The organism is Marinobacter similis (assembly GCF_000830985.1).
Classification (GTDB): Bacteria; Pseudomonadota; Gammaproteobacteria; order Pseudomonadales; family Oleiphilaceae; genus Marinobacter; species Marinobacter similis.
Map to the genome: position 1 here is coordinate 3,216,423 of NZ_CP007151.1, position 57,245 is coordinate 3,273,667.

Below are 57,245 nucleotides of genomic sequence, written 5' to 3' on the forward strand. Positions count from 1 at the left end.
CAGCTGACTGTTCTGCGTCTATACCGAAATCTTTATTGGCATACTCGCTATCGTGAAATACCACGGCGATAGCAATTTCATGACCCGTTCCGTCGATCTGATCGCCGAAGCGGCGGCCCACTCCGAAAAGACCAAGACTCCCGTTTTCACCGGTGACAACTCGGCCATCCAGCCAATAACGCCAATCGGTATCGAAAGCACGGCGTGCTTGCAGTACGAACTCAGCACCCTCATCGCCATCACCGAGACCATCCAAACGACCGTCATCGGAATCGCTCTCTTCACGACCCTCATCAAAGCCCACGGCGGCCTCGATTAACCAGGTGTCAGAATGAAGGCCGCGCCACCCCAGCGCCTCACCGGCCCAGAAGAAAATATTATTGCCTTTACGCCATTGCACCGCCCCGGCAGGATCGACCTCTGCACCGAATTCATCCGACCCTTCGTAGGCCGATTCGTACTCAATACTCAGGCCCAGCCCAAACGCCCAGCCATCATTACCCCGGGTGAAGTCGTCGATTGAGGGTAAGGGCACCAGAGCTGTTTTTCTGTCCTGTGCTAATGCTGTTTGAAAGAAGAGTGCAGGTAAGCACACTATCAAGAGCATGCCTGTAAACGTTTTCATGTTAATTCCGCAGCAGTGCGTGATGATATATTGATTATAGTTCGTGCTGGACGGCGTGAGGGCTTAAAAAATCGGCTCGCCGGTCGCTTTCACCGCATAGAACAGGCAATCACTCTTCGCAATCACCGGGTTGGTGGTGATCATAAAGGCTTTTAGGGCCTGGGCGGGGTAGATCTGCCCATCCTTCACCCGCAGAATCTGCTCCATGGTCTCGGCCCGGTTGTGGCCGATCGCGGTGAGTATGCTGAGACCTTTTTCCCCCACCCAGCCCAGCGGTTCATCCGGGGATACAACCCCGAAATTCCGCCGTTCGATGTCGGGCGGAAAGGTGAGGTCGGCCTGGCCGGTGGGTGCAAGGCGGTATTCAATGGTCGCTTCCGGCGCCAGTTCCACCCGAATCGGGTTGCGCAGTACGTTAACGTCCCACTCCGCTTTTTCCTGTGACAACACATCGGCTCTTGAGGTGTACCGCACGAGTCCCTCGTAGGCCAGTTGGTGCGCCTGTTCTTCCTGGGAGCCGCCACACTCAATGGTTACCGTGGGTACCTCCTGTTCCGAATACTCCATCAACGCACCCAGGCGAAGGTCCGTCATCACGAGCCGATTGGTGAACAGGGAGGCCAGTGCCTGGTGGGCGGCGTCGCTGGTGATGGTCACGGCGAAGGCCGGGCCGGTGCCTGAGGTGTTGTGCACGTCCAGCAGGCATTCTGGTTTTACTCTCTGAAGCTCGGCCAGCAGGGCCCGGGCAATAGCCCCTTCCTCGCCCTTGAAGGGTTGCCGGAAGCACCGGTTAAGGTCCAGCCCATACGGTAGCTGGCGGTGTGACAGTGCGGGTGGGATTTTCGCAGGATAGACGCCGCCGAGCAGAAACAGCATGTTCACCTCCGGCGTGTGCTGCTCCAGCAGCCATCGGTGCAGGGCGAGCAGACCGGAAGGTTCATTACCGTGCAGTAGCGTGGCCATGGCCCGTGTCCGCGAGCGATCGCGACCAGCCACATGAACGACCGTGGGCTTGCGCAGTCGGTCCAGCCACTCAAGGGCTGAGCGCCCCAGTGTTCGGGGCGACGGGTCATGCAGGTAATCCAGCAGGTTCGATGTGCTCACGGCGACAACGTCCATTCATGAACCGGTGTATTGGTTTTCTGGTTGGCCATGTACAGCGCCAGCATGCTCCGGAACGCCTCATCGGGACTCAGGGACTGGAACAGACGCTCCGTGATGTGGCGCTGCCAGCGGGCGCCGGTCAAGGAGGTTTCAATGCGGCCTTCAATGATGCCCAGCAGGCGGTTAATTTCGGTCTCGTCTACGGCGGTTCGTTTTAGTGCCTCCCGGGCGCGGGGCAGCAACTCGCGGGCCACGGTCAGGAGCGGCATATCCCGTAATTGCACCTGATCTTTGTGCGGCCAGATGATTTCGGCGCCAATGCCGTATTTGGCGGCGCGGTAAAAATTGTGTTCGGTGTAATGGAAGGGGAGGATCGAGGTCAGATGGGGGATGTCTTCCAGTAGCGCCAGGGCCGCGCCGATCACGAACAGCCCATTGGCACACATATCCACAGCTGTCGGGCCGGCAGGCATGGAGCGAATCTCGATGCGTAGATGACCATCGGCGACAGGGTCATAGATGGCCCGGTTCCAGGGCCAGGTGGTGCCTTGGTGCAGGCGCATCTCGGCCAGTTGCGGCACCTCGCCCCGATCAAGCACCGCCATCGGGTCTTCCTCTGACATCATTGGCAAGATGGGCGGATACAGCGAGGCGGAGGCCGCAAACAGCTCCCAGGCGCTGCGTGCCCAGCCGTTGCCGAAATAGACTCTGGGCGGGTGGCGCCAGGTTCTACGATTGGGTGAGCGGCTGTCGATGCACTGCTTGAACAGGGCAATGCGGGTTTCGTCCCAGAGGTGGTGGCCAAACAGGCTAGGGGAATTGCTGGCAAGGGCGAGGACAATGGGCGTGACCAGTTGCACGGCATTGAAGTAATCGGCGAACCGGTTCGCAGGCACCCGCCAGTGCAGCTGGAATGACGTATTCGCGCCTTCCATGGTGACGTCATCGGCCTCCAGATCGATGACATCGTTGCCGCCGATGTGAATGCTGAAGGGTTCGCCCCGTTGCTTGATCAGCGCATCCGAGAGCGCGTGATAGCGGGGTTCGTCGGTCATCGCCTCGGTGCCCGTATCGGACTCGCGAAGGGTGGGCAGAATGCCGATCGGTACCAGTTCTCCATCCAGTGGCGCGGCGTGCTGGTTGATTCGTTGGATGGCCGCGAGCAGCTCCTGCTCGGTTCGGGCAAACGGCGTTCCCTTGAAGGCCTGGGGGCTGAGGTTGTATTCGAGATTGAAGCGGTTGAGCTCAACCGTCAGTTGCGGGTCCTGAACACTGGCGGCGATGTCGGTGTTGATAGGGTGAACGCACAGGTCTGGGTTTACGATGTAGAACTCGACCTCAGCGCCAATGGAACTCTCGCCCTCACCGAAACCAGGCCGCTCAAGAAGGCGAGAGAATGCGGTCAGGTCCATGCGGACCTTGGCGGAAAATTGCTCAAATTCTTCCGGCGTGAATTCGGATTTTGTGACCGACAGTCCCACGTTAGCGTCGTCTCCAGAGCTCACCTACTTTGATAGTAGTGGAAGATGCGACCGGTACGGGAGTTTTTATGGGAAGCTGGCGGGTAAAGAATCTAGGTGATGCGATGCTGGCGTTCGATCAACAGGCCAGTATTGAAGAGCGTTTGATGTCAGGGTTCGCAGAGGCCGGCCGCCCGGCTGACATGGCTGCATTCATTCGCCATGAATCAGAGGGTCGTTTGCACTGTGACGTTAAACTTTACTTCTCGCCCAAGGCGGATACCTTTGCACAGGAGGTGAACGCCCAACCGTGCCCTAAACCTTCCCCAGACGGTTTGAGTCTGCTTGTTGGCTCCGAGGATTGCTGGCGGTTACTTTTTTCTGAGTTGAGCTACTGATGCCACCCAGGCCCGTCAGCACCAGAGCGGGTTTTGTGATTGAGAGACAAACATGACGATCCAGACACTGCTCGGTATTGATCTTCCCATCATTCAGGCGCCCATGGCGGGAGTGCAGGGATATGAACTCGCCGTGGCAGTGTCCAATGCCGGGGGCCTGGGTTCGTTGCCCTGTGCCATGCTCAGCCCTGACCGCTTGCGCGAGGAGCTTCTGGCTCTGACCGGTCATACGTCACGGCCCTACAACGTGAATTTCTTCTGCCACACGCCACCAGAGCCCGACGTTGAAGCCGAGCGTTTGTGGCGGAAAACGCTCGCACCCTATTTCGACGAGTTGGGTATCGATGCCAGCACCATTTCCTCGCAGGCGGGCAGGGCGCCGTTCAGCGCCGAGATGGCCGATGTACTGGCGGAATTCGAACCGCCGGTGGTGAGTTTCCACTTTGGCCTGCCGGCGCCTGAATTGATGGATCGCATTCGCGGCTGGGGTGGCAAGATTCTGTCCACGGCCACCACGGTAGATGAGGCGCTCTGGCTGGAAGCGCAGGGTGTTGATGCGATTATCGCCCAGGGGCTTGAGGCCGGTGGCCATCGCGGATTCTTCCTGTCTAATGACCTCAATACCCAAATGGGCACCTTTGCCTCATTCCCCAGCTGGTCGACGCGGTGGACGTCCCGGTTATCGCCGCAGGCGGCATTGCCGACGCCCAAGGGGTCCAGGCTGCCATGGCACTTGGTGCCTCCGGGGCTCAAATAGGGACCGCGTTCCTGTTGTGTCCCGAAGCCCAGACCAAACCCGTGCACCGTGCCGCCCTGAAATCCGAGGCCAGCCGGGTTACGGCACTGACCAACCTGTTCAGCGGTGGCGCGGCCCGGGGTATCGTGAATCGAGTGATAAGAGAGTTGGGGCCGATGAATAACACAGCGCCGGTGTTCCCCCTGGCGTCTGCGGCTATCACCCGTTGCGCGCGAAGGCAGAAGCCGACGGCAGTGGCGATTTCTCACCCTTGTGGTCGGGGCAGAATGCCACAGGCTGTAAAGAGGTGCCCGCGGCCATCCTGACGCGAGAGCTGGCGGGTGTGGGCGAGTAAGCAGAGTCGGAATACTCAATGACAGATCAGGTTCTCTATTTCTTTTCCAAGACCAGGAAACAGCGATCCAAACTGTTTATCCGGATGGGTCTGTTTTGCTGGGTGTATGTTATCGGGTTATTGCTCTATGAGGAGTTTGGGGACAAACCGGTGCCCGACGACCTGCATTTGGCCATGGTCATCGCTTTCCCCGTCGCCAGTGCGATTCTGTTTCTGGTTGCCTGGTGGCACCTTCGCAACCCCGCCACCTATCGGGCGATGATCACTCCAGAACGTTTTACCATCGAATACCCCAACTCTGAGTCCTGGTCCTTTGATGTCAATGTTGCTGACATCAAACGCTTCGAATACCGGCAGACCCACTCTCATGCCGGCGAGGGCATTCTGAATCACGGCATTCTCATGAAAGACGGCAGTTTTCATCACATCTCCATGAATTATGGCAACCACATCAAAGAAATGTATGAGGCAATCAAGTCTGTAAGCCCGGAGGTGACGTTTTCATCAAGGGTTAATAAGCGCTTTCAGGGTTTGGGGTTTGATCGGGATTATGAAAAGTAAGAACCTGGACCATTGAACAGAAGAATCGGTACTAGGAAGAGTCGAAGGCTATCTTTGGATGGCGGCAGTGCGCTGCCGACCTTGTAATAGGGTTTTGAGGACCCTATCGATCTTAAGATCTTTTGTATGGAAGCGATCTCGTAACTTAGGGACTTCTACTCCGTGAGCTAAAGGGCGCGATTTCAATATTTTCAGAGCAGCAATTGCTTAGCAGGAGTTAACAAGAGTATTCGCTGAACTGGACGCTAACACACGCACGCGAAGTAGGTGAATGCTCGTGAAAATTTAAAGTCGATGATAAATTTTTTAGACAGTTGTATTTAAATTAATAGTTATTTATTTAAAAAACTCTTATTAAACAAGGTGATTTTATATTTTTAAGCTATCACGGATAGCCACCCCAGTTGGGGTGGCTCTGTTGATAGTCTATGAAAAGTCTGTCAGTTATGCTTTTTGCGACGTGCAAGTCCGAATCCAAGAAGACCTAAGCCAAAGAGAGCGATAGTGGACGGTTCAGGGACTGACGCTACTTCAGTTAAAACGATGTTGTCTACAACCGAGGCTTGACTAGTAGTAGGAGCATTCAGAGTTACGAAAAGTGTGTCAATAAAAACACCTGAAAGGTTGTTGCTTAGATAACTCGTATACGCCGAATCAGCGGAAGTAAGAAATGAATCAATACCCTGAGAAACACCAGAGAGAAAGCCCTCGAAGATAACACTGTCCGAGATATTGAACTGCCACGCAACATCAGCCCCATCAAAAGTGAAGAGGCCATTTAGCACATCGTTTCGAGCTAGGCTGAGAACGCCCCCTGTTCCCGCAAGGCCCTCCATATTAAATGAGTCACCATTGCCCTGAGAATCGCGAAACAACGCGCCCGAAAAAGTATCGTACGTATAGATACCCTCATTGGTTGCGCCAACCGGTGTCCCGTATGAGCCCGGTCCGAAAGTAATGGTTGTGGCATTGGTATGGACGGAGAAAGTTGCAATAAGTGATGCGTAAATAAGAGCTTGGTATATTTTCATAATTTTTTCCTCTGGTTTTAACGGCATTCAGTTCTTTACCATGCATACCTCAGGCCCTTATTTTTATCACTATGAATTCCAATAAGTTACTGGCTAAATTTTTCAATGATCGTTGGTTCTCGTAAAATGTGTAAATAATTTCAACAGGTCTAGTTGTCTATCGTTAACACATTTTGGTGACTTGGAATCATGGGCACTTTTTTGCGCCTTTGGAACGAGTACCAAGGGTCGGTGCATCATTTTCGGCGCATGAATGAACCGGCCCTGAGAATCACGAACGCGGCGCCCCCCGAACCAATAAAGCGCTTTGGCGTCTGCTCCGCACTGGCACCATACTTTGCCGCGAGCTCCACAAAATCCACATAGCCCAATACATTCGGTAGCTCAACTGATGAGTCGCCGCGTAGTCATAAGCCGCCGAACAACTGAAGTGGCATAGGGAAGAGGTGAAAGGCCATATCTGGGCGGTGAAATGGTACTGAAGATCCTGCAAGGCTGCCTGCGGGGCGAATTTAGTCACAAGGCAATACTGAGAAAGTGTTAAAAGTGCAGCTACGGCTTTAACCAAGTCGATAACTGAGGGTTAGAGATGAGTTTCCCCCTCTCAACAAGCCAACCCGCTTCGACAAGCGGGTCGACTCTATTCACCATTCCTACTGATTTCTTTTGCGACGAATGAAAAGCCCCAAGAGGCCCAAAGCCAGGAGATAGGCAGCACCAGGCTCGGGAACAGGTGCAGTTTGATAGCCAAAGCCGACCCGTACGAAATCCCGATAGGATGATTGGGCATCGACATCACCGGAGTTGTCGACACCAACCGATATTGAGCTGTCAGCGAGGAGCGTGTCGAGCAAACTGCCACTGAGAGCGAAGATGAAATCGAGTGTCTGATCCACGCCACCGCCACCCGGGGTCGTATTATTGGAGCTGAGAGATAGACCAGTAATGCTATTGCTGACGATACCTTTCTCGTTAACCTTCAATCTGCCGCCTGAACCATCCAGAGTAATCAGCGCAGTTTCAAACCGTGGATCGGTGTAGTCGCCCCGAGCGCGAAAACGAAAGAAACCGCCGGTGCCGTCACTTTTAGGCAGGCTGTTGAATAAGAAAGAGAAATTTTGGCCATCAGCGGAGATGTTTTGGGATTGACTCAGCGACACCGGCACTGCGTGAGCCGAAAAAGACCATATTCCCAAAATGAGTGCGATACAGAAATTTGTAATTTTCATGTTTTAGTCTCCATACAGCGTTCAAATTCCCTTCATGACATCCAGCTCAAGCAGAATTCGAACCGGATAAAAGCATGTTTCGATTTATCAAAAAGTTAAACTAGAAATGGGCCGAGAAATAATACACACCTCGGTTTTTGTACATGCCTGTGTAAAGGAAACCGACGTTGCGCAGGGAGTTGGCATTTGTACGTGCTGATGAGCGCCTAATAAGCGGCTAATCAGTAATGAAGGGATGTTTTAGTATGCTTTTGAGGTTGTTTATTTTTTGGACACTTGGCGGCGGGGTTCGTCGGTAATTTTACAGCTCAAAATTCATCGCCACTTCCGGCGCCTGGATAAAGTGCCCCTGGAAGTTGCGAATGCCGCATTCCCAGAACCACGATAGCGCTTTGGAGTCTTCCACATGGGTTGCCACGATGGGCAGGCTGGAGCCGAAGATTCCGGTCAGCTGACGCAGTAAGTCTTCCAGCTCCGGCGTCTGCTCGGCACTGGCGCCGTACTTTGCGGCCAGCTTTACAAAATCCACGGTGCCCAGCTCTTTCAGCAGGTCAACCGAGGCCGGGCCGGTTTCGATGTGTTCGATGATCAGTCCGCATTCCATGTCCTGCAACACCTTCAGCACCTTCCTTGTGGTGCCAACATCTTTCATTACGGTGGGGCTTGAGAGCGCCAGGTAGACCCGGCGTTTACCCTTGATGCGGGCGTTACGCATGCCGCTGCTGATGAACGGCACCATCTTCGCCACATCCGCCATCGGGGACGACAGTTTGATGGCCACGGAATGACTGGCGGCAGCTTTGCCCCCCAGTTTGGACAGCCCCTCCACCGCGTGTTCGATCACCCAGCGATCCAGGTCATGGAGGGTTCCGTGGCTGCCTTCGGCCAGTTGAGTCAGGAACTGCCCGGGCAGGTATACGGCGTCGTCTTCATCCACCAGGCGCACCAGGGCCTCGAACAGGGTGTCCCCGGAATCCATGTTAACGATGGGCTGGTAATGCAGGCGGAAAGCACGGGCTTCGAGTAATTCCCGGATCCGTTCGTCCAGCTGGCTGTGATCGGACCGTTCCGGGGCCTGATGCCACACTACGCAGCCGCCATCGGCCTGCATGGCCTCGCCACAAGCCTGTTCCACTTCGAGCAGGGCTTTGTCTTCGTTTATCGCTTCGTTCAGCGGCAGTACGCCCATGCTGAGCGTGACCGGCTTTGGCGGCTCGCCCAGGGTCCAGTTGGGGCTGTTCAGGCGCTGATGGAAGCCCGCCAAAAATGCCTCGGCATCTTCGGTTACCGTTGCATTCAGCTGGAACAAAAAGCTCCCTCCGCCCAATGCGCAGCCTGAGTCATTGGCACCCAATTGATTGGCGAAGTGGCTTTCCATGTGGGCCGTCAGAGAGGCTAGGGCGCGGGCACCATGTTGGGCGCGCAGGTACTCTTCCCGGTCAATTCCCACTTGCACCAGGTAACGGGACCGGTTGTCGGGAGCTGCCTCTACGTAGGCGAGTAGCGTCGCCAGTTCGGTCAGGAAGTAGTCGTGGTTCTGCAGGCTCCGGCTTTCTTTGCGTTGGCTCACCAGATTGATGCGTGCCGTGAGCAGTTGAGCCTGCACCAGGTGATGATGCAGCGCGGTCAGAAAGCGCTGATTGTCCAGCGGTTTGGAAAAGAGCTGGTTGCCGATCATGCTCTGCTGCTCCAACTGTGCGGCTACTTGCTGGGAAGCGGACACAAACAGGATGGGGATGGTCATGTACCGGGCATCCTGACGGAGTACCTGGGCCAGCTCGAAACCCTGGACACCGGGCATTTCATGGTCGAGCACCAGGCGTCCGGCTGGAACTGCTCAATGCGCTCGAGAATCCGTACGGGCTGGGACAGGCCCTCTACCTCATAGCCTTCATCGGTCAGCATGGTCTTGTAGTAGGCGAGCAAATCGGTGTCGTCGTCGACCCAGAGCACGCGCGGTTTTGAGGTGAGGGTGTGATCCAGCAACTGGCCGATGCGGTTTTCCAGTACCCCAAGGTCGAGGGGTTTGGTCAGATAGGTATCGGCGCCGGCGCGCAGGGCCCGCATGCGCGCGACCATGTCGCTCCTGGCGGACATCATGATCACCGGGGTGTTGGCATCTACCTGACATTTCAGGTGTTCCAGCCAGGCAATGCCTTCCAGTGCGCCCTGGGGAAAACTGATGTCGAGCAAAATCAGGTGGTGAAGGTGGTCGTCAGTACGCCGGTTGTAAGCCTCGGGGGTCTCGAAGGTCTCGGCGGTGAAGCCGCGCTGTTCCAACCAGGTTTTCAGGAACGCGGCCTGATTAAGATCATCTTCGATCACGGCAATGCGGTAGTGGTTTTTCGCAGCCGCCGGTGCCGCCTCAGGAGCTGTTTGCGACGGGGTAGTGTTAACCGCCTGATCCACGGCCCGCTCCAGTTTGCCGAGCGAAGCTTCGATTTGATTGCGTTCTGCCGGCGTGGCGTCGGATTTGCTCAGCAGTTGCTGCAACTGGTCTTCCAGCACCCGGGCGGCTTCGCTGATCTCCGGGAATTGGAAGGTGGCGCCGCTGCCCGCCAGCTTGTGGGCGCACTGCTCCATGAAGGTAAGGGCCTTGGCATCCCAGCTGACGTGCTGAAGTCGGCTCCAGGACGCCTGCAGCTCATCCAGGCGGCTGGGTAAACCGAGCACATACTTTTGCTTGAGCGCTTCGTATTTGTGTCCCAAGTCGACGCCTGCCATTACCTAACCTCGTGTGCTGCGCATGGATGATGGACGTGCGTAAGGGGCGATGAATGGAAATGTGTAATCGCGCGCCACTTCGAACGTGTGATACAGGTCTCAAATTTACAGGTTTACGGTATGGATCACGAGAGTCCGACTTAAAAAGTTCGCCGTAATCGTCTTCAAAAACTCTATCAAAGACAGTGCTTTCCCCTACACTGGCGTGATGGACACCGGCCAAGAACAGGGTATTCTTGCCCGCCAGGTAGGTGTCCCCGTGTTCCAGATTGTAGCAGTGGTATCAGGAGTCATTGGATATGGAAGATAATAAGAAGCCCAGGCAGCCCGCTCCAGTGCCGGGCGAGCGCCAGTTTGAATCTCTGCTGTGGGGATCGCGATTGCTGGTGATGCTGGCGGTTATTCCCAGTTTGCTGGGCGCGACGGTGCTGTTTCTGATTGGTACCGCCGACATCATCAAGGTGGTGGCGGATACCTTTGTTTATTATCTGGCGGGTGGCACCCAGGACATCCATGACACGGTGGTGCCCAATATCATCATGGCGGTGGATATCTACCTGATTGCCGTGGTGTTGCTGATTTTTGGCTCCGGCATCTACCGGCTGTTCGTGTCGCCCATCGACCAGGCCGAATCCCAGGCGCCGAATCACCCGTTCAATGTTCATTCCTTTGATCAGCTCAAGGATAAGATCGCCCGGGTGGTCATTCTGGCCGTGATCATCGAATTCTTTCGCGCGGTCGTCGACATCCGGTTTCAGACACCACTGGAGGCTATATACCTTGCCGTGTCGGTACTGGCGCTGGCGGCTAGTCTGTACCTGATGAGTCATGCCCATCGGACCAATGACCACTGAATGGCGATGACTTCTGGCAACAAACCAGCACTGAGGTTGGTATGGCGTTAATTCTGTTTATAAGCGGACTGGTTTTCCTCGTTGTCGGCGCGGAGCTATTGGTGCGGGGTGCGTCTCGCCTGGCGGCCGTGTTGGGTATTTCACCGATCGTGATCGGCTTGACCGTGGTGGCCTTTGGCACCAGTGCACCGGAACTGGCGGTCAGTATTAAATCGGCCTGGGCGGATCAGGCCGGGATTGCGGTCGGCAACGTGGTCGGCAGCAACATTTTCAACGTGCTGTTCATTCTTGGCGTTACTGCACTGATTGTCCCGCTTACCGTCTCTCAGCGGCTGGTGCGCCTGGATGTTCCGATCATGGTCGCACTGTCGATTGTGGTGCTGTTGTTCGCGCTTGATGGACGCATCAGCCAAATCGATGGCGGTTTGCTGGTGATAGCCCTGGTGGTCTACGTCGGTTACGCCATTTACCAGAGCCGTCGGGAAAGTGCCGAGGTAAGGGATGAATACGCTGCCGAGTTCCCGGACCAAAGTGCGGTGTCGCCGAGCTGGCTAAGTAATGTTGCGTTGGTGATTGGCGGGCTGGTCCTGCTAGTGCTGGGCGCGGGCTGGTTGGTGGATGGCGCCATCACCTTTGCCCGTCATCTGGGCATCAGCGAGCTGGTGATCGGACTGACCGTGGTGGCGGCCGGTACCTCATTGCCGGAAGTGGTCACCTCGATCATGGCGGCGCTCCGCGGCGAGCGTGACATCGCCGTTGGCAATGTCGTGGGCAGTAATCTGTTCAACATCATGGGCGTGCTCGGTATTTCCGGGTTGATCGCACCCCACGGTATTGAGATTTCCGCCGCCGCACTGCACTTCGACATACCGGTGATGATTGCCGTGGCGTTTGCCTGCCTGCCCATTCTGTTCACGGGCGGTGTGGTCAGCCGGTGGGAAGCGGTGCTGCTGCTGGGCTACTACGTCGCCTATACGCTGTACCTGGTGCTGGCCGCCAGTCAGCATGATTCCCTGGCCCCGTTCAGCAATGTCATGCTCTATTTCGTGATTCCGCTGACCGCCATTACCCTCGTCACCATCGCCGTGCGCGAGATGCGCAGTAACGGCCGTCGCGGGCCGGCGGGTTAGCAAAACAGGTCAGGCCGCCTGTATCGCCACTTGCGTGCCGTTGAAGGCGGCATTGCCCGTGAGGGCGTCGATGCGCTGGGCATCAGTGACGTCGTTGATGCTGACCCCCGGCTGGGATTCGGCAACGGTCATTCCGGTGTCGGCCCGGTTGTGGCCCCACCCTTGGGGAATGCTGACCACGCCTTCAAACATGTCGTCGTTGATTTCTACCGGCAGTTGAATGCTGCCGGTGGGCGACGCCACCTGCGCCAGCTGTCCGTCATCCAGGCTCAACCTGGCAGCATCGGCGGAATTCATCTGCACTGTGCACGGGTTTTTGCCTTTCACCAGGCGATGAGAATTCTGGGTCCAGGTGTTGTGGCTGCGTGGCAGGCGGCGACTGATCATGGCGAACGGGTAGTCCGGATTCCGGGCCTGGTCCAGCAGTCCGGAGGCGTTCAGCGTTTCAGGTCGTCCAGGTACAGCTGGGGTGCGATGTGGATAAGTCCGTCCTCAGTCTGCAGTCTTTGTTGCAGGCAGGGCTGCAGAGCCCCCAGGTCAACGCCGTGTGGGTTGGCCTTCAGCATGGCCAGGCTCATGCCCTGTTCACCGTAGGCGCCGTGTTTCAGGCCGCCGTCCAGCATCATCTCCGGGGTTACGCCGTCGTCCTCGCGCCCGGTCAGGTGCAGGGACAGATCCCGCAGAATCTCCCAATCGTGTTTCTGGTCCGGTGTCTTCTCGAACATCGGCTCAGAGAACTTGGCGGTGTTGCGCACGGCAAAGGAATTGAAGAACACATCGAAATGGCGCACTTCCAGGCCGGTGGTCGCCGGCAGGATGATGTCCGCGTGGCGGGTGGTCTCGTTCAGGTAGATGTCCACTGACACCATGAAATCGAGGCTGTCGAAGGCCTGCTCCAGGCGGGCGCCGCCGGGGCTGGACAGCACCGGGTTGCCGGCGATGGTAATCATGGCCCGAATCTGACCCTCGCCTGGGGTGAGAATCTCGTCGGCCAGGGTCGCTACCGGGAACTCGCTGTTGAAGTAGGGCAGTTTCCGCACCCGCGACTGGTAGCGGCCGTAAGAGCTGGGTTTGCCTTTCTTGTCGCGCACCAGATCAAACGCGGGCTGGGGGAACATGGCGCCGCCGCGACGATCAAAATTTCCAGTGAGCAGGTTCAGCACGTTGTTCAGCCACTGGCACAAGCCGCCGAACGACTGAGTAGAGGCGCCCATGCGGCTGTAGCAGACCGCACTTTTGGCAGCGGCCATGTCCCGCGCCAGGTTGCGGATGGTGGTGGCGTCGATGCCACAGGCCTCGGCGACTGCTTCGGGGGAATAGGGTTTTACCGCCTCGGCCAGCTGGTCCAGGCCGTCAATGATGGATTCCAGATGGCCCAGATCCACCCGTTGTTCTTCAAATAGGGTGTGCACCAGGGCCAGCATCAGCAGGGCGTCAGTTTCCGGCCGGATGAACAGGTGCTGGTCGGCTTTTTTCGCGGTTTCGGTGCGGCGCGGATCAACCACCACCACGTTGCCGCCCCGGTCCTGGATGGCTTTCAGGCGCTTGCCCACGCCCGGGGCGGTCATCAGGCTGCCGTTGGAGACAATCGGGTTGGCACCGATGATCAGCATGAAATCGGTGTGGTCGATGTCCGGAATCGGGATCAGCATGCCGGCGCCGAGCATATAGTTGGAGGCCACGTGGTGCGGCAATTGGTCGGCAGAAGCGGAGCTGTAACGGTTGTTGGTGCCCAGTGCCTTGAAAAAGCGCGGCAGCATGATGGCGTTGCCAAAGTTGTGGGCGTTGGGGTTACCCAGATAGACCCCGACCGCATCCTGGCCGTGCTCGGCCTGGAGGCCGCGGAAGCGGGTGGCGATTTCGTCGTAGGCCTGCTCCCAGCTGATCTCCTGCCAGCCATCGTTGGTGCGCTTGAGCGGTGTTTTCAGCCGGTCCTTGTCGTTGTAAAAATCCTGCAGCGCCACGGCCTTGGGGCAGATATGGCCCCGGCTGAAAGGATCTTCCTGATCGCCCTTGATCGACAGGATGTTGCCGTCCTGATGCTTTATTTCGAGGCCGCACATGGCTTCGCAAATGTTGCAGGTTCGATAATGGGTCTGGAGGTCGCTCATAGGTCAGGGCTCGGTCACGGTGTTGTTGTTGGGTAACCTGAGTGTGGCACAAGCCCTGGCAAAAGCAGACGGCCAGAAATGACACAAAGTTGGTCATTTCCGCCATAAGCCGTAAAGAGGAACTGACATGGCCACGCAAACGTCTTCCACCGCCGAACACGGGAAACGGTCCCAAAAGGCGTGTAAACGCTGGTCGCAATGGGTCACAAAAAGCAGTCCGACTGGAGGCTACGAAGGATGAGCTGCGGGCGCTGTACCACCGGCATAGTTACCACGGGCGGCCAGGTAATGCACCCAGAGCAGTCGAGCGGCCACCGCCCGCCAGGGTGACCAGGGTTCGGACAATTGTTGTTGCTGATCACGAGTGGGCAGCGTCTCGAGGCCTTTGACGTCCTGCATGGCCGCAGCCAGTGCCAGATCACCCTGAGGCCAGACATCCGGCCGGCGCAGTGCCATCAGGTAGTAGACATCAACGCTCCAGGGCCCGAGGCCAGGTACCGCCAGCAGGGCCTTGCGTCCCTCCGGTTCGGACCACTGAGTCAGTTGCTCCAGCGGCAACTCGCCCTCGTTCACCCGGCGCGCCAGCTCATGACAATATCGGGCTTTCTGCCGGGTCAGTCCCTGGGCTTTGAGGCCAGACTCGCCGGCATGCAGCACAGTCGCAGGTGCCACCCCGCCCAGCGCCTGCTCAAGGCGTTCAAACAGGGTCTTCGCTGCTTTAAGCGAGACCTGTTGTTCCAGGATGATCTGTACCAGGGTGGCGAAGCCGGGCTCCCTGGGCCACAGGGGCGGAGTGCCAAAGCGGGCCAACAGCGGGGCCAGATCGGGGTCCATCGCGGCCAGAGCTTCGGCGCCCTGGCGCAGCCGGTCTTCGGTGAGCGGTGCGTCAGAGTTCAAAAATCAGGCCCTCATCGGCGGGAACCCGTCCTTCACACACCTCCGGGTACACCTTGGCCAGATCGTGCAGCCCCGACACCTTTCTAAGCGTCAGCCACTGCCGGCTCTGGACTGCTGTATTCCTAATAAACGCTGAAGTCTTGCGGGTGAATTCGTCCGGACCCCAGTCCTTCATCCGCTTCTGAATGTGGCTGGGGGCGAAAAAGAACTCACTGCGGTCCCGGTTCACACCCGCACCTGGCTGGGTTTCGTTCCAGTGGGTTAGGCCAACGTTGATGCAGTGCACCATATTTTCGCCCAGATGTTGGTGCAGCTGCCCAAGGATTTCGCCGCTACCGGACATATCCACCACTACGGTGGGCTTGGTGGCGTCGATCTCGGTCAGCGCCGGGTAACTGAGGCTCTGATCGTACAGGCCCAGATCGCGCACCAACTCCAGGTTGTGCTCGGAGGTGAGGGCTAAAACCGGCGGTGCCGAATCGTCAGCCTGCAGGGCGTAGGCCAGGCCGATGCTGGTCTTGCTGGAGGCGCTTAGCAGCACTACCTGGCTGGCGCCATACCAGTCATTGACTTGCAGTTGGTCCCAGAGACAGTACGAGGTGATGTACAGCGGCCACAGCAGCATGCGTTCGTCGTCGCTGGCGCGATCATAGCCGGGCTCCGCGCCCACTCGGGTGTAACTGTTGTAGGCAATGGGCAGCTTGGCGCGATGAGGAGCGCCGTCCAGCAGGCGTTGATCGGTGATGCCCGCCGGTGTGATGGCCAGGTAGCTCGCGGTTGGGAAGTAGCCAAACAGCCGGTCACCGACCGGCACCTCTTCGACGTTCGAGGCGACCACCTCGGCAAAGCCCCACACCGGAATAATGCCCCATTCGTCGTCCGGGTCCTCGGAGGGCGGAAAGAACTGCCAATACCCGAGCTGGTCACCGGCCGCGGCGTAAGTAATGTTGTTGGCGGTGAACGAGAATCGGTCGATTTTGACCACGATCTCGCCATCGCCGGGGCTTGGCATATCTTCGGTCGCGGGGCTGGTGATCAGCCGGTGTTTGGAAAAGTGGTTCCTTAATACCTGGAACTCGGCCATCTCGACTCTCCTTTCTGCGGTCTTACCTAACCCCTATGACTGGCGAAACCGTTTAATCCGCCGCGTTTACTTCCAGTCGTCGTCGGCTTTTTCCTGAGCTTCAAGCTCGGCTTTGCGCTTGCGGATCTTGGCCATTTTTTCGTCAGAGATTTTCATGCTGTGGGCTGAATCACGCAGGATCATGAGGCCGCCGACAATCAGGGCCAGGGCAACGATAACAAATACCCATCCAATGACTGGCATATGCGGGACTCTCCTTGGAGCTTGTCCGTGGGGTGAGTCTTAATAGTGAACCAGAGCGCCAAGGTTCGGCAACCAATGCATGAGGCTGGCTTTTGTATCAGGTTTGGAAATGTTAGGAGTGTTAATAATTGTCAAGTTTTATCGCTAAGGCCAGGTTTGAAAAGCGGGAATGCTACAATGAGGCTAATCCCTATTCTCGCTTACCTGCTGAATTGAGAGTCTTGACCGCAAGGCTCGTTAACGGAACTGACAGCCTATGCCGAATTTTTCGGTGCATCGCGTGAAACCATCTCTGAGCGATCTCGTCCGGCTCCGGCTGTTTATCCTGACCGGTGGCGTGCTGATTGCCCTGTTCATGATTGGTGATCTAGAGTTGCTGCCGGCTGAGTTGGAGCGTAGTTATCTCGGCAATCGGCTGTTTGCGCAGCTCCCGATTATCTTTGCGCTGCTGGCGTTCAGCTTCCATCCCCTGTTTCTGCGGTTCAAGCAACCTGCAGTTCTAGTCGCCACAGTGGCCCTGACTTACGCCAACTACTTCCTCATCTACCGTTGCTGGCAATTGGCGGGCTTCAGTTTTCCCTACGAAGGTACCTTGCTATACGCATTCTTTGGCTTCTTCGTAATGGGCATGAATTTTGGCTATGCATTGGCGCTTATGTTGCTGAGTTCGCTCGGTTTCCTGGCGCTGATGCTGGTTCATCCGGTGTACGGCGATCGCACGATGATCAATGCCGGCTTTGTGCTGGCGTCCTTGTTTATTGGCGTTATTGGGCGGCACCGGCTGGATCACTTACTGGGTCAGCTCCAGGATGCAAATCGCAAGCTGGTGCGTCTCAGCACCACCGACGCCCTGACCGCTCTGTTCAATCGGCGGGCGTTGATGACCGAATCTGAAAAACTGTTCTCCCTGCTACAGCGGTCCGGCCAGACGGTAGCCGTGTTCATGCTGGATCTTGACTTCTTCAAGCAGTTCAACGATCACTATGGCCATCAGGAAGGGGACAAGGCGATTCGGATCCAGGCCGATATCATGCGGGAAGTGTTTCGGCGTCAGACCGATGTGCTTGGACGCTACGGTGGTGAGGAGTTTCTGGTGGTTGCGCCCGGGCTCAGTGCTGCGGAATGCCAGGTCAAGGCTAGGGAAGTGCTGCAAGCCTGGCAGCAGCGAGCTGTACCCAATGCAGGTAGCCCCGATCACCGGTTGTTGAGCTGTTCGATTGGTATCTGCCACGGCTCTGCGGTGAACCTTTCATCGCTGCACGAGGCCATTCAGTTGGCGGATGAGGCTCTTTACCAGGCCAAGAACAATGGCCGGGCCACCTACGCGGTCGCTGCATCCGCCGTCTCGGCTGCGGCTGCGCCGATTGGCACCGAGGAGCAGCGGTTATGAGCCCGGAAGAGTGGCAGACCGTGCTCGATACCATCCCGGATGTGCGGGATGGCCTGACTCGCACCGAGCGGCTGATTCTCTACGTTATCCACGAAACCCAGCGTGAACTGGACGGGCGCAACGTACCCACCGCCATGCTCTACGGCCGGGTGCTTGAGTACGTCGACCTGAGCGTGGCGGAGCTACACGGCTACCTCGACCGGCTGGGTGTCAAAGGCGACGGCTACTCCAACCCCGTGAATCGCCGATAAACGCAGCAGCAGTGGCCTGACCGAACTATGCTCAGAGGAGTTGGCAACGACCCGGAGCGAGAGGCCTGTCATGCGTATCGAGAGCATCGCGGTATACACCGCCGATCTACCTATGCCGGTAAGGCTTACGCATTTGCCGGGGGCCGGTCCCATCAGGCTTTTCTGAGCACCGTAGTCGTGCTGACCACTGACACCGGGTTGATGGGCTATGGAGAAGTCTGCCCCTGTGGCCCGAACTATATGCCGGCCTTCGCCGAGGGCCTGCCTTCGTGCCTGTCGGTGCTTGCCTCCGCTGTTCTGGGTGAAGATCCGTGCCACATCACCCGTATCCACGAACGTATGGAACAGGCGCTCAACGGCCAGGCCGTGGCCAAGGCCGCCATCGATATTGCCTGTTGGGATTTGCTGGGCAAGGCAGCCGGCCTGCCGGTGTATGTCCTGCTCGGCGGATTGCTGACCCCATCCATGCCGTTGCATAGAATTGTACCGCTGGCGGAACCTGCGGAGATGGAGGAGACGCTGAGCCGTTATCGTGCTGAGGGGTTCCGACATATCCAGATCAAGCTTGGTCACAGTGTCGAGGAAGACATTGAGCTGATGCTGACCCTGGGCCGAAAGAAACAGCCAGACGAAATCTGGATCGGCGACATCAATTGCGGCTGGCGACGGGATCAGGCCCTGCGGTTTTCCCGGGCGCTGGAAGGGCTGGACCTGTACCTGGAACAACCCTGCCGCAGTTACGAGGAGTGCCTGTCAATCCGGCAGCGGGCCCGGCACCCACTGAAGCTGGATGAGAGTCTCAACTCCCTGGCCGATGTGCGTCGCGCCATTCGGGACGACGCCATGGATGCCATGGCGTTAAAAGTCAGCAAGTTTGGTGGCCTGACCCCGTCCCGGGTGATTCGTGATGTCTGTGTCGACGCCGGCATTGCCCTGACCATTGAGGACGCCTGGGGCAGTGGTATTGCCACCGCCGCCTACGCCCATCTGGCCGCCAGTACCCCGGCCCGGACCTTGCTGAACACCACCGACCTGCACAACTACAACACTGTTCAGTTGGCAGACGGAGCACCCGAGGTGTCGTCCGGCCGGATGACCCTGAGTGACCGGCCAGGGTTGGGCGTAACCCCGGATTTCAAAGCCCTGTCATTGCACGACGTGTACGAATAACCCAACCGCTCTTCGCATCGGTCTGCTGCCAACTATACTTCTTGAATTCGCTGTCGTTGAAGCGCAGGCATGGAGGACGGTCCAGTGCACCAGATCCTGATAGGCAAGGGCGAACAGCCGGTACATCTGCTCGGCCAGTATGGCAATCGCCATGGCTTGATCGCTGGCGCGACCGGCACGGGCAAGACCATTACCATGATGGTTCTGGCGGAAGGTTTTTCCCGCATGGGGGTGCCGGTATTCATTGCAGATGTGAAGGGCGATGTGGCTGGCCTGTCGCAGGCTGGCGAGCCCAGCGAAAAGCTGCAAACTCGCGCCGCGGAAATCGGTGTGCAGGGTTATATGGCCGAGGCGAGCCCGGTGGTGTTCTGGGATTTGTACGGCAAACTCGGGCATCCGGTTCGCACCACCATCAGTGAAATGGGGCCGAGTTTGCTCGCGCGCGTGCTGGAACTGAACGATACCCAAACCGGCGTGCTTGAGGTGGTGTTCCGCGTGGCTGACGATCAGGGTCTGTTGTTGCTGGATTTGGAGGATCTGAGGGCTTTGCTGGGCCTGGTTGCCGAGACCCGTAAAGAAATCTCGAAAACCTATGGCTGGTAAGCTCGCAATCTATTTCTGCCATTCAGCGAAGCCTGCTGGCATTGGAGCGTAGCGGTGGCGATCTGATGTTTGGCGAGCCGGCGTTGGATCTCAATGATTTTATGGGTGTCACTCTCAGCGGCCGGGGCGTCGTCAATATATTTGCCGCCGATCAGCTGGTGCTCAAGCCCCGTCTCTATTCCAGTTTCCTGCTCTGGTTGCTATCCGAGTTGTTTGAGAATTTGCCTGAGGTAGGCGACTCCGATAAACCCCGGATGGTGTACTTCTTCGATGAAGCGCATTTACTCTTCGACGATGCTCCCCGAGTTCTCTTGAAACGGGTGGAACAAGTAGTGCGCCTGATTCGCTCAAAGGGCGTTGGCATCTATTTCTGTTCCCAGTTTCCAGACGATCTGCCGGGTGAAGTTCTCGGTCAGCTTGGGAACAGAGTCCAGCACGCCCTCAGGGCGTTTACGCCCCGTGACCAGAAAGCAGTGAAAACCGCCGCGGAAACCTTTGCGGTCAATCCGGATTTGGATGTCACCCGGGTGATCTCGGCACTGGGTGTGGGTGAGGCGCTGGTGTCTACGCTCCAGGGAAAAGGTGTTCCCATGCCGGTGGAGCGTACCCGAATCGCACCGCCTCGCTGTCGAATGGGGCCGATAAGTGATGAGGAAAGGGCCTTGGTCCGCAGTCGGAGCCCTGTCGGTGGTCGCTACGACACGGCCATTAACAGGGAGTCGGCCCATGAGATTTTGACCCAACGCGCCGAGCAGGCGATCAAGGCAGCGGAGGAACAAGGCGTTCCGGTCAAGCCGACGGCGCCGGATAGCAATCCGCTGAGCGACGTTTTGTGGGGCAAGGGCCGTCGACAGGGTGTGGTTGAAGCCATGGCCAAGTCGGCGGCGCGCTCGGTGGGCAGTCAGTTGGGGCGGCAGATCCTCCGGGGGCTACTGGGTGGCATACTGGGCGGCTCTCGCCGCCGGTAAATCCTGCTTCACCGTGTCTCGATCGACCTGAAATCATCGACGATGTCGCCAACTTGCAAGCAGTCGGCTTCGTGCCTGGGTTCGATCCAGGGTTCCGCCAGTGCCTGTTCGGCCCAGGCCTGCATGCCCGGTTGCGCCAGCATGTGCTGGATGTACTCGGCCATGGCGGGGCTGCGGTCCAGGCCATAGGTTTCAAAGCGGAACACCACCGGGGCGAAGAAGGCGTCCACGGCGGTGAAACGGTCTCCGGCCAGAAACGGTCCGCCAAACCGGTTCAGGCCTTCCAGCCAGATGGCGGCAATGCGTTCGACATCCCGGGCCAGTTCTGCCGGCACGCTGTTCAGGCGTACTTTTACGCCGATGTTCATGGAGCAAAATTCCCGCAGGGCCGGAAAGCCGGAGTGCATCTCGGCACAGACACTGCGGGCCCATGCCCGGGCCACCGGATCGGCGGGCCAGACTTCAGAGTGGCGTTCCGCCAGGTGGTCGGTAATGGCAAGGGAATCCCAGACGTGCAGGCTTCCGTCTTGCAGCGCAGGCACCTTGCCGCTGCCACCCTCGTCCCGGAAAGCTTTCCATGCCGTCGGGTCGCCGAACGGAATCAGCTTTTCCTCGAATGGCAGTCCCAGCTCGGTCATCAACAACCAGGCCCGCAGGGACCACGAGGAATAGTTCTTGTTGGCGATGTAGAGGGTGGTCATAAAGGGTCTCCGAAGTCAGTGTTTCCAGAAAGGTTTGTAGGCTTCCTCACCGAGAGTGCCTGCCGGCACGCCGATGTCCTTTTCGATCAGTGCAACGTCCATTTCCATCAGTTGCCGGCGCAGTGCCGACCGTTGGCGAGCCCGCTGCCACCATTGATGCAGTATAGCGACCACGGTTCTCTGCATTTCGATCGGCCGGTGCTGGCACGCGCGCAGGGCATCGCAGGCGGCGTTCAGTTGGCTGTCGGTGAGGCTGGTATTGAAGCTGCTGTGAGTGTTCATCTCGTGCTTCCTCTCGTTGAGCGCGTTGCGTTATGCTGAACGCGTACTCTATGGAAAACACTCTAGGTGCTATTACATCATGGGGTCTATCAGTATTCTTTTGACAGAGCGTTCGTAAAATATGAATGCCATGAACCTGAAGCTGGATCGCCTGAAATCCTTCGTTCTGGTGGCGGAGGAGAGCAACCTCACCCGGGCGGCCCAGCGTCGCCACAGCACGCCCTCGGCCGTCAGTGAGCATCTGAAGCAGCTTGAGGCGGCGCTCGGCGTCCGGTTGTTTGACCGCAACAGCCAGGGCATGGCGCTGACCCCCGAAGGCGAGCTGTTGCTGGGGCCGGCGCGCAAGGCTTTGGGGGGCGTTGAAGAAATGGCGGATCTGGCTCGTCAGCTGGGCCAGCACCAGTCGGTGTCCATCACCGTTGGTATCAACGCGCCCCCGGAGCATTTGCGGGTCGATCGACTGATTCAGCTGTGTGCCCGCACCTTGCCATCGGTGTCGCTGGAGCTGCGTACCATCTCATCCAATGTCATTGTTGATAAGGTTGCCAGCGGCGAGCTGGACTGCGGTTTCGTCTACGGTGAGTGGCACAACCCTCAGCTGGATTTCCAGTACCTGATGGAGGTGCCGGTGTCGGTGATCGGGCCGGCGGACACGTTGTTGCAGGCATTGCCCAGCGATCCTGCCGAGGTCATGGCGCTACCCTGGATTTGGCCCACCAACTGCTGCCCGTTCTATGGCATGTTGCAGCAGTTGATGGGGCCGGAGTGGCAGCGTTCGAGGCGCGTGGCAACTTCCGAGGATGAGTACACCGCGCTGGCCATGGTGTCGGCTGGGCTGGGTTACGGCCTGGTGGAGCACTCACTGGCCACCGAATGGGCCAGCCGCAACAAGGTGGTTGAGTTCAAGGAGTCGGCACTGGGCACCACCCTGAGCTTTTGCAGCCATCGCTACCCGGAGCGCAATGGCTCGATGATTCGGCAGCTGGTGGCCCTGGTGGTTGATCAGTTGTTTGCCGATGAGCTGGGCAACTAGCGCTGGCGGTCGTCGGCCATCGCTAACTGCCCAACATCAGCAGCGTTTACAGATAAGCCGGGGTTCCGGCTTTTCGGACCGCCAGCCAGGCTACTGCAACCGCCGGAACAATCAGCAGGGCGCTGATCAGCGACAGCTCCAGATTGCTCAGTGGCACCGGGCCGCCGCCGGGTATGGCCAGCAGCAGGCCGCCGGTTAACAGCGACAACCTCACCGGCCACTGCAGGTGTTTGCTGAGGGTCAGATTACCCACACCTAACAGATAGCCCTGAATCGAGCCTGCAATTAACAGTACACCCGCCATTGCCTGAGTGATCACCACCAGAATCTCATCCCAGCTGCCCTGGAAAATCAGCGCAGGGTTCAGCACGAACAGGAACGGAATGAAGTAGATCACACTGCCCAGACGCATCGCCTGAATCCCGGTTTCCATGGGGCGGGAGCCGGCGACCGTGGCCGCGGCAAAAGCACCCAGCGCTACCGGTGGGGTAATGAAACTGAGCATGCCCCAGTACAGGATGAACAGATGCACCGCCAGCGGATCCATGCCGCCGCCGTTGATCAGGGCCGGCGCCAGTGCCACTGCCAGGAAGATATAAGCGGCGGTCACCGTCATGCCGATGCCGAGGATAAAGCTGGTCAACGCGCCCATCATCAGCAGCACCAGAGTATTGCCGCCGGCCAGGAAGATCAGATCGTTGGCGATGGTGCCGGACAGGCCGGTTACCGAGAGGGCTCCGACCAAGAGGCCGACGCCGGCCAGAATGGCGATGAGTTCGGCAAACAGCTTGCCGGAGCTGGAGAAGAAGTCTTTCACCTGCTGCCAGCCCCAGCGCTGGTAGGGCAGGATCTGGTTGATCACCAGCAGCAGCGCGGTGGCGTAGAAGGGCGCGGTGGCCTCCTGGCGCAGGAAAAACAACAGCCAGATCAGCAGCGCGAACACGAAGATGAAATACCAGCCTTCTTTTAAGGTCTGCCGGATCGACGGAAGTTCATCCGCGGGCAGGCCTTTCAGGTCATGGCGGGCCGCGTAGGCATCGATCTGGATGAACAGGCCGAGGAAATAGAGCACCGAGGGTACCGCCGCCGCCAGGGCGATGGTGCCGTAGGGAATATTCAAAAAGGCAGCCATGATGAACGCAGTGGCGCCCATTACTGGCGGCATCAGCACACCACCGGTGGAGGCGCAGGCCTCAACGCCGGCGGCGTAGGATTTACTGAAGCCGACCTTGCGCATGGCGGGAATGGACAGTACGCCGGTGGTCAGCACGTTGGTGATTACGCTGCCGCTCATGGAGCCCATCAGCCCGCTGGAGAACACCGCAACTTTAGCGGGGCCGCCGCGAACATGGCCGAGCAGGGCAAAAGCCAGGTTGATAAAGAACTTGCCGCCGCCGGTCTGTTGCAGCGCCACCCCGAACAGCAGAAAGCCAATCACCAGGTTGGCAAACGCCTGCAGCGGAATACCCATCACGCTCTCACGGCTCATGGCGTGATAGATGGCGGTTTGCTCGGGTGTAGAGGGAAAGCCCTGAATCGGGCCTGGCACCAGGTCGGCAAAGATCGGATAGATACTGGCGATCGCCACGATGGTGGCAATGGGCAATCCGCCGGCGCGACGCACCGCTTCAATGATTACCACCCAGAGCAGGAAGCTCATCACCATGCGTAGTCGGGGGCGGCATATTCCCAACCCCGATCGAGAATCTGTTCGGCATTGAACACGAAGAAGCCGCAAATTCCCGTGGTCGCCAGAAACAGCAGCACGTCGTACCAGGGCACCCGAGTGCGGGATGAATGCCGGTTCATCGGCCAGAGCACGTAAACCAGGGGCAGCATCAGTGTCACCACGGTGTAGAAAAACTGACTTTCGACCTGGGTGACAAAGTTGATCAGCTGAAGGTTGAACAGGTAGTCCAGGGTCAGCAGCGTCAGGATGACTGTGGCCAGCCGGGGAATCCAGAGCCAGAAGCCCGTAAGCTGGCGGATGCCGGATATGTTCTCCGGGGGTGACGGTTGTTCAGTTTCAGGATGCATGACGGGTAACTCCGAACACGTAATAGGCAGCAGGGCGGGCAATCAGGTGTGAGCCGGAGCAAACGGGCGGTTTGCCCCGGCCTTGGGGATTAGCGGAAAACCGGGTTCATGCCCGCCGCTTCCAGTGCCTTGGCGCGGGCGGCCATCCAGCCTTTACCAAAGGCGTCCTCATCGGAGGGCGGATTGCTGGCTGTGTAGCTGTCCCAGGTTTCTTTCAGGATCCGCTGGCGTTCTACCAGCCTGTCCTGATGCGCCTGCATCTCGTCGGTCCAGTGTCCGATTTCCTTGTAGTACTCCACTACGGCATCGTGGAACGGGATAACCCACTGCATGTTCTGGTTGTCCAGGCTGTAACCGGCGTTGCCGGGGGCAGCATCCTTGTACTTGTCGTAGTCTTCGATGAAGACGCGGATCAGGCTTTTCGCCAGTGCGTCGTCGGTGGAGGCGTTTGCCACCAGAATCGGGTAGGGGTAGCTGGCGCCAACCCAGGGCTTGTCCTTGCCGTAATCACCGGCGGCGGAGGTCACCGTGTGTGGCTGGAAGTAGGGCGCTACCTTTTGAAGTCGTGCCCAGCCTTCTTTATCGGCCGGATCCAGCTTGGGCCAGACAATGCCTCGGGGGCTGGCCGCCAACTGCTGGGGAGGTGGTGCGACACTCATGGTAAAACCAGTGTCGGTCTGGTCGGAAACGATGCCCTCAAAGGCACGGCCGTAGCCGGGGAACTCCACCTTCTCGACGTCGTCCCAGGTCAGTCCGCCAAAGGCCAGGAAGGCCTCGGTGCCCAGGTTCAGGGCGTCGTCACCGCGAATCCAGGACACCCGCTTGCCGCGCAGATCTTCAGGTGATTCCACACCAATATCTCCCGCAACCGCAACACCCAGGCCGAAGCTGGCGATCGAGGTGGTGATGACGCGAATTGGCTGGGGCCCCCAGTTCTCGTCAGCGAACATCAGCACGCCTTCGGAGCCGTAGTAGCTGGCGATGCCGCAGGCGCACAGAGGCACCCGGCCGGTTTTCAGCGGTGTCATCCGGGACACGTCGTTTTCGCCCGGCAGGATACGCACCGAGGTGCCGTATTCGTTTTGCAGCAGGTTACCAATGGACACCATCTGGCTGTAGCCGGCCGAACCGGTGCCGTAGGCCGTCATCGCAAGGGTATTCGGGAGTTCTACGTTGTCTGCGCTGAAAGCCAGCGCTGGCAGGGTGCTGAGGGTGAGGCCCATCAAGCCCCGGGTTAGGCGTGACATAAAAAATCCTCTTATCGTCGTTGTTGTGGTGTTTAGAGGTTTTGCACAGCGAAATGAAGTTTTGTTATTGATGTCCAACATAGTCGCTGGATTTATGGTTTGTCAATACAACTAATTCTCTTGAAGGATGGCTGAAAGAGAGCGTTAACAAGGATTACTTGGATAAAGTGATGATTTCAGAATTGATATTTGTTGATGCAGAGCAGAATATAGTTTTGTTTCAGGCCAATGTTTCGCTGAAAAATATTTTTGGCTGTAATTAATACAACCATTGAGGACTCACTGTGAGTCGCATTTCTCTGCTTAGCACGCGCTCGGGGCTTGCTTACGGCGCGCTCGGGGCCGGCATTCTGTCGTTCCTGCCGGGCGTGGGCGAGCTTGGCGCGGTGCTGGTGTTTGCCGCCATCGTGCTGGGCTGGCGCGATTTGCGCCTGGTGTCGCGGATGTTATTGGGCCTGGTGCTGCTGACCCTGGGGCTGGCGGCCGTTGCCGAACCTTCGGCGCTGCCAGCGGCGGCTGCCAGCATGACCCGGCTGACCGCGTTGATCCTGACCGTGATGCTGCTGTCCTCAATGCTGGGTAAGTCCGCGGACCTGGGGGTTATCTCCCGCCAACTGTTCGCAGGGTCGCCAATGGTGCGTTACTACAGCGTCGCCTTTGGTACCGGTTTCCTGTCCATGCCCCTGAATTTTGGTTCGGTCGGCGTGATGGCCACCATGATTCGCGGCCAAATGGATGACCGGGGCGACAGTGCCACCACCCGAAACGCGTCCCGGGGTGTGTTGCGGGGCTTTGGCGCCTCGCCCATTTTCTCGCCCCTGTCGATTTCCATCGTTCTGACCATCACCTTTGTCCCGGCGCTGAAAAGCTGGGAGCTGATCGCCGTAAGTCTGCCCTTGGCGGTGGTGTACTTGTTGGTTGGCGGAGTATTTCGTGAACCGGAACCGCCGGAGCCCGCCAACAGCGTGTTGGCTGAACCCGTGTCCGGGCTGCAGCGGTATGCGCCCTGGTTACGGTTTGCCGGCATCATTGGCGCCATCTGTGTTGCCACCTTCAGCCTCAGTGGGCTCTTTGGCCTGAGTTATTCCCGCTCGGTCACCCTGAGCTGCTTTGGCGCCGTGTTGGTGGGGCTGGGGTATCGCAAGCTCAAAGGGGCCGAGGTTCAACTGCCATCCATGGCGCCGGTGAGCAATGAACTGGTGATTGTTGGCGGCTCGGCGTTCCTCGGCACTTTGATCAGCACCTTTGCCGCCCAGTGGCTTGGTACTGACTTCAGCTTGCCCGGCTGGGCCTACCCGGTGGCGGCGTTTAGTGTGCCCTGGGTGTTCTTCCTGGGCGGTATGATCGGCTTCAATCCCATTGTCACTGGCACTCTGACCGGCGGTATTCTGGGGCCGATTTGGCCAGTCGGAGCTGTGCTTGGATTAGGCACCGCGATGGTGGCTGGATGGGGTTTAACCACCGCCGGCACACCATACTCTGCCAATTCACTGCTGCTGGAGCGCCTGACCGGGTATAGTGCCCAGGAAGCAGCACTGCGCTGGAACATGTTGATGTCGGTGTGTTGCCTTCTGGTCTCCGGGGCGCTCGCAGGGACCATCACCCTGCTGTTGTCGGGTACTTGAGCAAAAGCTTCCATGCTGTTTCAGGCCGGTTCGGGCTGAGCCTGAAAACCGTTACGCTATACTCCCACCCCAAAGCATAGGGAGAGCCCCGCAATGACCGAGTATTTTGTCCAGGCGTTTATCTATCTTGTGGCCGCGGTGATTGCGGTACCGCTGGCCAAGCGCCTGGGGCTGGGCTCGGTGCTGGGTTACCTGGTCGCCGGTGTGGTGATTGGGCCGGTGACGGGCCTGGTGGGTCAGGAAGCCACCACGATCCAGCATTTTGCCGAATTTGGCGTGGTCATGATGTTGTTCCTGGTGGGTATGGAGTTGGATCCCAAGGCGCTTTGGGCCATGCGGGTGCGCTTAGTAGGCTTGGGTGGGCTGCAGGTGGTTCTGAGTATCGCAGCCGGTACGGCCATGGCCTGGTGGCTCGGGTTGGTTTGGCAGACAGCCCTGACGGTCGGGCTTATTTTCGCCCTGTCCTCCACCGCCATCGTGCTGCAGACCCTGAATGAAAAGGGCCTGGCGAAGACTGAGGGTGGGCGCAGCGCGTTTTCGGTGTTGCTGTTCCAGGACATCGCCGTGATTCCCATGCTCGCGTTGATTCCCCTGTTGGCGTTGCCGGATCTGATGGCGGGTTCCGGCACCGATGCCGGCCATGGCAGCGGCCTGAGTCTGGTTGCTGATCTGCCCGGCTGGGCCCACGCCCTGACCGTGATCGCCGCTGTGGCCGCGGTGATTGTCGGTGGCTATTATCTGAGCCGGCCGCTGTTCCGGTACGTGGTCCAGTCCGGCCTGCGTGAGGTGTTCACCGCTACCGCGCTGATGCTGGTGATCGGCATTGCCGCGCTGATGAGCCTGGTTAATCTGTCGCCGGCGCTGGGGGCTTTCCTGGCCGGGGTGGTTCTGGCCAACAGTGAATTCCGCCATGAGCTGGAAGCCAACATCGAGCCGTTCAAGGGCCTGCTGCTGGGCCTGTTCTTCATCACCGTGGGTGCCGGCATCAACTTCGAAGTGCTGGTCGCAGAGTGGGGCACTATCCTGGCTCTGGGCTTCGCCGTGATCTTAGTCAAGGCGCTGATCTTGCTGGGCCTGGCGGTGCTGTTTCGCATCCACGGCAGTAACGGCTGGCTGTTTACCCTTGGCCTGGCGCAGGCCGGTGAATTTGGTTTTGTGCTGCTCACCTACAGTGTCCAGAACTCGGTCATTTCAATCGAACTCTCCCAGGTGCTGTCGCTGGTGGTGGCGCTGTCGATGTTCCTGACCCCGCTGCTGTTTATTGCCTATGATCGCGTGGTACTGCCTCGCTACCGGCGCGCCAAGAACGACGAGCGCGAAGCTGACACCATCGATGACCGGGCCCCGGTGATTGTTGCCGGTGTCGGCCGCTTTGGGCAGATCGTATGCCGGTTGTTGCGCGCCAACGATATTCCCATCGTGGTGCTGGATCATGAGATCGAGCAGATTGAGAACGTCCGCCGGATCAACATCCAGAGCTACTTCGGCGACGCCAGCCGTCCGGAACTGCTGGAAACCGCCGGCATCGAAGATGCCCGGTTATTGGTGGTGGCGATCGATGACCGGGATCGCTCGGTACGCATCGTCGAGCACGTGAAACAGTTTTATCCCGGGGTCTGGGTGCTGGCGCGGGCGTTCGACCGGGGCCACAGCTATCAGTTGCGCAAGGCCGGTGCCGATGACGTGGTGAGTGAAACCTACCATTCGGCGCTGGAGCTGGGTGGTCACGCATTGACCGCCATGGGTGTGCACCCGCTGCGGGCCAAGCAGATGACCTGGACCTTTGTGGACAACGAAAAAGCCCACGAAGATGAGCTGTTCGAGGCCTGGCAGGAAATAGAGGAGGGCATAAGTTTCAGTCCGCGTTACGGCGAGCTGTTTATGAAGCTGGAGGAAGCCTGAGCAGTGCCATGGACAAGGACTGGGAAGAGCCCACTCGGGAAGACGTGCCGATCTGGACGCCACCGGACCAGCGCTGATCGGTGTTATTCCTCGGCAATATAGTGGGCGGTGTAGTCTTCCAGCAGCTCATCGACCCGCCCTTGAGTCACCAGAGTGTAGAGCCGATCGGCGATCTGCTCCCGCAGTTCAAAGGTGTTGCAGGTAGATTCCTTAGGGAAGGTGAAAAACAGCCCTTCGGTACTGATCGCTTTTTCAAGCGCTTCGAACTCGTCGCTCCGGCCCTCTCGTGCCAGTTTCACCTGGCCCTGCAGTAACTCGTAGAGTACATAGTCAACCCGCCCGGCCTCTGCCATCAGAAACGATTGATCGATTGAACGCACCGATTCGATGGTCAGATTCTGTTGGGCGTAGCGGTCGAAATTCTGGCCAAAACTGTTGCCAATCAGTGTGCTGCCGGTCTTGCCCTGCAAGTCCGGCCAGTGCCGATAGAGAAATGCCTGGCCTTTGGGGACCCAGATGGCGGTTGGTAGATGGATGATGGGTGGCAGAAGGTAATCCATGTACCCAAACCGTTCCCGGGTCATGAAAGCGCCGGCAACCATGTCAAGGTCGCCATCACGGGCCAGGCGTTGCACCCGGGCCCAGGAGCCGATGTGACGGATGTCGGCACTGAGGCCCAGTGGCTGCAGAATTTCTTGCAGCAACGCGGGAACTACTCCGGTTAATTGCTCAGGATTGTTCGGGTCCCGCCACAGCAGAGGCGGATATTCTGAGTTGCCGCTGACCACGAGCTTGGTGCAGGGCGGGGCACTGGCTTGCGCTTGCGAACTTCCTACAAGCAATAAAACCAGAAAAACCAGCAAGGGCCTGAAGGCCAACGAAGACGTCCCTGTCCCGAGAAAGCGCAAAGGAAATGACAGCATTAATGCTTCCCAAGGTTTCGAAAGGACACAACTATCAGAAATGTATCACCGTTCCACGCAAGGTGGTATTCGCTTGGGCAATTAATGTGAGCTGGATTCTACGGCGGCTCCCAGAGCTTCATTAACTATCCCTAATGGAACTTCCGGAAAAAATTGTCCGTGGGATGGAATAGATCTGGTTCTGATTCGTTATCGGGGTGAATCCAACGGAAACACTGGAGGATAAACCATGATGAAACGGACACTGACTTTGGCGATCTGTTCAGTAATGGCGGTATCGGCTTTCGCCGCAGAGACCCAGGGCTCGGCCAGCGCTAACGCAAGCGCGAACGCCGAGATGCGAAGCAGCTCACAGGCCTCTGGCCGCAGCGATGGTCGCGATGCCGGCGCCAGCGGTGCCACTCGCAACAGCGTGCAAACCTCCGGCGATGCCTCGGTCAGCGCCAATGGCCGTGAAGCCGATGCCGGTATGGCGTCGTCCCGCGAGGCCAATTCCGGAGCGGCTATGAGCACGGAATCGGCCAAGTCGACCGGGGTCGAGACGGCCGCGAAAGTTCGCGCCACCGGTGAAAGCGCCCGCAACGCGGCGGTTCGCACCGGCGAGCAGGCCCAGGAAACCGGGCGCCAGGCCGTTGAGGCCGGGATATCCGCTGGCCAACGTGCCAAGGGCGAAGCCACTGCTAAGGCTCAGGCCACCGGTGATAAGGCCGGGCAGATGCGCGAGCAAGCCAATGGTAGTGCGCAGGGTAGCGTTGATGCTGCAACCAAGAAGCAAGTAGACGGCTCGGTGTCTGGCAGCATTGACGCCAGCGTTCGCAACAGTGTCGGTGGCTCGGTGAAGAATGCCGTGTCAGGCAGTGTGAAGTCGAACGTGCGCAGCAGCGTGAACCAATCCGTCAAGAACTCCACCCAGCAAGGCCTGTTGTAAGCCTTGAATAACGGGGATCTGACTAACCGGGCCGTCTAGCGGCCCGGTTTTTTTGTGAAGGAGTAACCCTATGCAACGATTTTCCCGAGTGCTGCCCTTGATCGTGCTGGCCGGTGGCCTGTCGATGACCAGTCAGGCGGCATCCGTTGGCGGGCACGTTACCACCGGGTACGAGTACGACAGCAACCTGAACGTTGATGAACTCGATCAATCGACTGGTGAGAGTGGGAACGCCTGGGTTCTGGGTGCTGGCGCGGAGGCCGAAGGCCAGCCGCTGGAGAACCTGACCATTACCGGGACCTATGACTTTACATCGCGCGATTACCGGGACAGCGAGGACTTTGACCGAACCCTGCATCTGGCGTCACTGGACCTCAGTTACGATTTCGACGCCGTTACCGTTGGCGCCAGCCATCACTATTCCCACGCCACCCTGGCCGCCGACCCCTTCCTGGATTACAACAGCAGCAGCGTGTATGTCGGCAAACTCGTGGGCGATGACGTCTATCTTCGGGCGAGCTGCTGGACAAACGCAAGGACTTTGAGGACAACGAGGCTCGGGACGCCCGCTCCCGGGGCGTGAGTCTCGACAGTTTCTTCTTCTTTAACCAGACCCGGACGGTGTTCATCCTGGGCGCCGATGGTGACGACGAGAACGCCGAGTCTGATGCCTACGATTACCGGATGCTGGCGGTGAAAACCCGGCTCAAGCACCGGTTCCCGGTTGCCGGCCATGACCATGAGCTGAAGCTGGGCTGGCGCTACGAGGCCCGGGACTATGACGAGCCGGTGTCATCGGTGGACAACCCGCTAACGTCGCCCTTGCTGGGGCCTGGCACGATCAGTTCGGAGCCTCGGGACGACCGCATTGCGACCGTCGACGCCAGTTATGGTATTGGCCTGACCGAGTGGCTGATTACCGAGGCCCGGATTGAATACATCGATTATCGTTCGAGCCTGGATTCCGCCGAATACGATGAAACCGTGGCGTCGCTGAATCTGCGGGCTGAATTCTGATCGGTGTCAGTGGGTGTCGGGCAGCAGGCCGTAACCGAACACCGGGTCACGGCCCTGGTCGCCGAGATCGTCGGCGCGGCGGGTGAGTTGCGCCAGGGCGTTTTCGAGGGAGGTGCTCGCCAGCGCACAGGCCAGCTGCGCGCTAACCACCGGCGCTGCGAGCGAGGTTCCGCTCTGGCTGCCGTATTGGCCATCGGTGAGCGCCACCGCCACGTCCACGCCCGGCGCGGCAAAATCGACCTGCTCACCCCGGTTCGCCCAGCGGTAGATCTTTCGGTGCTGATTGACCGCGGTTACCCCGATCACCTCGGGATAGCCGGCCGGGTACAGCACTGGCGCGGCCGGACCTTCGTTGCCAACGGCGGCCACTACGGGCGTGCCGCGGTCGATCAGCCGTTTAATGACGGTGGCCAATACCCGGTTGTCCGGGCCAGCCATGCTGACGTTAATCAGCGTCACGTCATTGGATTCCAGCCAGGCCAGTCCTTCCACCAGGTGCAGCAGGGTGGCGCCGGATACCGAGGCCGGCTGGCCATAAAAAACCGAGGCACTGAACAGGGTTGCCGAGGGCAGGCGGGTGGCAGCGTTGGCGCTGGTCTTGCCGGCCAACCGGCTGGCGACCGCGGTGCCGTGGTCGGTCGGGGCGTGGTAGGAATCGGCCAGGTGGAGATCCTGCAGGAAATCCCGCTGCACGACGGTGGTTCCGGCAAAGGCCGGATGGTCGGTTTCCACCGCGGTATCCACCATGCCAATGCTGACCGGCACCGGGCAAGACGGCGGCTCATCGGTAGTGGAGGGCCCTTGATGGTTGCTGGCATCGGTCTCAGGCCGGTAGATGTGGTTGCGGTCAACGCGCTGGGCCAGGGCTTTCGGCAGTAGTTCCTGCAACTGGTCGCGTGAATCCAGGCCTGGGCTGACTCGAAAGCGCAGCACGGTTAGCCCCAGCCCGGCCATCGGGGTCTGGTCGATAACGGTGATGCCAGGCTGATTAAAGTGGTGGGTGTCGCTGGCGTTGACGGTAACCAGCCATTGGCGTTCCACCGCCCGCCAGCCGTCTTCCACCTCGACATCGGCAAAGAGCTCAAGGCCGGTGTCCGACTGGATGGCAAGTCGGGCCGGAAGCTCGGGCGGGGTCGCAGGCGCAGCCGGCAGAGCTGACTCAGGCAGGCGCTCCGAGGCTTTGTCGAGCTGGCGTTCAATCTGTCGGCTGACGGCACGCTCAACCTGCTGATTAAGACGGTTCAGGGCCGGGCCGGTCAGGCCGTCCGCACTGAAAGCCGGTGTCGGTACCGTCAGTCCCAAGCCGAGCAGGCAGGCGAGCGTGTGATGGGAAAAGAAGCGATTCGTTTTCATACCCTGCTGACGTTTGCCGACTCGAAAAATTCCCATAGCGGTGGAATAGATTTTGTCCCCATCCGTTTACCTAGTAAGACATCGAGGCATGGCGCCATGAAAGATGAATTGAGACAACTGGTCCCGGGGCTTCGACGCTTCGCATACTCCCTGACCGGCTCGATACCGGAGGCGGATGACTTGTTGCAGGGTACCCTTGAGCGGGTATTGCGGCAATCGCCGCCGACGGGGGTTGCCATCGAACCCTGGGCGTTCAGGATCTGCCGGAATTTGTGGATCGACGACTGCCGGGCCCGGCAGGTTCGTGATCGGGCCGCGCAGCAACCGGAACTCACCGGTGGCCAGGTAGTGGACGGTGAGCGGGCCACCACCAGCCAGATCGAGCTGGACCAGGTGGATGCCGCCATGGCCAGGCTGCCCGATAGTCAGCGTGAGATTATTTCACTGGTGGCCGTTCAGGGCATGTCGTACCAGGAGGTCTCGGACACTCTGGATATTCCCAAAGGCACGGTGATGAGCCGGTTGGCCCGGGCCCGTGCAGCGCTGAGCGCAGCGCTTGGCAGTAAACCTCAGGATAAGACAACCTCGGGCTCGGAGTCCGGGAGGAGACCGACATGAACCTGACTGACGAACAACTGTCCGCCTTTCTGGATGCGGAATTGCCCGAGGCTGAGATGCAGGTTATTCGGGATCAACTGGCGGACGACCCTGCCCTGGCCGAGCGATTGGCCGCACTGGCGACGGTCGACCACATCCTCGCCGGGCATTATTCCGCCATTGGCCAGCAGCCCCTGCCGGCGGCGGTGACCGAACTATTGGAGCCGGAGCCGGTAGCGTCGGCCAAGGTTGTCGATTTGCCGCGCTGGCGTCGGGCCCGGGACTTTGTGCAGCAGCGGGTCGGAACGGCCGTTGCTGCGGCCCTGGTGCTGGGCTTTGGTCTGGCCCAACTGGGCAAGGATGTTCCGGTTAGTGGTGAGCAGGGCTGGCACCAGGTCGCTCAGGCGCTGGAAGCCCTTCCCAGTGGCGAAACCCAAACCCTGGCGACCGGCGAGCAGCTGACCCCACGGCTGACCTTCGCCAATCCGGCCGGCGAATTCTGCCGCCAGTTCCAGCTCCAGGGCCCGGATCGGGCATCTGAAAATATTGCCTGCCGAAGCGGTGAGCCGGGTATCAACTGGACCCAGGTCGCGACGGTCAAGGTTCCGAAGCGGGACGCCAGTCGCTACCAGACTGCCAGCGGTGGCTCGGTGCTGGATGGGGTGCTGGATCGGATGATCGAGGGTGAGGTCATGGACCCGGCCCGCGAGCAGGAGCTTTTGTCCAAAGGCTGGCGCGACCGGTAACCAGGCTCGGGCCTGAAGGCCCGAGGATCGGGTGTCGGTGCCCGGTTCTTTGACTATGCTTTCGATAAGGGTCGGTAGAACTGAAGATGGTCGCCGGCAACACACCATTCCGGAGCACACTGTGGAAGATCCAAGCAAAGTCACCGTATTTTACGACGACCGAGTTCTCAATCATTCACCCGATGTAAATGCCGCGTTCCTGCCTGGCCGGCTGGACAAGCGCGTGCGTACCATCCTGTCGGGACTGAATGTGCAGTGGAAGTACCCGGAACACCCCGGACGTATTCAAGCCATCCTTGACCTGCTGCACCGTGAACCGATCGAGGGCGTGCAATTTGCCGGTGGTCAGGTGGCGACCCGCGAGCAGCTCGGCCGAGTGCACACCACCTCTTACCTGGATGATGTGTTTTCCTTGCGTAACAAGCACGCCTGGCTCGATGTCGATACCACCGCGGTGTCGCCAGGCAGCGTGGAAGCTGCGGAAGTTGCCGCCGGGACTGCCATCGCCGCGGTCGAGGCGGTGGTCTCCGGTCGCACCCGCAGTGCCTTTGCTCTGGTTCGCCCGCCCGGCCATCACGCCGAGCCGGTGCGCGCCCGCGGCTTTTGTCTGTTCAATAACGTGGCCGTGGCCGCCGCTCACGCCCACGCCGAACTTGGATGTGAGCGGATTCTGATCCTCGACTGGGACGCCCACCATGGCAACGGCACTCAGGATATCTTCTGGGCCGATCCCGACGTGATGTTCTTCGATATTCACCGGGCCGCGCCCTTTTACCCGGGCAGTGGTGGCCTGCATGAAGTGGGTGCGGGCCTGGGTGAGGGCACCACAGTGAATGTTCCGATGCCCGGCGGTGCTGGCGACGTGGCTTATATCAAGGCGTTGAATGAAATCCTGGTGCCGGCCGCCGAGTACTTCAAACCGGACCTGATTCTGGTGTCGGCGGGGTTTGATGCGCACTGGTACGATCTGGCCCTGAACGTCTCCTACGAGGGTTTTGCGGCCATGACCGGCATAGTTCAGTCCCTGGCCGACCGGCTGTGTGATGGTCGTCTGGCTTTTGTTCTGGAAGGCGGCTACAACACCGAGTCGCTCTCGCATGGGGTGCGGTCAGTGCTCGACGTGCTCGCCGGAGGCGCTGTGCCGCAACCGCGGGTGTGTGGCATGGAAGAAGTGGATCAGGCGGCGGCCTTTCATCTCAGTGCGTTCGCTGATGAGCCACCGGAGGGATGACACGCGGCTCTGTTTTAAACCGGCATTTAACCCGCCATTTAAGCCGACAAGGAGGACACAATGTTCATGGCAGAAAAATCCACCGGTCATTTGATTGAGATCGCGGACACCCACGCCCTGTTCGATCCCCATGTCAGTCGCGTCAAGGGATGCATGCATTACGGAGAGGAAGCCCAGGATCCCGAGTTCTTTGACAAGTCGGGACTGGTGTTTGCCTCCGGCGAGACCCTGCCCCTGTGCTGGACCGATCCCTACTACCGCCGAAAAGGCTGAAGATCGGACAGATGCCGGGGCGTTTGGGCCTGCGACTCGAACTTGGTCAGCCATTGCTCCAGTTCGTCTACCGGCAGTGGCTTGGCGTAATGATAACCCTGGCCAAAATCGCAGCCCAGCGACAGCAAAAAGCGCTCGTCGGCGGCTGTTTCGATACCCTCGGCCACCACCTGCATGCCCAGTTCATGGGCCATCTTGATCGTTGAACGTACGATGGTCTGGTTATCCCGGCTGTCGTCAATGTTGGTCACGAAGGATTTGTCGATCTTCAGGATTGAGGCGTTAAGGTCTTTCAGGTAGGCCAGTGACGAATAGCCGGTGCCAAAATCGTCGATAGCCAGGGTGCTGCCGGTTTGGGACAGGCTGCTCGCCAGTTCGATGGCCAGATCCCGCGAACTCATCAGTGCGGTCTCAGTAATTTCGAACTCAAACTGGAAGTAACCCGTAGACGAGGCCAGCAATCCCTGCAGCTCGGAGATAAAGTGGCGGTCCTGTATCAGCCGGGCCGAGATGTTGACCGCCATGTGGCGGGGCAGGCCCCGAGCTTGCCAGTCTTGTTCCTGGGACAGGATGGCCTGCACCACCCAGCGAGTCAGCGGCGCGATCTGCCGTGAGTTTTCCGCCACCTCGATCAGTGTCATCACCGGTACCACCGGGCCTCGATCGCTAGGCCAGCGCAGCAGGGCCTCGCAGCCCATGGGCTGCATGGTGGCCAGATCGATTTTGGGCTGGTAGAGCAGGTTAAAGGCATCGCAAGCGATGTTCTCGCGAATCGCCGGAACCAGTTTCAGGCGCTGGCCGGCCGCCCGACTGTCGGCATTACTGTAGCGATGGATTGCGATACCGTCGGCTTTGGCTAGTCTGAGCGCGTCGGCGGCTTTCTGAAGCAATGCTTCGGCACCAGCATCTTCCTGGTCAGTCTCGTTCTTAGGGATTGACAGCTGGTTCGTGGTTTCGGCGGCTCCAATGGTACAGAACACCCGGAGATCCGCGTCGCCATCCGTTTCCAGTGGCAGTCGTTCCTCTACCTGAGCGAGCAGGTGGCGGCAAAAGAACTGGCCACCTTCGGCGAACGTTACGCCCGGGAGCCAGAGTGCAAAGCCGTCTCCGCCAACGCGGGCGACACAGCCTTTCGGGAATTCATGATCCAGAGCTTGTACCAGCCGATTGGCAATTGCCTGGAGCAACTGGTCACCGATGTCATGGCCGTAGGTGTCATTCACTTCATGGAAATAGTCGAGATTCAGGAGCAGTACAGTGCCCTGCATTTCTTCTTTCAGGTCCCGGTTGATGCGCCGGAACAGGGCGGTCCGGTTCAGCAATCCGGTCAGCAAATCGTGGGTGGCCTGGTACTCCAGCTCCTTTTCCCGTGCCACCCGGTCAGTAAGATCCCGCAGAACGACGGTGAAAAGAGGATCGTTCGATAGCTCAACGGTGCTGATGGTGGCCTCTACCGGAATCGGCCGACGCTCGCTGTTCAGGAGCACAGTGTCAAAGGGTTTACCGGTCAGGTTCGTCAGTTCAGGTTCGATCTCGGGCAACCAGCGCAGAACCGGATTATGCACCAGGGCGGTAGCCGGGGTTTGAGTCAGGCTCTGCATGGCCGGATTGGCCCGGGTAATTTGGCCCGATGCATTGACGCAGAGGATGCAGTCATTAGCCGTCGCCAGAATTCGATTGTGTAGTGCTTCGCTGTCGCGCAGGGTGATTTGTAACCACAGGTGCTCAAGAGTAACTGCGTCCAGCCGCGCAAGGTTACTGGTTACATACACCAGGGCCGCCACCATAAGGGGCCCGATGAAGTCTAGGATCAGGCTCAGGTGTTGGTAAATCATGATAGCGGCCAGCGGCAGGCTGACCGCAATAACGGTTAGCCATTTCAGACCCTGCAGCCACGATAATCTGGGGAAAAGCAGGGTAGCGAGCAGCCAGATGAGGCCAATAAGCGAAGCTGAAATGGCTGGGCTAAGTGAGTATAAGCCGCCACGGTTCAGAGTTTCGGTACCCAGGGCGTGGATAACAACGCCCGGCAGACTGCGATGAATGGGTACCGCCAGGGTATCTCCCAGTTCGATGGCGGTGGCACCGATGAGAACATCTTTGCCCTGCAATTGTTGGGGGGCGATACGTCCATTTACCAGATCGATGAAGCTGATGTACTCGAAGGAGCTCGGCGACACGCTGAAATCGATCCAGCTGCCACGATCTTCAGTGGGCGAAAGTGCGTTCCAGGCGCCAGGGTAAATCTGGCCCTGCCAGTCGAAACCAACGCTGAGTTTGCGTACCAGCCCATCGGCTTCCGGGTGCATGTTTACCGACACCATATTGGCCGTTTGGGCGAGCTCGGGGAGCGGTGTTCTCAGCATCAATTGCGTGCCGGTAGCAGACTGCCGTTGAACGAACGCAGGCAAGTAAATCGGTGCTTGTTGTGAGAAAGATGCTAGCGCCTGAGCGAGCGCCTCGTCGTTGCTGGCGGAAGAACGGGCGCTGAAATCGATATCGATCAGCAATGAGTTGATGTTCGCGGCTTCAAGCTCAGCAATGGCGTCGGCGTAGAGTGTCCTGGGCCATGGCCAACGGCCGACTTTTTCAATACTGGCAGAATCGATCTCGACGACGACCAGGTTGCTGGCAACTGGCTCCGCCAGGAACTCAACGTAAAGATCCCGGGCCTGGTTGTTGATATTGTCGAATGCACCGAAACTCCAGAGTAAGAGAGTCAGCAGGCCGGCCAGCAGGGCGGCCTGCATACTTCTCCTTGGGCTTCCGGAATTCGGTGTTGAGGTCATAGGTTGTCCGAAAAAAGCATTGAATTGAGGAAGGCTAGATGCCTATTCCTATTCCTTCGTCACCGCCCAGCCCGACGTTGAGCCCCAGTCCATCGTCCAGATCAATATCGACGTCGACGCCCAGATCATCGCCGACATCCGCGCCAATATCGACGCCCAAGTCGTCCCCGATGTCGGCGCCTATGTCTGCGCCCAGGTCGTCACCGAGGTCCGCGATTAAATCGACGCCAAGATCATCACCCAGGTCGACACCGATATCCAGACCAAGATCATCGCCCAAATCTGCACCGACATCGATGCCAACATCCCCTCCCAAATCGGCAATGATGTCCACGCCTACATCGGCACCCACTTCGACACCGACATCCACGCCGATTTCACTGCCGAGCTCGGCACCGACATCTGCTCCGATACTGTCGCCCAAGTCGGCGTCCAGATTTAGCGCAATGTTGGTAGAGAGATCACTGCCAAGCATGCTAAGTACGGCGTCCGCGGGGTAGTCTTCCAGATTGAATGTGCTATCGGCAGTGGCGAGGTCCAGTGCCAGTTTCTGTTTGGCTGGACTAAGAGCATCCGGTGTTTGCTGTAGCCAATCGATTCCAGTCTGTTCGGTGGTCACTCCGGCGATGTCACCCGGTTTCAGCAGGCGGGTGTCGCCGGTGTTCAGATCCACCACTTCAAGACTGCCCTCCTTGAGTGTGACGAAGGAAGAAGTGTCGGTGGTGACAATGGTGAACTGAGTTCCTTTCACCGTCGCAACCAGGTATGGGGTCTGAACTTTAAACGTATCCGGTTGGCGCTCAACGTCGTAAAACACGGTGCCTAGCCATTGTTTTACCCTTGTCACCATGCCATCAGATTTTTCGCCGTCGCCGGACAACGCAAGCCGGCTATTGGCGCTGATATCGAACGAAGTGCCAGACTCGGAAACACGAGCGCTGGCACCGGGTCCGGTCTGGAATTCCACGGGAATTGCCAACGTTGCTCCCGGTTCAGCGCTCTGCCAACTTTCATTGCCGTCGTATCGGAACTGAAGATTGCCTGTGACGGCCTCCACCGTGGCGTTTTCAGCCACGGCTTGAGATATAAAAGTCATTGTAAATACTACAAATAGAAGCGATGTACTCGATACTTTTGCAAGCTTACGAATAAAAACCATCATCTTGTTTGCTCCCTCAAAACCCAGCCCTTGAGAGTGCTGAGTATTGTGTCCGTCCTGGCACAATTTGTTACAACGAATCGTGTCAAATGCACTAGCCTACGTTATTAAAATAGACAACGAATGGGCGTTGGTGTGCGATTATATGTTCTCATTTGTATACTTTTTGTACATGCCTCTCTTTCTACCGGCGTAACCGCAGCTACGAAGATCGAGCCTGTCATTGGTGCAGTCATCTTTGAAGGCGTGACTGTGTTCAATCCGGACCAGCTCTGGTCGGTTTATCAGCCGGTTATCGGTCGCACCCTTGCGCCCGACACGCAATCCGATTTGGTAGCCAGAACTCGCGCTTTGTATGTGGATAGCGGTTTTCTGGAGCCTGCAGTGACGGTTCGGCCTCATGCTTCTTCACCCAGCATCATTCGAATAACCGTTGCGGAACCGAAGATCAGTCGCATTGAGGTCATCAATAGCTCCGGTCGGCAAAGCCGAACCGTGCAAAGCTCGTTTGCACCGCTGGAGCAGCGACAGCCGATGTCCCACGTTCTTATTGATAACACGGTTCGATCGGTAGAAAGGTTGCAAAAAATCGATCTTGAGACTGAGCTCAAACCGCTTCCGGGTGGCAATGCCGAGTACCTTGTCGCCGTAACCGTCCGCCCGAAACTGGGTGGCGCGCTGACCTACACCTCCGAGGGTGATCGGCGCCTGGACAGGCACCTTGTGTTAGCGCAGCTGGCCGTCGCCAACCCCATATCCCACGTTAGAAAACTTGGTGTTAATGGCCTTCATTCCCTGGAATCGGATGCTTACCGTGTCGCTGGAGCTAATCTCGAGCTCGGCGTTAGCCGCCGCAACAGCCTGTCTTTTGCCACCAAGGTAGGCCGGGCTATCCTCGATTCAGAGAACGGAAGTCCGGACACGGTTTACCGGTTCCGGCAGACCGAGTCCGAATGGGCTCACGCCCTGACCCCTGAGGCGGAGCAGGATACCGAGCTCTATACCGGCCTGGTGTTACGTGATTTCACCCAGACTCAGGCAGGTGTCCGCGAACTGGACGAGCAGCTGCGGATGGCTGACATTGGACTGAGGACGCTGGTGCCGGGAACCAGCCGGGCGCAGCGGGCGGATCTGAGTAGTCGTTTTGGCTTCAACGACTGGGGAGCTCGCCGTATAGGCACCCAGGCCGGTGACAGCATAGAGCCGAGTTTTTACATTGCGCGCGCAGACTACACCCTATGGCAGGGGCTTCCTGCAGGGTTCTCAATGCGGGTCGATGTGGAGGGCCAGTATTCGCCGGATGAATTGCCGTCATCCCAGCGGTTTACCATTGGTGGCAGCCGCTTTGCCCGCGCTTACGAGCCCGGTGAATTCTCCGGTGACAGTGGTTACGGGGGCAACTTTGAACTTCGGCGCGGATTTTCCGGGTTTCGCTGGTTTCCGAGCCGACTGACGCCATTCGTCTATTACGGCATTGCGGTGATTCATAAAAACGATACCAGCGACCGCGATTCCGCGGCCGCCGCAGGGCTAGGTCTGAGGGTGGCGGGTGACGGCTTTGCCGGCTTTGTTGAGTACGGCAAACCGCTGACAGTCGGCTCCAGGTATCGCAACGAGGAGGCACGACTGAACGGACGATTTACCCTGTATTTCTGAAACTTATCGGGTGCTAACTGTCGTCGGCACTCTGGTCATCGTCAATCCCAAAGTCGTCATCATCCCCAAGGTCGTCATCATCCCCAAGGTCGTCATCACCCCCAAGGTCGTCATCACCCCCGAGGTCCTGGTCTGGATTCGAGCTTCCATCGCGACCCAGTTCCTGCTCTGCAATGATTTCATCGCCTTGATCCGCAACCACTTCATTACCGGCGACCGCCTCGTCGAGCAGGGTGTCGGTTTCCACATCGCTCGCCGGCAATGCGAGATTCAGTGCCTCGGTTTGCGCTTCGGGACTGATCGCATTCGGGGCTTGTTGCAGCGACCGAATACCGGGTTGGCTTGAGGTAACGCCGGCAATATCGCCGGGTTCAAGCAGACGCAGGTCTCCCGACTGCAAGTCCCTGACCTCCAGGCTGCCTTCATTCAGGGTGACTAATGAGGACGTTTCGGTTGTTGCAATGGTGAACTGGGTGCCCTTAACCGTCGATACCAGGAACGGTGTTTCCACCTGGAAGGTGTCGGGCTGACGCTCAACCTCATAAAAGACAGTGCCCAGCCAGTGCTTAACCCGGGACATCAAGCTGTCGGACGTGTTTTCGTTGCTGCTCAGGGTAAGTCGAGTACTGGGTCCGATATCCAGAGAGGTTCCGGACTGAGTGATTCGTGCCTTTGCGTCCGGACCGGTCTTGATTTCGACCGGCATCGCAAGCCAGATGCCGGCACTGGCGCGAGCCCACGGCGTCGTGTCGCTCTGCCGGTACTCCACAGTCCCGGCCATGGATTCGACGGTCACGGGCGCGGGCTCAGCCACCGTAGTTGCCGTTACCAGCAAAAGGAGGGCCGCCAAGAGGTAGGCATATGCGTTAAGGGAATAGCCTTTCCCAGTGTGTGTGCCTACCATCATTCAGACTCCTTTCAACCCGTGAGCTTTCAACCCTCGAGCGTTTTTTTGCATTTGATTACAGCTCATTACAGCACGGCCGATACAAAACAACTATCCTAGCGTTTCAACATAGTCGGAGAGCGGCCCCAGCGGTGCGGAATTTTGTAGTAATTTTTATACTGTTTGTACAGATCGCTGGTTTTTCGAGCCTGTTGAGCGCCGAAACTCGCGCCGACACGACCGTTGGTGCAGTCGTGTTCGAGGGTGTCACGGTCTTCGGTCCGGATCGCCTCGGCGCTGTCTCTCGCTCTAGCGTGGGTCGTACCTGGAATGCAGAGACCAGAGCGTTAGTAACGGAACAAACCCGGTCGCTGTATCTGGAGAATGGTTTTCTGGAACCTGGGGTGTCCGCCAGCGCTATCCCGATTTTCCGGGCGTAATCATCGTTTCCGTGGTTGAACCCGCCCTCGCCAGTATCGAGATTGTCGGGGTCGATGTGGCAAGCGTCGGGCTGTTCGCTCGGCCCTCGAGCCGTTACAGCAACGCCAACCTATCTCACCGGCGCTCATTAGAAGCTCGCTTCGACGTATCGAAGGGGCCCACGGCCTGGTGTTTGAAGCAGAGCTGGAACCGGAGCCGGATAGTGAAGGGCGTTATCAACTGACGCTGGTGTCCAGCTCGCAGGTGCGCGGGGCCCTGACCTACAGCGCGGAAGGGAACCGGAAATTCGGCAGACATCTGGTGTTTGGTCGCATCACCTTGGCCAATCCAAATAAATACCTGCGGTCGGTGGGTGTTTCCGCTTTACACACTCTGGAATCCAACGCTTATAGGGTTGGGGGCGCGGACCTCGAGGCTGCTGTCTCGGAGAAAAGCAGCCTGTCCCTGGAGGCAAAAGTCGGCCGAGGTCTGCTCAAGGATGAGGGCAGTGGCTCGGAGACCGTCTATCGCTTCCAACAATATGAAGGCGAGTGGGAATATGCCTTGGCGCGAACTCAGAACACAGAATCAGAAGTGTTCGCAGGCCTGGAGGCAAGGGAATTTACCCGCACTGAGCAAGCTGATCGGGAGCTTGATGAGCAGCTTCGAATGAGCGAGCTCGGTTATCGACGCCTGGCCAGGGCGGCTTCCACGGCCTCTCGGTTCAGGTTGACCGGTCGCTTCGGATTTGACGCGCTGGGCGCGCACCGGCGCGGCTCAGAGGCCGGCGACATTATCGACGTGTCGTTTCAGATTGCCCGTGCTGACTACACTTACTGGCGCGCCCTGCCAGCAGGCCTGTCGTTAAAGGTGCTCATTGAGGGTCAGTACACTGAGGATGACTTGCCTGGGTCCCAAAGGTTTTACATCGGCGGTAGCCAGTTCGCCCGAGCCTACGAACCTGGTGCCTTCTCGGGCGACCGGGGTGCCGGCACCGAACTCGAGTTGCGTCGTCGGGTTGCCCGTCCCTGGGGGCTGCCGGCGCAAGTGACACCTTATGTCTACTACGGCCTGGCAACGGCCTATCAGATCCAGACCAGTTCCCAGATTTCCGGCGCCGCCGCAGGCCTGGGTTTCCGCTTCACCGCCGACCCTCTGTCCGGCTACCTGGAATTTGGCAAACCACTTACCACCAACTCCGCCATCACCGACGAGGATGGTCGCTTCACCGGCCGTCTCACTCTCAGTTTCTGAACCCTAGCTTCCAAAGCCTCTAAACCTGCCCGGTTTGAAACCTCGTTCTCTTTTCTGTACGCTTTATTTTAATTGAACGTTCAATTAATAAAAAATTGAGCGGATAGATAACCATTGTCTGGATGGAAGCAGCGGAGCCGCCATGCCGAAAGTCGGAATGAAGGACACCCGAAAGCAGCAGCTGATCGAGGCCACCATGCACTCGATTGCGGAACTGGGCCTGCAGAACACCACCATCGTCAGCATCAGCAAACGTGCTGGCATGTCCTCGGGCATCATCAGCCATTACTTCGGCGGTAAGCAGGGGCTGATTGAGGCGGCACTTCGGTATCTGCTGGATCAGCTCGGTAAAGAGCTGCGGGAGCGGATGGCGAAGACCGACGGCTCTCCGGATCAGCGTCTGGCCTGCATCATCGAGTCGAATTTTTCGGATTTCCAGCGTTCGGCGCTGGCCGCCAAGACCTGGCTCAGTTTTTGGGCAAGATCCATGCACGAGCCCGGTCTCAAGCGGCTGCAACAGATCAACAACGCCCGGCTGTACAGCAACCTGCGCTTTTCCTTTGCCCAGGTGCTGAGTCCAGACGCGGCAACGGCGGCGGCCCGGCAGACGGCCGCCTTGATTGATGGTTTCTGGCTCCGCAGTGCGATGAGCGTGGAGCCGGAAGAGAGTTTTCAGGCTGGCGAGAAGCTGTGTAAGCGTTTTGTTCAGGACGCCTTGTCGCAAGCCAACACAACGAATTCAACATCTGCACCTGGAGGTTATAAGTCCTATGGCTAACTCGGTCCCCCGTTTTCAGAATTATGTACACGGACGCTTTCTCGCTAACAGCAGCGGTGAGACATTCCCCGTGGTTTATCCGGCCACTGGCGAGGTTATCTACGAGGTAGAAGTGGCCGATGAAGCCGTGCAACAGGCAGCCATCGAGAGTGCCCGGGCCGGTTTTGCCGAGTGGTCGGCGATGACTGCCATGGAGCGCAGCCGCATCCTGTTGAAAGCAGTAGCGCTGTTGCGCGAGCGCAACGATGAACTGGCGGCCTGCGAAGTGCGGGATACCGGCAAGCCCTGGCAGGAAGCGGAAGCCGTGGACGTGGTTACCGGCACCGATGCCATCGAATTCTTTGCCGGCCTGGCGCCGTCCATTGAAGGCAACCAGCAGGACCTGGGTGGAGATTTCTACTACACCCGCCGCGAGCCGCTGGGCATCTGCGCGGGTATTGGTGCCTGGAACTACCCGATCCAGATCGCCTGCTGGAAATCGGCACCGGCGCTGGCCTGTGGCAACGCGATGATTTTCAAACCGTCGGAAGAGACACCGATGGGCGCGATCAAGCTGGCGGAAATCTTTACCGAAGCCGGTGTTCCGGCGGGCGTCTTCAACGTGGTGCAGGGCGCAGCCGAGGTGGGCGCCTGGCTGACCCACGATCCGGCCATCGCCAAGGTGTCGTTCACCGGCGAAGTGGGTACCGGCAAGAAAGTCATGGAAGCGGCCTCCTCCACTTTGAAGGACGTCACCATGGAGTTGGGTGGCAAGTCGCCGCTGATCATCTTTGACGACGCCGATCTGGAGAACGCCATCTCCGCCGCCATGGTGGGCAATTTCTACACCCAGGGCGAAATCTGCACCAACGGCACCCGGGTGTTCGTCCACGAAAACGTCTATGAGCGGTTCATGGATCGTCTGCTGGAGCGCACCCGCAAGAACATCAAGCCGGGTGATCCGATGAATCCGGACACCAACTTCGGTGCCCTGATTTCCGAGAAGCACCGCGACCTGGTGTTGGACTACATCGCCAAGGGCTTGTCCGAGGGCGCAACTCTGAGCCACGGCGGCCGTGCTTTTGCACCGGACGATTCCAAAGGTGGCTACTTTGTTGAGCCCACCATCTTTACCGACTGCACCGACGACATGACCATTGTGCGGGAGGAAATCTTCGGCCCGGTGATGTCAGTGCTGACCTTCTCCGACGAGGACGAGGTGATCGCCCGCGCCAACGGCACCGACACCGGTCTGGCGGCTGGCGTGTTCACCAGCGATATCCGCCGTGCCCACCGGGTGATTCACCAGATTCATGCCGGTATCTGCTGGATCAACAGCTACGGCGAGTCCCCGGCGGAAATGCCGGTGGGCGGCTACAAACTCTCCGGCATTGGCCGTGAAAACGGCAAGGTCACCCTTGACCACTACACCCAGATCAAGTCGGTGTATGTGGGCATGAAAGACCTGGATGCGCCGTTTTAAGCCAGTGACCTAACCGGGAGCAATTGCATGACAGAAAACCGATACGACTACATCATTGTGGGCGCCGGATCCGCTGGTTGCGTACTTGCGAACCGACTCACCGAGGACGCCCGGCATAAGGTGCTGCTGCTGGAAACCGGCGGCAGCGACAAGAGCATCTTTATCCAGATGCCGACCGCGTTGTCGATTCCGATGAACACCAAGAAATTCGCCTGGCAGTTCGAAACCGAGCCTGAGCCGTTCCTGGACAACCGCCGCATGCACTGCCCCCGGGGCAAGGTGCTGGGTGGCTCGTCCTCGATCAACGGCATGGTCTATGTGCGCGGCCACGCCCGCGACTTTGACGAGTGGGAATCGGAAGGCGCCGAGGGCTGGAACTACCGGCAGGTGTTGCCGTACTTCAAGAAAGCCGAAACCTGGGCCTTTGGTGCCGACGACTACCGCGGTGGCACGGGGCCGCTCGGGGTCAACAACGGCAACAACATGCAGAACCCTCTGTATCAGGCGTTCGTGGATGCCGGTGTCGATGCCGGTTATTTCCCGACCAAGGATTACAACGGCGCCCAGCAGGAAGGTTTCGGGGCCATGCACATGACCGTGAAAAACGGCCGTCGCTGGTCCACAGCCAACGCTTATCTGCGCCCGGCCATGGATCGCCCGAACCTGACCGTGGTCACCCACGCCCTGGTGCATCAGGTGCTGCTCGACGGCAAAACCGCCACCGGTGTGCGCTACGAGCAGGGCGGCAAGGTGCACGAGGCGAAAGCGGTGGAGGAAGTGATTCTGTCCGCCGGCTCCATCGGCTCGCCCCACCTGCTGCAGTTGTCCGGTATCGGCCAGCGCGAGGTGTTGGAATCGGCCGGCATTGAGGTCAAGCACGAGCTGCCGGGCGTGGGTGAGAACCTGCAGGATCACCTGGAATTCTACTTCCAGTTCCGTTGTAACAAGCCGGTGTCGCTCAATGGCAAGCTGGACTGGTGGAACAAGCTGAAAATCGGCCTGCGCTGGATCCTGAAGAAAGACGGTCTGGGCGCAACCAACCACTTCGAGTCCTGCGGCTTTATCCGCTCCAAGGCCGGTGTCGAGTGGCCGGACCTGCAGTACCATTTCCTGCCGGCAGCCATGCGCTACGACGGCAAGGAAGCGTTTTCCGGTGATGGCTTCCAGCTGCACATCGGCCACAACAAGCCGAAGAGCCGTGGCTTTGTGCACGTGCAGTCGTCGGATCCGAAACAGGCCCCACGTATCCGGTTCAATTACCTGGAGCACGAGGCCGACCGGGAAGGTTTCCGGGACTGTGTGCGCCTGACCCGTGAGATCATCAACCAACCGGCCATGGACGAGTACCGCGGCCCGGAGATTCAGCCCGGAGCCGAGGTACAGAGCGACGAAGAAATCGATGCCTTTGTCCGGCAGGCGGTGGAAAGCGCCTATCACCTCGTGCACCTGCAAGATGGGCACGGACGAGCGTGCGGTGGTCGATCCGGACACCCGGGTACGCGGCATCAAGAACCTGCGGGTGGTGGATTCGTCCATTTTCCCGACCATACCCAACGGCAACCTGAACGGCCCCACCATCATGGTGGCCGAGCGGGCAGCCGACCTGATTCGGGGCAGGGAGCCCCTGCAACCGTCTGACGCGCCTGTCGTTATGGATGACCAGTGGCAGGACCGCCAGCGCCCGGGAGCCGCAAAGCGGGCTCTAAGCTAGCGCGGCCCGCGCGCTCCCACCCGGAGGTGCAATGCCTCCGGGGTTTTGCAAACCATCAGGATTTCCCTATCAGCGCGACGACTGTGCCAGTCGTTTTCTGGGCGCCAGATAGGCAAGTCCTGGCCCGTTTAAAAGTAACGCGGGGGTTTGTGTCCGATTCGAATGAGCAACAGCTTCAAAGTAGAGGAGGAACACCCATGCTGTTCACGATTAACAACAACCGAAAACGGAGGCCGTTATGACACTCTGGTTATCAACCGGTCTTATCTTCACCTTCGCGGCCATCGCGCTGATTCTGTACAAGTGGTGGGACATGGAGTGCATCGGCGTGACGCCGGTTCGCACGCTCACCTTCATTGCGATCCTGTTCACCTCCGGTCTGGATGTGGGTCTGATCATGTTTCCGCTGACCGAGTTCGGCGGCTACGGCAACGTTTCGGAAAACCCGGAATACGGCTTCGCCAATCCGTTGGCTATTGAGTTTGGCTTTTGGGCCTTTTTGATCTGGGGCTTTTATTTCCTGACCTGCTTCTACTTTGCGATCATCGAACCGCGGGTGAAGTTCTTCGAGATTCCGCTGGTGAAAGTGGTTAATAACGTGGTGATTATCGGTACCTGTGCCTTTACCGCCTACCTGCTGCTGGTGAACCTGCCCTGGTACCTGCCGCAGATCGGTGACGGTGAATCGGTGGTGCCCACGTTCTACGCCATTGTGTTTGCCTCCATCGGGCTGGCGGTCTATTCCAGCTCGAAGATCAAGTACGTGCGGATTCTGAGTCTGAGCTCCAGCGTGCTGTTCATTGCCCTGATTGCCGGCATGTGGGTGCGGGCCTTCGCCCTGGGCGACGGGTCGCCGGGGGATTTCCTGGGAACCGTGGGTATGTTGGGTGAATACTTCACCAATATTCACCATTTCGTGTTGCCGATTAACGACTACCACGAGTTCTACCTGTTCTGGTGGTTCGCCTGGAGCATCATGATTGGCCAGTTCACCGCTCGCTTTGTCAGTGGTATTAAAACCTGGCAGTTGCTGATTGCCATGCTGGTGGTGCCGTCCATCGCCATCGGGGTGTGGTTCTCGGTACTCTTCCATTACCACGACGAAGGCCTGCAGGTGGCGGCGATTACCAATCTCGCGATGATCACCGTGGGTGTTCTGATGGTGGTGAACTCGCTGGATTCGCTGATCCGGCTGTACACCGATAACCTGAACCTGACGGCCGAGCGTCTGGGTCGGTTCAACTACGTGCTGTTCAATCTGGTGGCGATGATTGGCCTGACCATGCTGTTCCAGCTCGACTTCCTGCGGATTCAGTGGGTCGGCGCGCTGGTGATCGCCCTGTACTTCGGCTGTTTCGCTACATTGTGGCGACAAAACGCAGCGAAGTGGCGGCCATCAAGAGCTCACCAGAAGAAAACATCCTGGATTACAATAAGGTCGAACTCGCCAACTGATCCGTTCAGGCGTTGTTCATGATGTTAAGAAAGCAGGCTGGCCGTTGGGGCCAGCCTGCTTTTTTTATGCCTGGGATATCTCTGAGCATGGTCTCTGTGCACGGGCGGGCTCAATCGCAGCCGGGCAACTGGTTGATCCAGTCCGCCACCAACTCGGCGCCCCGGTTATCCACCTGCAGGGAACTGATCGGCGGCATGCGATTGCTGTCCGTGACCACCATTCTCAGGTGCAGCAGCGAGTTGTCGGCGTCCCCGGGCTGCACCAGGCGTGCGCCAGTGCGGCCGAGATCTCCGTTGGCAGGCTCCACGCCGCAGGTCGCGGTGGCGCTCAGTGGCGTGGTGGCCCGTAAATCCATGGTGCTCTGGCTGGTGCCGCCCGGCCGGTGGCAGTGACTGCAATTGCTGTGCAGGTAGCTGCGGGCCCGGTCCTCGAGGGTGGCGCTGGTGTCGGAGCTCTGGCTCAGGCGCCGGCTGCGCTGGGCCGACGTTGCCGGTGTCTCGAAGACGCCGATGGCGGCCAGGGTGTCGAGCTGGTTGGCACTGATGCCGGTCTGCGGATAAGTGAATTGGCTGTTGAGCTGATCCGTTTCCAGGCCAAGACTGAAGCTGGCTGCTGAGGTGTGGCACTGGTTGCATTCGCCGGCCGAGGGGTAATGCCAGAGCTGGCCTCCCACATCCACGTCTTGGCCGCCGCTGACCAGTTGGGCATCGGTGCCGGCGTCGTCCCATTGGTAGCTGTAACCAGACCAGCTGCCGTCGGCGCCGTGAAGGTACAGGCGGGTTTCCACCAGGCTCTGTCCCAAGGCGAAGTGTTTGACCAGGACCGAGCCCCGAGGCAGCTGAAAATCGCCCTGGTTATCGATGCTGATGCTGGTGTTGTCGGGCAAGGCCAGATATCGGGTTTTCTCGGCGCCATCGGACCAGAAGGCTTCGATCGGGCGATAGGGGATGAGCCCGTCAGCCGGTTGCCAGGGCGCATTGGCCTTCACGCAGCCGGTGGCCGATAGCTGTTGCGGCAACTCGGTATCCACCGTTACCGGATCGATCCGGAACAGCCCGGTTGTGGTGACCAGATACAGTTCGCCCTGGTTGTCCTGGCCAAAGGAGGCGACATTGCGGCCCGTCTCCAGCAGGGTTCGGCGCTGGTAACTGTCATCGGACTGGCGCTCCAGGGCCAGAGCGTGCCAGAACCGTAATCCGAGAACAGGTAGGCGCCTTGCAACGCCGGTATGTTGCTGCCCCGGTAGACGAAGCCGCCGGTGACGGAGATGCCGTCTGAGCGGCCATAGGCGTGTACCGGGTCGATGAACGGGCCTGACGCACTGCAACTGTTGCTGGTGCGCTCAAATCCCTCGTAGCAGCGCCAGCCGTAGTTGCCGCCCTGAGTGATGAGGTCGATTTCTTCAAAAGCACTCTGGCCAACATCGCCGGCCCAGAGTGCACCGGTGCTGCGATCAAAGCTCCAGCGCCAGGGGTTGCGCAGGCCGTAGGCGTAAATTTCCGGGACCGAGCCAGAGACGCCGTTGCTGGCCGGGCTGCCATCGGCGTTGTAGCGAAGCATCTTGCCCAGCCGGGTCGACAGATCCTGGGCCCGGTTGCCGGGGTCGTTGCCGGAACCGCCGTCGCCCAGGCCCACGTACAGCAGACCGTCCGGGCCGAAGGCAATGTGGCCGCCGTTGTGATTGCTGAAAGGTTGCGACTGTTCCATCACGTTGGTCCGGTCGAGACCGCCGGCTCCGTCGCCACGCAGACTCAGGCCGTTGTCGGTGGATTCAAAGCGGGCGACGTAGGAGGTGACGCCGGGACCCTGAGTAAATGACAAGTACAGATAGCCGTTCGTAGCAAAGGCCGGATCGAACGCCATGCCCAACAAGCCGCATTCCGGGCAGTCGCTGAGCGGGTAGAAATCGGTCAGGTCCACCAGTTCGGTGCGGGTGTCGTTGGCGAGATTGACCCGGAACACGGTGCCACCCTGCTCAACAACGTAGAAAATACCCGCAAGGTCAGGGTGGGGCAGCATCAGTAGCGGGGCGGTAAACGTCAGGGACGGTGCAACAGCGGTCAGCTGTACCTCGCCCGAGCCCTCAAAGGCCAGGCAGGTGCTATTGCTGGGCCGCTCCAGCAGGCCAACAACGGTGTTATCAGAGTTACCGCCTGAACCGCCGCAGGCGGTGAGTAACAGGCAGAGGAGTAGAAGAAGGCCTGGTCGCATAGCCCGGTTCCTCTCGGCAGAGCGTTAAGTTTAGCCCATCGTCATTCCGTCACATGTTGAAGTTAGTATTTTCGTCTCCATAGACTTGGTGGCAGCCGCCTGAATTCCCGGTTTGGCCGCTTTTTGTCTGGAGGCTCTGTTGTTCCTCCACTAAAAATAGGCAATGCCTATCTTTGGGTTGGGAATTATTAATTTTATCCGGACGCGCTGGTCTCGTACTCTGGGCGCCGTTATCCAATAGAACCTTGAATCCACTAATGAGGAGTGTTCTTTAATGGGCATTATCAACAGCGAAATTAAGCCGTTTAACGCAACTGCCTTCAAACAGGGCGAGTTCGTCGACATCAGCGAAGCCGACGTGAAAGGCAAGTGGGCGATCTTCTTCTTCTACCCGGCCGACTTCACCTTCGTATGCCCGACCGAGCTGGGCGACGTTGCCGACAAGTACGAAGAACTGCAGAAGCTGGGCGTTGAAGTGTTCTCCGTGTCTACTGACACCCACTTCACCCACAAAGCGTGGCACAGCAGCTCCGACACCATCGGCAAGATCAACTACTACATGGTTGGCGACCAGAACGGTTCCATCACCAACAACTTCGGCGTAATGCGCGAAGGTCAGGGCCTGGCCGACCGTGCCACTTTCCTGATCGATCCGGATGGCGTCATCCAGGCGATGGAAATCACTGCTGAAGGTATCGGCCGTGACGCTGACGACCTGATGCGTAAAGTGAAGGCCGCCCAGTACGTGCGTAACCACCCGGGTGAAGTTTGCCCTGCGAAGTGGAAAGAAGGCGAAGAGACGCTGACTCCGTCACTGGACCTGGTCGGCAAGATCTAAGGTTCCCTGCTCAGGTGAAACCACAGATCAGGGCCTGCGTTGCAGGCCCGCGATTGAAAAACCCCGGTTTGACCGGGGTTTTTTGCGTCTGAACGGAAGGAAGTACCGACGGAAAAGACGGAGCAGCCGTTACAGTGCAGCCAGAATGGCTTCCGAGCTGGTGGTTTCCAGGCCCTTTTCATCGATGTTCAGCACTTCAACCACGCCATCGTTCACGATCATGGCGTAGCGCTGGCTGCGAATGCCCATCTGGCTTGCGGTCCGATCCTGGGTCAGACCAACTGCCTTGGCGAACTCAGCCAGGCCATCGGCGAGCATGACGATCTGCTCGGCGTTATGGGCCTTGCCCCAGGCATCCATCACGAAGGTGTCGTTGACCGAGGTGCAGATAATGCTATCGACGCCCTTGGCCTTCAGTTTATCGGCATCGACCACAAAGCCGGGCAGGTGCGCGGCGGAGCAGGTTGGGGTAAAGGCTCCGGGCACCGCAAACAGCACCACTCTCTTGCCGGCAAACAGGTCGCCGGTCTGTACTTTCTCCGGGCCGTTGCTGCCCATCACCTGCAGCTCAATGTTGGGTAACCGTTCGCCTGCCTGAATCGCCATATGCGTGCTCCGCTGATGGTGTTGATGAGAGTGTTATTGAATGGTTTGCTGTCATTACTCGCAGCTTTGGTATGGCTTACAGGTTGCTGCCGTAATCCACGCCGCGGGCTTTGAGCCGGTAAAACTCTTCCAGTACGCCGGCCATGGCGTCTGGGCAATAGGGTCGCAGGCCACCGAGCACCAGGCGCTTGGCAACCTGGCCGACCGGTTTGTGATCGGACAGTAGCCGGTACTCCAGGGTGACATTGCCACGCTTGCCGTTGGCGGCGAGTTGCGCGTCGTGCAGTTCCAGTTCCGGCTCGCTGGCATCCAGCGATCCAGCGCCAGGCTCATGCTTTCGTACATCACCATGGGACGATCGGGATTGAACATGACCCCATTCGATTCCATCAGTGGCTGAAGTGTATGCGGGAAATTCTTGCCGGAGGCTGAGACGTAGCAGCGGGTGAAGTTCTCGATCGTGGTTTCATCTCGGGTGCTCGCGCCGCTGCGAGTGACCTCCAGATAGACCTTGCCGTTGGCGTCGCAAAGCTCGATGCGGCCTTCCTCGGGTTCCCGGAATTCCAGCGCTACACCGTCGCCCAGCAGGCTTTTGAACTGGAAGGTCATGTTGGCAGAGAGACCGAAATGCGAAACCACGACCGCAAACAGCAGGTCACCGGGCACGCAGAACCGGCGGGCGTCGGGGTCGTGAATCGGATTGAAATCACCGGCAATCTCTTTGGCAAAACGGCTGGCCTGAAGCGCGGTGATGTGGATACGTCCTTGCTGTATCGAATGAAAACGATCTAGAAACATGTGCTGCCTATACTGTTCGCGGAGTGGGATGTGTCAAAGGAGCCCGCTGTCTACCCGTAATGATAGTTGAGTCCAATCAATACCAACATGCGCTATTCGTCCTAAAGTGAAGGCTTAGTAGTCAACGCAAACAAGGAGGTGGGAGTGCGGCCGACCTGTCCCTGGCACGAATTACCACAGCAGCAGGTCCTGGCCGAGTTCGACGTCAGCCCGGCTGGATTGACCGCTGCCGAAGCTGACCGGCGCCTGCACCAATATGGGATGAACGGCCTGCCGGAACCGCATCGGCCCGGGCGCATTGCCCGGTTTCTGCGCCAGTTCAACAACGTGCTGATCTACGTGCTGCTAGGTGCGGCGGTGATTACCACAACCCTCGGTCACCTGCTGGATACCGGTGTCATTCTCGCGGTGGTGTTAGCCAACGCCGTGATCGGCGAGATTCAGGAGGGCAAGGCGGAGAAGGCTATACAGGCGATCCGGAGCATTCTGGCCCTGCGCGCCACCGTGGTGCGTGACGGCCATCGCCTGACCATCGCCGGCGATCAGCTGGTGCCCGGTGACATCGTGCTGCTGGAGGCGGGCGACAAGGTCCCGGCCGATCTTCGCCTGCTGAAAGCCCACAATCTGTTCATACAGGAAGCGTTGCTCACCGGCGAGTCGATGCCCGTGGAGAAACAGACCGAGCCGGTTCCGGTCGGCCAGGCCCTTGGCGACCGCAGCTGCATGGCGTTCAGTGGCACGGCTGTTACCGCGGGCCAGGCCTCGGGCCTGGTAGTGGCTACCGGGCAGAATACGGAACTTGGCCGAATCCAGGGCCTGCTGGCGGGTGTCGAGCAGTTGACCACTCCGCTGGTCGCGCAAATGCGTCAGTTCGCGCGCTGGCTGACCTTGTTCATCCTGCTGATGGCAGCGGCCTGATGGCCTATGGTCACTGGCGGCTGGCCTACGATTTCGGCGCCCTCTTGATGGCCGTTGTCGGCTTGTCGGTGGCGGCCATTCCCGAAGGTCTGCCGGCCGTGCTGACCATCACCCTGGCCGTGGGCGTCCAGACCATGGCCAGCCGCAATGCCATTGTCCGCCGGCTGCCGGCGATCGAAACCCTCGGTGCGGTCTCGGTGATCTGCTCCGACAAGACCGGCACCCTGACTCGTAATGAGATGAGTGTGGTGACAGTGATCACCGCAGAACGATCATTCACCATCGAGGGCGAGGGCTATGGCCCGGATGGGGCGGTATTGGACGGGGATCGGGTTATCGAGCCTGACCGTTGTGAGGTACTGACCGAGATGGCGCAGGTTGCGGGTCTGTGCAACGACGCCGAACTCAAGCGCGAGGATGGCCGCTGGCGGGTGGAAGGGGACCCGATGGAGGGCGCACTATTGTCGTTTTCGGCCCGGGCTGGGCTGGATGCCGGCGACTTGCAGGGACACTGGCCCAGAACCGACGCCATTCCATTCGATACCAGCTATCGCTACATGGCGACACTGAACCACAACCATCAGAATCAGGCCCTCGTTTTGGTGAAGGGCGCGCCCGAGGTGGTTATGGAGCTGTGTGCGGTCCAGCGCTCTGAAACGCAGGCCCAGGCGCCATTGAATCAGCCTGGTGGCAGGAGCAGATTGGCGCCATTGCCGCATCCGGCCAGCGGGTGCTGGCGCTGGCGGCGCGGCCGGTGAAACCCACGCCCTTGAGGGTGTTCTTGGAGCCGGTCAGGAGCGCCACCCAGCGATAGAGCTTGCCCTGCTCGGCATCCGAGACCAGCAGCTTGATGCCGCTCTTGGCCGACATCTTGTTCAGGTCCTTGGCAATGCCGGATAGCGCCTGGGCGGCCATGACCCAGGGTACTGTCAAGGCGGCGGCTGGCACGGCCAGCATGGCCAGCGCCACGATCTGCAGCAACAGGCCCAGATTCATGGTGCGATTGAGCCCCATGCGCGCGCCCAGATAGCCGCCGAGCAGATTGGTGACCACTCCGAAGAATTCGTAGAAGACAAAGAGCAGGGCAATTTCCAGCGACGAGTACCCGAGCTGGTGGAAATGCAGCACCACCAGCATCCTCAGGGCGCCGTCGGTCAGGGTAAAGGTCCAGTAATTCCCGGTAATGACCAGATACTGTCGGATGGCGGCAGTCATGTCAGGCAGTGCCCACCCTGCGCATCAATTCGGCGGTGCGGTTGGCATAACCCCATTCGTTGTCGTACCAGGCGTAGATTTTGACCTGGGTGTCGTTGACCACCATGGTCGACAGCGCATCGATGATCGAGGAGCGGGGATCGGTCTGGTAGTCGATGGACACCAGCGGCCGTTCCTCGTAGCCAAGGATCCCGTCCAGTTCGCCCTCGGCGGCTTCTTTCAGCAATTGGTTTACGGTGTCCCGGTCCGTCGGCGTGTCGACTTCAAAT

General features: G+C 58.9%; 50 protein-coding genes and 6 pseudogenes (2 of these 56 cut by a window edge). 29 read left to right on the plus strand and 27 right to left on the minus strand.

Annotated features, from left to right (window positions below; all coding sequences use genetic code 11):
- From AU14_RS14895 to AU14_RS14905, 3 genes are all read right to left on the minus strand, one after another.
- Positions 1-625: the 5' portion of a MipA/OmpV family protein gene (locus AU14_RS14895; RefSeq protein WP_041342044.1), read on the minus strand. 203 nt of this gene lie to the left of the window's left edge; 625 of the gene's 828 nt are visible here — the first part of the coding sequence; its start codon is at positions 623-625; the stop codon falls past the left edge of the window.
- A 63-nt stretch (positions 626-688) separates the two neighbouring features.
- The gene (locus AU14_RS14900; RefSeq protein ID WP_236744122.1) at positions 689-1,729 is read right to left on the minus strand and encodes a M14 family metallopeptidase; all 1,041 of its coding nucleotides are present in this window, start codon (positions 1,727-1,729) and stop codon (positions 689-691) included.
- Positions 1,726-3,210, minus strand: a complete 1,485-nt coding sequence (locus AU14_RS14905; RefSeq protein ID WP_041342050.1) for a hypothetical protein — start codon at positions 3,208-3,210, stop codon at positions 1,726-1,728. The genes AU14_RS14900 and AU14_RS14905 overlap by 4 nt, the downstream gene beginning before the upstream one ends.
- A gap of 68 nt (positions 3,211-3,278) precedes the next feature.
- Here AU14_RS14905 and AU14_RS14910 point away from each other — a divergent pair, with 68 nt between their 5' ends.
- The 3 genes and pseudogenes from AU14_RS14910 to AU14_RS14920 all read left to right on the plus strand — a co-directional run bounded on the left by AU14_RS14910 (position 3,279) and on the right by AU14_RS14920 (position 5,239).
- On the plus strand, positions 3,279-3,587 hold the full coding sequence (locus AU14_RS14910; protein ID WP_041342053.1) for a hypothetical protein: 309 nt from the start codon (positions 3,279-3,281) through the stop codon (positions 3,585-3,587).
- A gap of 52 nt (positions 3,588-3,639) precedes the next feature.
- Positions 3,640-4,678 (plus strand): annotated as a pseudogene (locus AU14_RS14915) (NAD(P)H-dependent flavin oxidoreductase).
- An 18-nt stretch (positions 4,679-4,696) separates the two neighbouring features.
- On the plus strand, positions 4,697-5,239 hold the full coding sequence (locus tag AU14_RS14920; RefSeq protein ID WP_041342056.1) for a hypothetical protein: 543 nt from the start codon (positions 4,697-4,699) through the stop codon (positions 5,237-5,239).
- A gap of 440 nt (positions 5,240-5,679) precedes the next feature.
- Here AU14_RS14920 and AU14_RS14925 read toward each other — a convergent pair whose 3' ends face one another.
- The 4 genes from AU14_RS14925 to AU14_RS14940 form a co-directional block, all read right to left on the minus strand.
- A complete protein-coding gene (locus tag AU14_RS14925; protein ID WP_041342059.1) occupies positions 5,680-6,270 on the minus strand; it encodes a PEP-CTERM sorting domain-containing protein in 591 nt (196 codons plus the stop codon).
- A gap of 653 nt (positions 6,271-6,923) precedes the next feature.
- The gene (locus AU14_RS14930; RefSeq protein WP_041342062.1) at positions 6,924-7,499 is read right to left on the minus strand and encodes a PEP-CTERM sorting domain-containing protein; all 576 of its coding nucleotides are present in this window, start codon (positions 7,497-7,499) and stop codon (positions 6,924-6,926) included.
- Positions 7,500-7,800: 301 nt separating this feature from the next.
- Complete coding sequence (locus AU14_RS14935; RefSeq protein WP_148312759.1) at positions 7,801-9,315, minus strand: EAL domain-containing protein; 1,515 nt, start codon at positions 9,313-9,315, stop codon at positions 7,801-7,803.
- Positions 9,240-10,223 carry a response regulator gene (locus AU14_RS14940; RefSeq protein WP_094191226.1) on the minus strand — a complete coding sequence of 328 codons (984 nt, stop codon included), beginning with the start codon at positions 10,221-10,223 and terminating at the stop codon, positions 9,240-9,242. Before AU14_RS14940 ends, AU14_RS14935 begins: the two co-directional genes overlap by 76 nt.
- A 299-nt stretch (positions 10,224-10,522) precedes the next feature.
- Here AU14_RS14940 and AU14_RS14945 point away from each other — a divergent pair, with 299 nt between their 5' ends.
- Both AU14_RS14945 and AU14_RS14950 read left to right on the plus strand, forming a co-directional pair.
- Positions 10,523-11,077, plus strand: a complete 555-nt coding sequence (locus tag AU14_RS14945; RefSeq protein ID WP_094191227.1) for a YqhA family protein — start codon at positions 10,523-10,525, stop codon at positions 11,075-11,077.
- 41 nt (positions 11,078-11,118) lie between these two features.
- Entirely contained in the window at positions 11,119-12,207 is a 1,089-nt protein-coding gene (locus tag AU14_RS14950) for a calcium/sodium antiporter (RefSeq protein WP_041342071.1), read from the plus strand.
- A 9-nt stretch (positions 12,208-12,216) separates the two neighbouring features.
- Here the strand turns inward: AU14_RS14950 and AU14_RS14955 are convergent.
- The 4 genes and pseudogenes from AU14_RS14955 to AU14_RS19160 form a co-directional block, all read right to left on the minus strand.
- Positions 12,217-14,318: pseudogene (locus tag AU14_RS14955) on the minus strand (molybdopterin-dependent oxidoreductase).
- 228 nt (positions 14,319-14,546) lie between these two features.
- Positions 14,547-15,215, minus strand: coding sequence for a DNA-3-methyladenine glycosylase family protein (locus AU14_RS14960; protein ID WP_236744123.1), 669 nt, complete (start codon positions 15,213-15,215; stop codon positions 14,547-14,549).
- Positions 15,205-16,299 (minus strand): DUF2855 family protein, encoded by a 1,095-nt coding sequence (locus AU14_RS14965; RefSeq protein ID WP_041342074.1) that lies wholly within the window; start codon positions 16,297-16,299, stop codon positions 15,205-15,207. The genes AU14_RS14960 and AU14_RS14965 overlap by 11 nt, the downstream gene beginning before the upstream one ends.
- A 66-nt stretch (positions 16,300-16,365) precedes the next feature.
- Positions 16,366-16,542 (minus strand): DUF2897 family protein, encoded by a 177-nt coding sequence (locus tag AU14_RS19160; RefSeq protein WP_094191228.1) that lies wholly within the window; start codon positions 16,540-16,542, stop codon positions 16,366-16,368.
- Positions 16,543-16,822: 280 nt separating this feature from the next.
- Between AU14_RS19160 and AU14_RS14970 the strand changes: the two genes are divergently transcribed.
- The 4 genes and pseudogenes from AU14_RS14970 (at position 16,823) to AU14_RS14985 (ending at position 20,924) form a co-directional block, all read left to right on the plus strand.
- On the plus strand, positions 16,823-17,932 hold the full coding sequence (locus AU14_RS14970; RefSeq protein WP_158498326.1) for a GGDEF domain-containing protein: 1,110 nt from the start codon (positions 16,823-16,825) through the stop codon (positions 17,930-17,932).
- Positions 17,929-18,183, plus strand: coding sequence for a hypothetical protein (locus AU14_RS14975; RefSeq protein WP_041342077.1), 255 nt, complete (start codon positions 17,929-17,931; stop codon positions 18,181-18,183). Before AU14_RS14970 ends, AU14_RS14975 begins: the two co-directional genes overlap by 4 nt.
- Before the next feature lie 27 nt (positions 18,184-18,210).
- Positions 18,211-19,353, plus strand: a complete 1,143-nt coding sequence (locus tag AU14_RS14980) for a mandelate racemase/muconate lactonizing enzyme family protein (protein WP_236744124.1) — start codon at positions 18,211-18,213, stop codon at positions 19,351-19,353.
- A 69-nt stretch (positions 19,354-19,422) separates the two neighbouring features.
- Positions 19,423-20,924 (plus strand): annotated as a pseudogene (locus AU14_RS14985) (helicase HerA-like domain-containing protein).
- An 8-nt stretch (positions 20,925-20,932) separates the two neighbouring features.
- Here the strand turns inward: AU14_RS14985 and AU14_RS14990 are convergent.
- Both AU14_RS14990 and AU14_RS14995 read right to left on the minus strand, forming a co-directional pair.
- A complete protein-coding gene (locus AU14_RS14990) occupies positions 20,933-21,625 on the minus strand; it encodes a glutathione S-transferase family protein (protein ID WP_041342080.1) in 693 nt (230 codons plus the stop codon).
- Between the two features lie 15 nt (positions 21,626-21,640).
- Positions 21,641-21,907, minus strand: a complete 267-nt coding sequence (locus AU14_RS14995; protein WP_041342083.1) for a DUF1127 domain-containing protein — start codon at positions 21,905-21,907, stop codon at positions 21,641-21,643.
- Between the two features lie 121 nt (positions 21,908-22,028).
- On the opposite strand from AU14_RS14995, the gene AU14_RS15000 reads away from it, so the two are divergent.
- Entirely contained in the window at positions 22,029-22,940 is a 912-nt protein-coding gene (locus tag AU14_RS15000; protein WP_041342086.1) for a LysR family transcriptional regulator, read from the plus strand.
- Positions 22,941-22,986: 46 nt separating this feature from the next.
- Here AU14_RS15000 and AU14_RS15005 read toward each other — a convergent pair whose 3' ends face one another.
- From AU14_RS15005 to AU14_RS15010, 3 genes are all read right to left on the minus strand, one after another.
- Complete coding sequence (locus AU14_RS15005; RefSeq protein WP_236744125.1) at positions 22,987-24,606, minus strand: TRAP transporter permease; 1,620 nt, start codon at positions 24,604-24,606, stop codon at positions 22,987-22,989.
- A complete protein-coding gene (locus AU14_RS22030; RefSeq protein ID WP_236744126.1) occupies positions 24,600-24,977 on the minus strand; it encodes a hypothetical protein in 378 nt (125 codons plus the stop codon). Before AU14_RS22030 ends, AU14_RS15005 begins: the two co-directional genes overlap by 7 nt.
- Before the next feature lie 89 nt (positions 24,978-25,066).
- Entirely contained in the window at positions 25,067-26,224 is a 1,158-nt protein-coding gene (locus tag AU14_RS15010; RefSeq protein ID WP_041342088.1) for a TAXI family TRAP transporter solute-binding subunit, read from the minus strand.
- Between the two features lie 284 nt (positions 26,225-26,508).
- Here AU14_RS15010 and AU14_RS15015 point away from each other — a divergent pair, with 284 nt between their 5' ends.
- Positions 26,509-27,849, plus strand: a complete 1,341-nt coding sequence (locus AU14_RS15015; RefSeq protein WP_041342091.1) for a hypothetical protein — start codon at positions 26,509-26,511, stop codon at positions 27,847-27,849.
- Positions 27,850-27,942: 93 nt separating this feature from the next.
- A pseudogene (locus tag AU14_RS15020) lies at positions 27,943-29,828 on the plus strand (monovalent cation:proton antiporter-2 (CPA2) family protein).
- A gap of 6 nt (positions 29,829-29,834) precedes the next feature.
- On the opposite strand, the gene AU14_RS15025 reads toward AU14_RS15020, so the two are convergent.
- Positions 29,835-30,539: a substrate-binding periplasmic protein gene (locus AU14_RS15025; RefSeq protein WP_052472154.1), complete on the minus strand. Its 705-nt coding sequence runs from the start codon at positions 30,537-30,539 to the stop codon at positions 29,835-29,837.
- A gap of 364 nt (positions 30,540-30,903) precedes the next feature.
- On the opposite strand from AU14_RS15025, the gene AU14_RS15030 reads away from it, so the two are divergent.
- The 3 genes from AU14_RS15030 to AU14_RS15040 all read left to right on the plus strand — a co-directional run bounded on the left by AU14_RS15030 (position 30,904) and on the right by AU14_RS15040 (position 32,619).
- The gene (locus AU14_RS15030) at positions 30,904-31,602 is read left to right on the plus strand and encodes a hypothetical protein (RefSeq protein WP_041342097.1); all 699 of its coding nucleotides are present in this window, start codon (positions 30,904-30,906) and stop codon (positions 31,600-31,602) included.
- 70 nt (positions 31,603-31,672) lie between these two features.
- The gene (locus AU14_RS15035; RefSeq protein WP_041342100.1) at positions 31,673-32,185 is read left to right on the plus strand and encodes a hypothetical protein; all 513 of its coding nucleotides are present in this window, start codon (positions 31,673-31,675) and stop codon (positions 32,183-32,185) included.
- Positions 32,182-32,619: a hypothetical protein gene (locus tag AU14_RS15040; RefSeq protein ID WP_041342103.1), complete on the plus strand. Its 438-nt coding sequence runs from the start codon at positions 32,182-32,184 to the stop codon at positions 32,617-32,619. The genes AU14_RS15035 and AU14_RS15040 overlap by 4 nt, the downstream gene beginning before the upstream one ends.
- A gap of 6 nt (positions 32,620-32,625) precedes the next feature.
- Here the strand turns inward: AU14_RS15040 and AU14_RS15045 are convergent, their stop codons facing one another.
- On the minus strand, positions 32,626-33,972 hold the full coding sequence (locus AU14_RS15045) for a S8 family serine peptidase (RefSeq protein WP_158498327.1): 1,347 nt from the start codon (positions 33,970-33,972) through the stop codon (positions 32,626-32,628).
- A 96-nt stretch (positions 33,973-34,068) separates the two neighbouring features.
- Here AU14_RS15045 and AU14_RS15050 point away from each other — a divergent pair, with 96 nt between their 5' ends.
- From AU14_RS15050 to AU14_RS15065, 4 genes are all read left to right on the plus strand, one after another.
- On the plus strand, positions 34,069-34,590 hold the full coding sequence (locus AU14_RS15050; protein ID WP_041342106.1) for an RNA polymerase sigma factor: 522 nt from the start codon (positions 34,069-34,071) through the stop codon (positions 34,588-34,590).
- Positions 34,587-35,315, plus strand: coding sequence for an anti-sigma factor (locus tag AU14_RS15055; protein ID WP_041342109.1), 729 nt, complete (start codon positions 34,587-34,589; stop codon positions 35,313-35,315). The genes AU14_RS15050 and AU14_RS15055 overlap by 4 nt, the downstream gene beginning before the upstream one ends.
- Positions 35,316-35,436: 121 nt before the next feature.
- Positions 35,437-36,546, plus strand: coding sequence for a histone deacetylase family protein (locus tag AU14_RS15060; protein ID WP_041342112.1), 1,110 nt, complete (start codon positions 35,437-35,439; stop codon positions 36,544-36,546).
- Positions 36,547-36,612: 66 nt separating this feature from the next.
- Positions 36,613-36,819 (plus strand): acetyltransferase, encoded by a 207-nt coding sequence (locus tag AU14_RS15065; protein WP_236744127.1) that lies wholly within the window; start codon positions 36,613-36,615, stop codon positions 36,817-36,819.
- On the opposite strand, the gene AU14_RS15070 is transcribed toward AU14_RS15065, so the two are convergent.
- Both AU14_RS15070 and AU14_RS18745 read right to left on the minus strand, forming a co-directional pair.
- Positions 36,801-39,569, minus strand: a complete 2,769-nt coding sequence (locus AU14_RS15070) for an EAL domain-containing protein (RefSeq protein WP_041342118.1) — start codon at positions 39,567-39,569, stop codon at positions 36,801-36,803. The genes AU14_RS15065 and AU14_RS15070 overlap by 19 nt on opposite strands.
- 73 nt (positions 39,570-39,642) lie before the next feature.
- Entirely contained in the window at positions 39,643-40,704 is a 1,062-nt protein-coding gene (locus AU14_RS18745; RefSeq protein WP_158498328.1) for a FecR family protein, read from the minus strand.
- Positions 40,705-41,019: 315 nt separating this feature from the next.
- Here AU14_RS18745 and AU14_RS15080 point away from each other — a divergent pair, with 315 nt between their 5' ends.
- The gene (locus AU14_RS15080) at positions 41,020-42,423 is read left to right on the plus strand and encodes a ShlB/FhaC/HecB family hemolysin secretion/activation protein (protein WP_041342120.1); all 1,404 of its coding nucleotides are present in this window, start codon (positions 41,020-41,022) and stop codon (positions 42,421-42,423) included.
- A gap of 13 nt (positions 42,424-42,436) precedes the next feature.
- Here AU14_RS15080 and AU14_RS15085 read toward each other — a convergent pair whose 3' ends face one another.
- Positions 42,437-43,330, minus strand: a complete 894-nt coding sequence (locus AU14_RS15085; protein ID WP_041342123.1) for a FecR family protein — start codon at positions 43,328-43,330, stop codon at positions 42,437-42,439.
- Between the two features lie 191 nt (positions 43,331-43,521).
- On the opposite strand from AU14_RS15085, the gene AU14_RS15090 reads away from it, so the two are divergent.
- From AU14_RS15090 to AU14_RS15115, 6 genes and pseudogenes are all read left to right on the plus strand, one after another.
- On the plus strand, positions 43,522-43,749 hold the full coding sequence (locus tag AU14_RS15090; RefSeq protein WP_148312760.1) for a hypothetical protein: 228 nt from the start codon (positions 43,522-43,524) through the stop codon (positions 43,747-43,749).
- A 169-nt stretch (positions 43,750-43,918) separates the two neighbouring features.
- Positions 43,919-44,983 carry a ShlB/FhaC/HecB family hemolysin secretion/activation protein gene (locus tag AU14_RS15095; protein ID WP_041342129.1) on the plus strand — a complete coding sequence of 355 codons (1,065 nt, stop codon included), beginning with the start codon at positions 43,919-43,921 and terminating at the stop codon, positions 44,981-44,983.
- Positions 44,984-45,125: 142 nt separating this feature from the next.
- Positions 45,126-45,761: a transcriptional regulator BetI gene (betI, locus tag AU14_RS15100; RefSeq protein WP_041342132.1), complete on the plus strand. Its 636-nt coding sequence runs from the start codon at positions 45,126-45,128 to the stop codon at positions 45,759-45,761.
- Entirely contained in the window at positions 45,754-47,223 is a 1,470-nt protein-coding gene (gene betB, locus AU14_RS15105; RefSeq protein ID WP_041342135.1) for a betaine-aldehyde dehydrogenase, read from the plus strand. The genes betI and betB overlap by 8 nt, the downstream gene beginning before the upstream one ends.
- Positions 47,224-47,250: 27 nt before the next feature.
- Positions 47,251-48,934: pseudogene (gene betA / locus AU14_RS15110) on the plus strand (choline dehydrogenase).
- A gap of 238 nt (positions 48,935-49,172) precedes the next feature.
- Positions 49,173-50,411 carry a BCCT family transporter gene (locus AU14_RS15115; protein WP_236744128.1) on the plus strand — a complete coding sequence of 413 codons (1,239 nt, stop codon included), beginning with the start codon at positions 49,173-49,175 and terminating at the stop codon, positions 50,409-50,411.
- Between the two features lie 88 nt (positions 50,412-50,499).
- Here AU14_RS15115 and AU14_RS18750 read toward each other — a convergent pair whose 3' ends face one another.
- Complete coding sequence (locus AU14_RS18750; RefSeq protein ID WP_052472076.1) at positions 50,500-51,420, minus strand: hypothetical protein; 921 nt, start codon at positions 51,418-51,420, stop codon at positions 50,500-50,502.
- A gap of 2 nt (positions 51,421-51,422) precedes the next feature.
- Positions 51,423-52,601, minus strand: a complete 1,179-nt coding sequence (locus AU14_RS15120) for a PQQ-dependent sugar dehydrogenase (protein ID WP_052472077.1) — start codon at positions 52,599-52,601, stop codon at positions 51,423-51,425.
- A 274-nt stretch (positions 52,602-52,875) separates the two neighbouring features.
- Here AU14_RS15120 and ahpC point away from each other — a divergent pair, with 274 nt between their 5' ends.
- Entirely contained in the window at positions 52,876-53,439 is a 564-nt protein-coding gene (ahpC, locus tag AU14_RS15125) for an alkyl hydroperoxide reductase subunit C (RefSeq protein WP_041342138.1), read from the plus strand.
- A gap of 129 nt (positions 53,440-53,568) precedes the next feature.
- Here the strand turns inward: ahpC and AU14_RS15130 are convergent, their stop codons facing one another.
- Both AU14_RS15130 and AU14_RS23960 read right to left on the minus strand, forming a co-directional pair.
- Positions 53,569-54,045, minus strand: a complete 477-nt coding sequence (locus AU14_RS15130) for a peroxiredoxin (RefSeq protein ID WP_041342141.1) — start codon at positions 54,043-54,045, stop codon at positions 53,569-53,571.
- A gap of 54 nt (positions 54,046-54,099) precedes the next feature.
- A complete protein-coding gene (locus AU14_RS23960) occupies positions 54,100-54,843 on the minus strand; it encodes a DUF3581 family protein (protein WP_456237725.1) in 744 nt (247 codons plus the stop codon).
- A 144-nt stretch (positions 54,844-54,987) separates the two neighbouring features.
- Between AU14_RS23960 and AU14_RS19910 the strand changes: the two genes are divergently transcribed.
- Positions 54,988-55,761, plus strand: a complete 774-nt coding sequence (locus AU14_RS19910; RefSeq protein ID WP_052472078.1) for an HAD-IC family P-type ATPase — start codon at positions 54,988-54,990, stop codon at positions 55,759-55,761.
- A gap of 47 nt (positions 55,762-55,808) precedes the next feature.
- Positions 55,809-56,519, plus strand: a complete 711-nt coding sequence (locus tag AU14_RS22995; protein WP_407942860.1) for an HAD-IC family P-type ATPase — start codon at positions 55,809-55,811, stop codon at positions 56,517-56,519.
- Here AU14_RS22995 and AU14_RS19170 read toward each other — a convergent pair.
- Together AU14_RS19170 and AU14_RS15150 are read right to left on the minus strand one after the other, a co-directional pair.
- A pseudogene (locus AU14_RS19170) lies at positions 56,518-56,976 on the minus strand (MFS transporter); the annotation flags it as partial. The gene AU14_RS22995 and the pseudogene AU14_RS19170 sit on opposite strands and share 2 nt — an antisense overlap.
- Position 56,977: 1 nt before the next feature.
- Positions 56,978-57,245: the 3' portion of an ArsJ-associated glyceraldehyde-3-phosphate dehydrogenase gene (locus AU14_RS15150; RefSeq protein WP_041342145.1), read on the minus strand. The gene runs 737 nt beyond the window's last position; the window shows 268 of its 1,005 coding nt (coding positions 738-1,005); the start codon falls outside the window, past its right edge; the stop codon is at positions 56,978-56,980.

What these genes read in the sequence shown, in the direction of transcription:
- AU14_RS14910 (WP_041342053.1), top strand. Translation starts at nt 3,279, where the DNA reads ATGGGAAGCTGGCGGGTAAAGAATCTAGGTGATGCGATGCTGGCGTTC.
- AU14_RS14920 (WP_041342056.1), top strand. Translation starts at nt 4,697, where the DNA reads ATGACAGATCAGGTTCTCTATTTCTTTTCCAAGACCAGGAAACAGCGA.
- AU14_RS14925 (WP_041342059.1), bottom strand. Translation starts at nt 6,270, where the DNA reads ATGAAAATATACCAAGCTCTTATTTACGCATCACTTATTGCAACTTTC.
- AU14_RS14930 (WP_041342062.1), bottom strand. Translation starts at nt 7,499, where the DNA reads ATGAAAATTACAAATTTCTGTATCGCACTCATTTTGGGAATATGGTCT.
- AU14_RS14940 (WP_094191226.1), bottom strand. Translation starts at nt 10,223, where the DNA reads ATGGCAGGCGTCGACTTGGGACACAAATACGAAGCGCTCAAGCAAAAG.
- AU14_RS14945 (WP_094191227.1), top strand. Translation starts at nt 10,523, where the DNA reads ATGGAAGATAATAAGAAGCCCAGGCAGCCCGCTCCAGTGCCGGGCGAG.
- AU14_RS14950 (WP_041342071.1), top strand. Translation starts at nt 11,119, where the DNA reads ATGGCGTTAATTCTGTTTATAAGCGGACTGGTTTTCCTCGTTGTCGGC.
- AU14_RS14965 (WP_041342074.1), bottom strand. Translation starts at nt 16,299, where the DNA reads ATGGCCGAGTTCCAGGTATTAAGGAACCACTTTTCCAAACACCGGCTG.
- AU14_RS19160 (WP_094191228.1), bottom strand. Translation starts at nt 16,542, where the DNA reads ATGCCAGTCATTGGATGGGTATTTGTTATCGTTGCCCTGGCCCTGATT.
- AU14_RS14975 (WP_041342077.1), top strand. Translation starts at nt 17,929, where the DNA reads ATGAGCCCGGAAGAGTGGCAGACCGTGCTCGATACCATCCCGGATGTG.
- AU14_RS14980 (WP_236744124.1), top strand. Translation starts at nt 18,211, where the DNA reads ATGCTCAGAGGAGTTGGCAACGACCCGGAGCGAGAGGCCTGTCATGCG.
- AU14_RS14990 (WP_041342080.1), bottom strand. Translation starts at nt 21,625, where the DNA reads ATGACCACCCTCTACATCGCCAACAAGAACTATTCCTCGTGGTCCCTG.
- AU14_RS14995 (WP_041342083.1), bottom strand. Translation starts at nt 21,907, where the DNA reads ATGAACACTCACAGCAGCTTCAATACCAGCCTCACCGACAGCCAACTG.
- AU14_RS15000 (WP_041342086.1), top strand. Translation starts at nt 22,029, where the DNA reads ATGAATGCCATGAACCTGAAGCTGGATCGCCTGAAATCCTTCGTTCTG.
- AU14_RS15005 (WP_236744125.1), bottom strand. Translation starts at nt 24,606, where the DNA reads ATGGTGATGAGCTTCCTGCTCTGGGTGGTAATCATTGAAGCGGTGCGT.
- AU14_RS22030 (WP_236744126.1), bottom strand. Translation starts at nt 24,977, where the DNA reads ATGCATCCTGAAACTGAACAACCGTCACCCCCGGAGAACATATCCGGC.
- AU14_RS15010 (WP_041342088.1), bottom strand. Translation starts at nt 26,224, where the DNA reads ATGTCACGCCTAACCCGGGGCTTGATGGGCCTCACCCTCAGCACCCTG.
- AU14_RS15030 (WP_041342097.1), top strand. Translation starts at nt 30,904, where the DNA reads ATGATGAAACGGACACTGACTTTGGCGATCTGTTCAGTAATGGCGGTA.
- AU14_RS15035 (WP_041342100.1), top strand. Translation starts at nt 31,673, where the DNA reads ATGCAACGATTTTCCCGAGTGCTGCCCTTGATCGTGCTGGCCGGTGGC.
- AU14_RS15045 (WP_158498327.1), bottom strand. Translation starts at nt 33,972, where the DNA reads ATGAAAACGAATCGCTTCTTTTCCCATCACACGCTCGCCTGCCTGCTC.
- AU14_RS15050 (WP_041342106.1), top strand. Translation starts at nt 34,069, where the DNA reads ATGAAAGATGAATTGAGACAACTGGTCCCGGGGCTTCGACGCTTCGCA.
- AU14_RS15055 (WP_041342109.1), top strand. Translation starts at nt 34,587, where the DNA reads ATGAACCTGACTGACGAACAACTGTCCGCCTTTCTGGATGCGGAATTG.
- AU14_RS15065 (WP_236744127.1), top strand. Translation starts at nt 36,613, where the DNA reads ATGGCAGAAAAATCCACCGGTCATTTGATTGAGATCGCGGACACCCAC.
- AU14_RS15070 (WP_041342118.1), bottom strand. Translation starts at nt 39,569, where the DNA reads ATGCAGGCCGCCCTGCTGGCCGGCCTGCTGACTCTCTTACTCTGGAGT.
- AU14_RS18745 (WP_158498328.1), bottom strand. Translation starts at nt 40,704, where the DNA reads ATGACTTTTATATCTCAAGCCGTGGCTGAAAACGCCACGGTGGAGGCC.
- AU14_RS15085 (WP_041342123.1), bottom strand. Translation starts at nt 43,330, where the DNA reads ATGATGGTAGGCACACACACTGGGAAAGGCTATTCCCTTAACGCATAT.
- betI (WP_041342132.1), top strand. Translation starts at nt 45,126, where the DNA reads ATGCCGAAAGTCGGAATGAAGGACACCCGAAAGCAGCAGCTGATCGAG.
- betB (WP_041342135.1), top strand. Translation starts at nt 45,754, where the DNA reads ATGGCTAACTCGGTCCCCCGTTTTCAGAATTATGTACACGGACGCTTT.
- AU14_RS15115 (WP_236744128.1), top strand. Translation starts at nt 49,173, where the DNA reads ATGACACTCTGGTTATCAACCGGTCTTATCTTCACCTTCGCGGCCATC.
- AU14_RS15120 (WP_052472077.1), bottom strand. Translation starts at nt 52,601, where the DNA reads ATGCGACCAGGCCTTCTTCTACTCCTCTGCCTGTTACTCACCGCCTGC.
- ahpC (WP_041342138.1), top strand. Translation starts at nt 52,876, where the DNA reads ATGGGCATTATCAACAGCGAAATTAAGCCGTTTAACGCAACTGCCTTC.
- AU14_RS15130 (WP_041342141.1), bottom strand. Translation starts at nt 54,045, where the DNA reads ATGGCGATTCAGGCAGGCGAACGGTTACCCAACATTGAGCTGCAGGTG.
- AU14_RS23960 (WP_456237725.1), bottom strand. Translation starts at nt 54,843, where the DNA reads ATGTTTCTAGATCGTTTTCATTCGATACAGCAAGGACGTATCCACATC.
- AU14_RS22995 (WP_407942860.1), top strand. Translation starts at nt 55,809, where the DNA reads ATGGCCGTTGTCGGCTTGTCGGTGGCGGCCATTCCCGAAGGTCTGCCG.